This is a genomic window from Vreelandella sp. EE27 (assembly GCF_968206495.1).
The window spans coordinates 3,278,713-3,335,905 of the sequence record NZ_OZ309109.1; the positions used below are offsets into that span (position 1 = coordinate 3,278,713).

A 57,193-nucleotide genomic window follows, 5' to 3' on the forward strand; every position below is an offset into this window, starting at 1 on the left:
ACCAAGACTTGAAGTTTGTCTTTATAGAAAGTTATTAAAATAACAGTTATAATCAAAACGGATATTATATATTTTACTCCACTCACCTCTGCCACTGCTTCTTCCACTATTTCTTTACTACGATATGAATCAAATAGTGGCAACAACATAGATGTCATAATGAGCAAAGGCCCTTCTATTGGATGTTCAATAAAAATATAAAATATCGGGACAAGCATAGCGCATGCAACACTCACTAAGTAAGTAATAAATGAGCATCTTAGGCATATTTTTCTTTTTTCTATCATTCGCTTCCTCTTTCTTTTGCTAACAAGGAAGGAATACTCCTTTACGTCCAAATAAGGCTAATATATGAGAACAAAGGTATTCCATTCCAGTAATTGACCAAAGACACTAAAGCGTTACCTTTCATAATCAATCCGACATAATACAGCTCATGACCTCCATAATTAATGGGCTCTGTAATTATTTCCGTATCAATGACAATTGGAGAAGGAATTGTAATACTGTATAACAGTTCTTGATTTTGACGATAGGAATTATCTTCTGGTCACGGTGCTGGCTGCCGTTCAGGCGGCCGGCGGCATCATAAAAACAATATTATAAATTTATATAGCTAATCATTGATGGATATTATTCATGACCTGAAGTCCATCTCAAGTATCCTGGAGGGTAGCCGGTCAGCATTACTGAAGCTGACACATGAAGCATTAGACCTATCGCCAAAGAAAACAAAAGTACTCTTAAATCTATTCCTTCTTCAAAAAGCATTATAACAATACCTATAACAGAACAAAGGCAGACAACTACTACAAAGCCACATAGAAATCCATAAAAAAATCTCACCTTTTTAACTCTATTCCTTTTCAACATGCCGATCTCCGAATTTTAGATACTAATCAATCTAAAATTTCACTTAATCCTCGAAAGTATCGGTTTGCCAAGGTTCTTACGATAGAGCCTCCCCAGCACCCGCTTCATAAGCACTTGTTATAAGAGCAGAATTAAAAGCGGTAGTGCTTGCAACCAACCTCAAAGTACCTGGGTGATTACCGAGATGAGGAGCAGGCCCCTTAAACACATAATTACCAATTGTATAACCACCATATTTTTGGACAATCCTCCCCCCGATACAGTCAACCCTGTCCGATGTTTAATGAGGCACTACCTGTGCTGCGCTTATTGCTTAAATTCAGGTTTATTGTTTATCAAAAAAGTAAAAAATGCCCCCAGTTACTTGTAAGTTCTTTTTGATACTTTTTTCCTTCTCCATAGGTGTCATCAACAAGATTTGATAGGTTAACCAAAAATAAAGCGATTAGCTTACTTTGCTCAATGGTAAAAATTTCAGTTGCTTCTTTATCTCCTAGTATGCTAAAAAAAATCGAGTCAAAGTAATCACCAATATTTCCTTTTTTTAAATTTTCAACTTCATAAAAATAATCGAGAAATGCCGGAAGATAATAAACTTCACCTAAATTTCTTAATGATGAAAAAGGCCCCCAACCAAAGTCAAATTCTTTTGCATTATTAAAGTTAACTTCATACCATTTTTTTTCATGGAAAATGGCCCGTTGCTTGAAGAAATCTTCTTCATCAGATAAGTCCCCGTAAGAAGCCAAAATGGGAAGGAATAGCTCCCCGCTTGGGAAGTTAGTTGGAAACTCCCTGAGAAGCTTTTTTCTATATATTTCGTGGTTGGAGAGTCTTAGACTGGACATTTGCCACCATTATTCAATCGTTAAAATACGTCAATATATTTAAACATTAGGTTATCACTTTTTACTTCAGAATCTCTAGCACACGACACGGCATTTCTAAAATTTTGATTTATTTGGTTTTTATGACCTGCATCGCCTTTAGCAAAGTATCTTCCAACTATATTAATCCTAGCCTGAGCACAAACGTCGAAAATCTCAGCTCTACCATATTCAATCTCATTATGATCACACATCCCAAGCCCTTTTGTTCTGTTACACGCCTCATCTTGTTGCCTCTTTAACTCATCCTGTTCATCAGGAGTACAATTGCCCCATAGCCAGGTAATGAGCGGTCACCAGCTGCTGTCCTGTGTGCAGCAGTGAGTCACTCTACCTCTTGTGCTCTAGATGACGCTGATGTTGAACCCGGTAAGATTGCTACTACAGCCGTAGCAGCTGCCACTCCTACACCTGTAATCCATTGTGCTGCAGAAGCGCATGCGGGAGTAACAACTGGTATCGCACATGCTGCGGCCGGGTTTAAACTCAACGGATCCACCGCCCCATTGGATTCACCACATACCCATACAAGTTAGCACCACCCCGTAACCCAATCGGATCTTGGCTAATATACCGCCCCTAGTGCGGGTCGTAATACCGATGCAGGTTGTAGTAGAGCCCGCTCTCCTCGTCCTGCCATTGCCCCTGAAACCGAGTCGGCTGACGGGCACTGCCGCGCACATTCTTCACCGCCGCCCAGTCATCGGGCTGGCCCTGCCACTGCGTTTCGCCGTTGGCGGCAACGAGCTGCATGGGCGTACCAATCGCATCCGTGACGAAGGCGCTGAGCTGTGGGCCTTGCTGGTTGTCACTTTCTTCGCGCACGATGCGGTCGCCGTCCCAGCCGTAGTGGGTGGTGGCGGTGGTGCCGTTTTTCGTGGCGCACGGTCTTGCTGATGCGGCGGCCCAGACCGTCGTAGCGGTAGGAAGCCTCCGTGGTATGGCCGTAGCCGCTGGTGTGGGTGAGGCTTACCAAGCGGTTGGCGCCGTCGGAGAGCGTAAAGGTAGGCCTGACCGCCGGCCAGCCGCTGAACTTCGTCTTAGCGGAACGTCAACTCGCCGGAGCGTGCTCTGCGGCGGGCAAAAGACACGCCGCGAGGCACCCAGTTTAGGCGATTAGTTTTGGAGTGATAGCTACCTGCCTATCAATTTTAACATTAGATGGATGGTCTTTATTATTGCTATTGATTTAAATGAATGTTACCGATAAGTAAAAAGCACCCAAGCGGGAAGCAACAACCAAATAAGCGCCGTAAAACCAACTCGTGGCATTGACTTCTAAAAGCATGGACGGGTTATAAATAGCATCTTATATAAAGGCGAAAAAGAAAAAAAACACAACATAAAAAACAATACTTGCACCCATCCCTTAGTTCCTAGAAGAGCAATAATATTTAATAAGTATAACGGTAGCATTATTACTCGCTCCGTCCATTTGTTGACCCAGAAACTATAGTCGATTCTCTGCATTTTAATTTTCTCCTAGAATACACATCCCTGCTTCGAAGTGTCTATCTGAAAGACCGCCGCCATCAAGATCGTAGTACAAAGATTGTTTTTTACTTATTTCACTAGGCGTAATTACCCCTCCAATCAAGACACGAACAGGACTGGCTTTAACTATAGCTCCGGTGGCAGTTTCAATCTTAGAAAGCCCCCTGTAACTTTATCCCAGACTTCATTTAATCCCCAGTTCCCTATCTTTTCTAAATTTGACCTAGTCGCAGGTGGAAAACGGGAATAGGGATTGCCGGTACGCCCTCTTGGTCGACTAGATTGATCACTTGGGCGGCGTCCTCGGCGACGAGATTGATCAATATCTCCTGGCCGATCAAACAATCCTAGCGGATCCACCATACCCATCGGGTTGTCCACATAACCATACAAGTTCATATCGCCGTTGAGCCCAATCGGATCCTGGCTCACATACCGCCCCTGCTGCGGGTCGTAATACCAGTGCCGGTTGTAATAGAGCCCACTCTCCTCGTCCTGCCATTGCCCCTGGAACCGAATCGGCTGACGGGCACTTCCATGCACATTCTTCACCGCCGCCCAGTCATCGGGCTGGCCCTGCCACTGCGTTTCGCCGTTGGCGGCAACGAGCTGCATCGGGGTGCCAATCGCATCAGTGATGAAGGCGCTGAGTTGCGGGCCCTGTTCGGTATCGTCGATGCGCAGCATGGGCACGAAGCTGCCCGGCTCGTAAACGATGGTCGAGCCCTGATTTTCGGACGCTTCGCGCACCATCCGGTCGCCGTCCCAGCCGTAGTGAGTGGTCGCGGTGGTGCCGTTTTCGTGGCGCACGGTCTTGCTGATGCGGCGGCCCAGGCCGTCGTAGCGGTAGGTGGCATCGACCGTACGGCCTCGCTCGCTTGCGCGGGTGAGCTGGACCAGCCGGTTGGCACCATCAAAACCGAGTGTCAGGCGGTCGCCGTTGGCGGCCTGCTTTTCGATCATGTTGCCCGCGCCGTCGAAGCGGTGGCGGGCGCCGTCCAGGCGGTTACCGGCGACATCGAGGACGTAGCGGTGGGCCTGGTCGCCGTGCTGGCTGCCGGTCAGGCGGCCCGCGGCGTCATAGCTGTAGGCAATCACGCTGGAAGCCAGGTCACTCTGCACGCTTCTGAAACTCATGCGGCCCAGGGCGTCGTACTGGTACTGCTGGCAGCTCTCATGAATAAGCCGGGTTCAATAGTGTTGCAATTGGAACTTGATGCCGTCCACTCATCCGTCGGCTTTACTTAAGGATATAAGTACTGGCTTTGACGTTGGTTTTGTATAGGTAATATGAACTCTATAATCAGCAATGTTATCCCATCGTTCCGCAGCCACAGAACCATCGCTACGTTTTCGATTCCAAGATGGATTCCCCAACATGGTTTTAATATCTTCTTGATTAGCAGAAAAAGACAAGCCTATCGGCAGTTTTCCATTGAACTGAGTGTAACCATCCTTACCTTCACCATATAAAAAAACCCCGCTTAAATAGAGTGCACTTTTGCCTATCGGTTGGTTGGTTATCCCTAAAAACACAGCTTCATCTGTAAATACTAAAGAATAACCTTTAGCGGGTCGTTCAATATATGTTCTATATTCGCTGTCAGGCAAAATCAGATCGCTAGATAAATCGATGCCCTCTTTTTGTAGAATACTATTCAGTTGTCGGCTCGATACCGCATCTCCAAGACACCCGAGTAAGTTTTCAATTTCCATACTAATAAGTCCTTGCGAAGAAAGTTAATCCGCGTCTATTTGGTTTAACAATGATTGGTCATATTCTGCATTTGTTCTTCGCTTAATTACAGTAGCAGCTTCATCAAGAGCGGTAATCCCCCCGCAACCCAATCGGATCCTGACTCACATACCGCCCCTGCTGCGGATCATAATACCGATGCCGGTTGTAGTAGAGCCCACTCTCCTCATCCTGCCATTGCCCCTAGAAGCGAATCGGCTGACGGGCACTGCCGCGCGCGTTTTTCACCGCCGCCCAGTCATCGGGTTGACCCTGCCACTGCGTTTCGCCGTTGGCGGCCACGAGCTGCATCGGCGTGCCAATCGCATCCGTGACAAAGGCGCTGAGTTGCGGGCCTTCCTGGGTGTCGTCGATGCGCAGCATGGGCACGAAGTTACCCGGCTCGTAAACGATGGTCGAGCGTTGCTTTTCGGACTCTTCGCGCACGATGCGGTCGCCGTCCCAGCCGTAGTGGGTGGTGGTGGTGGTGCCGTTTTCGTGGCGCACGGTCTTGCTGATGCGGCGGCCCAGGCCATCGTAGCGGTAGGTGGCCTCGACCGTACGGCCCCGCTCGCTTGCGCGGGTGAGCTGGACCAGCCGATTGGCACCATCGTAACCGAGTGTCAGGCGGTCGCCGTTGGCGGCCTGCTTTTCGATCATGTTGCCCGCGCCGTCGAAGCGGTGGCGGGCACCGTCCAGATGGTCGAGGCGGTTGTCGGTCAGCGCCTGCTGGCCGTCCAGGCGGCGCCGGGTTTCCCGGTGCAGGGCGTCCGGCTCCAGGTCGATTTCCAGGTTCAGCCCCGGGGCGCTCAACCTGTGCAGGTGGCCGCTGCCGTAGGTGTGCCGGTTGAGCGCGGGCAGCTCGCCAAATTGGCTCTGCTGCGAGGTGACGTTGGCGGTAATCTTAATAAGGTGTTTAATTAATCAATTGCTCTTACTACATCATCTAATAAGACACCATACCACTCTGACTATTACTCCTTTGCTATCTTATTCGCTGACGCCTAAAACGTCGATCTACAATTAAAAAAACAACAAGCATAACGACCCATATGCTTATAGAAAGAAAAACTGTAATTAAATTTTTATCTAAATATTCTTTATCCACCAACCATCCAGGGATGGGGGCTAAACAGCCCATAAAAATCATTATAGCCAAAAGCTTATTATAACCAAAAACATCAAATATTTTTTTAGAAAAAAAATAAAAAATCATTTGAATAATAATTAAAGAAACCAGAACTGCCTCACTCATCACTTTCTCCGGACTTTATATAAGTATCTATACTATTGGTAACACCAATAGTACCTGAACCGGCCTCAAGCAAAAGACCTCCACGAGACATCGTTTCATAGTTCCTCACATAATCTGCATTAATATTCCTAAAGAGACGCCAAGTATCAGGTGAAACAACTTTTCTTGTTAACCCACCTACTGATGTTCCAAGGTTTGCAGTATCGACGGCAAGATTTCCTGCCTGCTCTCCTCCAACAGAAATAGCCGCACTACGTATATACCCAACTTCTCCTGTATAGGCTTCTTGTATACTATTAGCCCCAAGCCCGATCAATGGCCCTCCTAACATACAGCCTGCAACCGTCATACACATGGCACCGCCAGTCATGATTTGACCTGCACCACCTAAGTAGTTAGCAGCAGTATCCGCATATCCCCAAGCTTTTTCTATCACCGGGCCCGACGCTTCACTCAAAGCTGTATATCCATTACGGGCAGAATTAGATATAGAGGCTCCCATTTCGGCCAAAAAGCCTTCTAACCCCAATGGATCCACCGCCCCCATTGGATTAGCCACATACCCATACAAGTTAGTGCCACCGCGCAACCCAATCGGATCCTGGCTCACATACCGCCCCTGCTGCGGGTCGTAATACCGGTGGCGGTTGTAGTAAAGCCCACTCTCCTCGTCCTGCCACTGGCCCTGAAACCGAATCGGCTGCGCTGTATTGCCACGAATGTTCTTCACCGCCGCCCAATCATCGGGCTGGCCCTGCCACTGCGTTTCGCCGTGGGCGGCCACGAGCTGCATCGGGGTGCCAATCGCATCCGTGACAAAGGCGCTGAGTTGCGGGCCTTCCTGGGTGTCGTCGATGCGCAGCATGGGCACGAAGCTACCCGGCTCGTAAACGATGGTCGAGCGCTGATTCTCGCTTTCTTCGCGCACGAGGCGGTCGCCGTCCCAGCCGTAGTGGGTGGTGGCGGTGGTGCCGTTTTCGTGGCGCACGGTTTTGCTGATACGGCGGCCCAGGCCGTCGTAGCGGTAGGTGGCATCGACCGTACGGCCCCGCTCGCTTGCGCGGGTGAGCTGGACCAGCCGGTTGGCACCATCAAAACCGAGCGTCAGGCGGTTACCGGCGGCATCGAGGGCGTAGCGGTGGGCCTGGTCGCCGTGCTGGCTGCCGGTCAGGCGGCCCGCGGCGTCATAGCTGTAGGCAATAACGCTGGAAGCCTGGTCACTCTGCACGCTTCTGAAACTCATGCGACCCAGAGCGTCGTACTGGTACTGCTACCCGCCACCGTTCTGCGCACCGCGCAGGGTCAGGTGATCGAGCTGGCCGAGGTTCGTATAGCCGCGCTCCAGAATCAGGGGCGGCGCCTGGTCGCCCGCTGCCAGGGTCAGGCGCCGCTGGGTCTCCCGGTGCAGAGCGTCCGGCTCCAGGTCGATTTCCAGGTTCAGCCCCGGGGCGCTCAGCCCGTGCAGGTGGCCGCTGCCGTAGGTGTGCCAGTTGAGCGCGGGTAGCTCGCCAAATTGGCTCGCTTGAGGGGCGCCGTTGGCGGTGAGGATATGGTGCAGCTGCCAGCCTCTGCCACCATCGAATATAGCCCATGCTTAAAGCTGGTAACTTGACACAGACTTTTGAAATTTCTCTATCGGCTTATGGTTATGTCTATACAGTCTTCCTCGCATCTCATTGGCTTCTTCTAAGTGATTATTTCTTTTTTAGTCTTGACAAACCAGAAAGCAATGCACTTAATGCGACATAAGAATAAATCGCTATAAAAAATATAAAAACTATAGAGATAGGGATTGCCACATAAAAATTATACCATTTCAAATTGTAATATGAATCAAGTGGATTTTCTGGATTTACAAAAACTGATATAGATTCGTTATTTTGGAATTCACTTTTCACCCTATTTATCTCACGATTATTTAGACTGGTACTGTTGTGTCTTGATGGATCGATACTACTCCCGGCATACTGTGAACTTTCAAAATAGTATGAGTAGCGTATTTTAAATCGCTTGCCCCCTTTTAAATCTTCAACATCCTCTATCTTTCCATCAACTTCTACCCAATCATAGGTCTTAGCTCTGTCTACAATAGCATATTTCATACTGTTGAAACTAAAAGCAGCAGCTCCCACTAGTAAAAAAACACCTATCCAAGTTATTAAGTGATTAGGAGTTAAGATATCCTTAATAACATCAAACCCATTTACTTTCCTCATTTTATTTACTCACACTCCGGTTTACATCCTAAGCATGGAACTTGTGCTGGGTCAGTATTTCCAACAGCACTTCCGCCAACGCCCTGACCAATACTTTGGGGAGTCGTATTCTGGTTAATCTCACGTTTTACACCTTGACGATAAGCAGCTTCTGGTAATGCCGTCCCTCGTGTCCCATACCATATATTTCGACTATAACTACCACCTAAACCACCGCCCAAGGCCCCCATACCAGTATTTGTAATAGCTCCAGCAGCAGACATCTCCTGATTAGTGATTATACTGCCAGTAGTATATTGTCCTAGGCCAGTTGCCCCACCAATAGCACCAGCACCTACAATAGTTGTACCTAACGCAGGCATAGCTGCCCCGCCAACTCCGCCCCATAGCATGGCATTACCTACTTCTAGAAAATCCACCTCACATTCCTTTCTTATAAATTTCTGATTTATAGCACTCCCGCTTCCTGCCACTCCTGCACCAATTGCTGCCATCACCCCAGCGATACAAAATCCACCACAAGCAAAAAGACCTAGTGGATCGACCTCTGATGTTGGATTTGCAACGTATCCATATAAATTGGTTTCATCACCACTTAACCCAATCGGATCCTGACTCACATACCGCCCTTGCTGCGGGTCGTAATACCGGTGGCGGTTGTAGTAAAGCCCACTCTCCTCGTCCTGCCATTGCCCTTGGAAGCGAATTGGTTGGCGGGCACTGCCGCGCACGTTCTTCACCGCCGCCCAATCATCGGGCTGGCCCTGCCACTGCGTTTCGCCGTTGGCGGCCACGAGCTGCATCGGGGTGCCAATCGCATCCGTGACAAAGGCGCTGAGTTGCGGGCCTTCCTGGGTGTCGTCGATGCGCAGCATGGGCACGAAGCTACCCGGCTCGTAAACGATGGTCGAGTGCTGGTTGTCACTTTCTTCCCGCACGATGCGGTCGCCGTCCCAGCCGTGGTGGGTGGTGGCGGTGGTGCCGTTTTCGTGGCGCACGGTCTTGCTGATGCGGCGGCCCAGGCCGTCGTAGCGGTAGGTGGCATCGACCGTACGGCCCCGCTCGCTTGCGCGGGTGAGCCGGACCAGGCGGTTGGCGCCATCGTAACCGAGCGTCAGGCGGTCGCCGTTGGCGGTTTGCTTTTCGATCATGTTGCCCGCGCCGTCGAAGCGGTGGTGGGCGCCGTCCAGGTGGTCGAGGCGGTTGTCGGTCAGCGCCCGTTGGCCGTCCAGGCGGTTACCGGCGGCATCGAGGGCGTAGCGGTGGGCCTGGTCGCCGTGCTGGCTGCCGGTCAGGCGGCCGGCGGCGTCATAGCTGTAGGCAATCACGCTGGAAGCCTGGTCACTCTGCACGCTTCTGAAACTCATGCGGCCCAGAGCGTCGTACTGATACTGCTGCCCGCCGCCGTTCTGCGCGCCGCGCAGCGTAAGGTGATCGAGCTGGCCGAGGTTCGTATAGCCGCGCTCCAGAATCAGGGGCTGCACCTGGTCGTCCGCTGCCAGGGTCAGGCGGCGCCGGGTCTCCCGGTGCAGGGCGTCCGGCTCCAGGTCGATTTCCAGGTTCAGCCCCGGGGCGCTCAGCCCGTGCAGGTGGCCGCTGCCGTAGGTGTGCCAGTTGAGCGCGGGTAGCTCGCCGAACTGGCTCGCTTGCGGGGCGCCGTTGGCGGTGAGGGTGTGCTGCTGCTGCCACTGCCAGCCGCTGCCGCCTTCGATACCCGCGTGGCGCTGTTGCTCGCCGACCAGCCGCTGGGCGTCATCATATTGAAACACGACTTCGCCGTGCTCGTTGGTAACGCTCATAAGCTGGCCGTTGGCGCCCCAGCGGTACTGCTCCTGGCTTGCCGGGGCGTGCTCGGTGGCGGGTAAATGGCGCGCCGCCAGGCGTCCGGCGGCGTCGTACTCATAGCGTGTGGCAAGCGGCTGGCCGTCCGGGCCGGGGCGGCTGGCTTCGATGCGCTCGATCAGTTGACCCGCTTCATCGTAGCGGTACTGCTGTTCGCGGCCGTCCGGGCCGGTCTCGCTGGCCAGGCGGTCCATGTCGTCGTAGGCGAAGCGGTAGACCGCGCCGTTGCCCAGGGTCAGCTCACTCAGGCGGCCCACGTCGTCGAAGGCGGTGAACTGCTGACTGCCGTCGGCCTCGGTGCGCTGCGCCGGGCGGCCGTGTTCGTCGAAGAAGAACTGCTGGCGGAAACCCTGGGGGCCTTCCACTTCGACCAGCCGCCCTTGCGGATCAAAATGCTGGTGCCAGTAAAGGCCGTTGGGCAGTTGAGTGGCGGTGCGCCGGCCCAGCTCGTCGTGCTGGGTGCGCGTGGTCTCGCCCAGGGCGTTGGTGGCACTGGCCAGATACGCGCGGCGGTCGTACTCAAACTCGGTGCGCTGCTCGGAGCAGTCGATCTCGGCGTTGACCTGGCCCAGAGCGTTCCATTCGCGCTGATGGATGGCGCCACCCGGGTCGGTCACCGTCGTGGCACGGTCGGGCAGGCGCTCGTCGTCGTAAGCAAACGCCGTGGTGCCTGTCGGCCCCGTCACTTCCATCGGCTGACCACGTTCGTTACGAGTGATCTGCCAGTGCTGGCTCTCCGGCCCTTCGATGCTCACCGTGTCGCCCAACGCATCGCGCTCGATGCGCCAGCGCTGGCCGTCCGGTGTTACCTGGCCGATGACCTGGCCACTTTCATTACGCTCGATCCTTGTTTCCCGGCCCAGCGGGTCGGCCGTGGCAATTTTTTGCCCGGCGCGGTCATAGCTAAATTCGATACGCGAGCCGTCGGCGCGGGTGTGCGCCGTCCAGCGCTTGCCGGGGCCGCTGCCCACGAAGTGGTAACGCTCTTCGCGGCCCAGGTGGTCGGTGACCTGGGTGTGATCGACATGATACTCAAAACGCCGCGCCAGGCCGCCAGCTTCCTGCTGGCCTACTACGCGGCCGTCCGGCGCGTGGCGGTCCCAGGTGTAGTGGGCCTCCAACCCGCCGGGCACGCGGTGGGCGGTCAGCATGTGATCCTGCCACTCGAACTCACGCACCACCTCGCCGTGGCGCTGGCGCACGGCGAGCAGATCCCCGGCCGAGCTATAGGAGTAGCGCACCAGCCAGTCGCCGGGGGCGCTGCCGTCGTGCTCTTTGGCAAGTTTCACGCCGGTAAGGCGCTGGCCCGCATCGTTGGGCTGGCTGGGCAGCATCGCCTCGTAAACGAACTGGTAGTGGCGCCCGGCGCTGTCGATGACGCGCGTCAGCAGATCCGCCTCCCACTGGTACTCGGTGGTGTAGCCGTTGCGGTCATGCTCCTGGGTTAGTGGCCAGCGGGCGCTGGGGTCGGCGGGCTGTTCGAACACGTAGTAAACGAGACTCGCATCGCTTAGCACGATGCGCTGAGGATCCTGGCGCAGCGTTTCGTCCAGCACCTGCCAGCGCGGGTCCGCCTCTGCTTCCTGTGAATCCGGGCCGCCGCGACGAATCCAGAGCTGTTCGGTGGGGGAAAAGCGCGCCTGACCCGGTGCCAATTCGCCAAAGGTAATCTCGCGCCCCTGGGCGTCGTGAACGATACAGGCGTCTTCATGAAGCTCGAGTGTCAGGCTTGCGCCAGGTATCGACCAGCCCTGGCCGAGAATGCCCACGTTGGCATTGCTGGAAAGATAGCCGCGGCTGAACACGAAGGGCCGGGGTGCAGGCAGCGCGAAGTCGGTCTCGGCAGGCAACAGCTTGGCGCCCAGCAGCGGGTTGACCGGGCTGCCCACGGCAGGCTCACAGGCGCTGCAGTCGCTGGCCAGGCCGTCGCTGATGTCGATGTCGGCAAAATCCACGGGGGTGGCGGCGGCAATGTCGCTGGTTAGCGTTGGGGTCTGATGAGGCTCGAGGGTGGTGTCCTCGCTCTCTTCCGGCTCGGCCTCGCCGGGCAGGCGGGGCAACACGATCGCCTGGCCCTGGCCACGCCCCGGGCTTCCGCCGGAGTTGATCTTGACCTGGGAGCCGACAATGGTCACGCCGCTCGGGTCGAGTTTGATAAAGCTGCCGCCGGCCTTCAGGGTAATCTCGGCACCGGCCTCCAGTACGATCTGCGTGCCCGCCTTGTGGTGAACCTCCTGCCCCGCTTCCAGAAGCTGCGCCTCGCCGTACAGCTCGTGGCGAGTCTGGTCCACCTGCAGGTGGTCGTCACCCTTGATTTGGGTAAAACGGTCGTTGTGGACCGTCAGGTGATCGTCATTATGAATTTCGCTGAGGCGGTTGCGATGCACCTTGAGGTGACTGTCGTGGCGCACCTCCTCGGTACGGTCGTTGAGCGTTAAAAGCTCCAGGTCCTTCTGGGCGTGGACCCAGATCTGCTCTTCGCCCGCTTCGTCCTCGAAGCGCAGTTCGTTGAAGCCTTCGGCCTTGTGGCTTTGCGTGCGCAGCACCGTGCGGGTCTTGTTCGCCGGTAAATCGTAGGGGGGCTGGTTGACCGCGTGGTAGGTCCTTCCGGTCACCAGCGGCTGGTCCGGGTCGCCTTCCAGAAACGAGACGATCACCTCGTGGCCGATGCGTGGCAGTGCAATGCTGCCGTAACCGCCGCCGGCCCAGCCCTGGGAGACGCGCACCCAGCAGCTGGCGGTGTCATCAGGCTCGGCGTAGCGGTCCCAGGGGAACTGGACCTTCACCCGGCCGTGCGCGTCGCAGTGAATCTCTTCGCCTTCCGGGCCGACCACGAAGGCCACCTGGGGGCCGTCGACTCTTGGCTTGGGGTTCGGCGTGGCGCGCCAGGCGGCGTCACCGGGCATCAGCGTGACCTGGTTGACGTAGCGGGTCATGCCGCCGGTGTCGCTGGCGCTGATGCTGTCCTCTTCCAGCGCCTGGGGCTGCTCGCCGGCGTGGTGCACCGCGACCACCTGCCAGTCCCGGTTGAGGCTCTCGGTGTCGTGATCAACAAGCGTGAAGCGCGCGCCGGGGGCGAACTCGGGCAGATCGCTTTGGGCGCTGGCCGTGGTGGCGTTGCGGCGCAGGTGCTCCAGGCGGATGCGAGTGAAGGGCTTGCCGGAGGCGTCTTCCTTGTAACGGCCGGGGTAGTCAAAGTGTTCGTAGTCGGTCTGCTGGCCGTGCTCGGCGACGTCATCGCCCATGTGATCATGAAGCTGGGCGTAGGCCGGGTTCTTGAAGCTGTAGTCCTTGAGCTGGGCGCTGGCGGCGGCGACCCGGGCGGTGTGACTCAGCTTGCGCACGTGGCGGGTGGGGGGCGTGCCGCCGGCGCGGCTGTGGTAGGTGCGCTCGCCCAGGTTGGTGAGTACCTGGGGGTCGTCGGAGAACACCAGCCGGTGGGCGCCGCCCTCGCTGTCCTCGAACTCGTGAAAGTAAAAAAGTCCTTCCTCGGCGGCGAGGCGCTCGATGAAGGTGAGATCCGTCTCGCGGTACTGCACGCAGTATTCCCGCTCGAGGGGTTCGCGGCTGACGGCGAAGGCCACATCGGTAATACCGCGCTCGTCCAGCAGGGTGTTGATGATGGTGAGCGGGTCGACCTTCTGGAAAATGCGCGCGTTCTGGCGCAGCGAGGTGCGCCAGAGCGCCGGGCGCAGCGTTAGCGAGTAGAAGGTGCGCCGGTGGCCACGATCACCCCGGCCGAACTCGCTGATAATGCCGTGGACCCGGCGCAGCGGCTCGCCGTCCTGCCAGACGGTCAGCGTGGCTTCGCGGTCAAGAAGCTCGGAAGCGTCCAGGTCGCCTTCGCGGCTGGCGACGTTCAGCGTCAGCTCGAAGGGCTCGGAGAGCGCCTCGCGGTGGGTGAAGTCGATGACCGCGACGTCATCCACGCCGGGCAGCATTAAAGTGAACTGTAGGCCGGTGGCTGGCATGTTAACTTCCCTCTCCTGAACCTGAACCGATCACCACGCCGCCGCAATCAACGTCGTGGCTGGTGAGTGCAACGGGCTTGCCGTCGACGAAAATAGTGCCGGAACCCTGAGCGATACTGCGCGGGTGGGGCGAGTGGCTGGGCTTTTTGTGCGCCTCCAGGGGGTCGCCTTTACGGGCCACCGGCTTGCCGTCCATGATGACCGTGGGGCTACCCGAGATGACCGGCGAGGGCACATAGCCGTTGTGCTCGGTGCCGATATCCCCTACCAGTACGAATTTTTGGCCCATTGCTCGACTCCTTCTCCGCGTCAGCGTGTGCGTGCGCTTATTCATGTTGCTCGTGGGTGGCGCTTGCGTATCCTGGCTATTCAGCCCGCTCGTACGTCCCGCTCATTCATCCCACTTAGCGGGCGCCTCGAAACTGGCGATTTCCTGGGCATCCACGTGCTGGCGGCTAAAGCCTGCGGTTTCCAGGCTATTGACCGCCGAGTGGCAGTTGAGCGGCAGCCGCGTTTGTAGCGGCACGCCGCTCAAGCTTCGCCGTAGCGCGCGCAGTAGCCTCGTACCGTGGCCGCTGCCCTTCCACTCCTTGCTGATATAAAAGAACTTGAGCTGCCAGGCCGACTCGTCGTCGGGCCGGCAGGCCAACACCATGCCCAGCGGCGGCCCATCGCCGTGGCGTAGCGCCAAAAGCTGCCCCTGCCAGTGCGCCACCTGCCCGTCATCACGCTGTAGCCATACCTGGCGGTGCACGGTGAACTCCAGCGCGCGGCGCAGCGTATCGAGGGCGCTTTTGTCGCGCAGCAGCCAGGGCGAATAGCCCCGGCCATCGGCCTGGTAGACCGCTTCGATGAAGTTGTCGATGTCCTCTTCCCGGGCAGCCTCCAGGGGCCGGGCGCGCCGGCCCTTGGCGCGCTTATGGCGCGAGGCCGGCTTGTCCGCCCCGCTAAAGAGCTTTTTAAGTTGCGTCAGCATGGCCACCTCGCTCGGCGTAAAGGGCGGAGGGAAGCTGAAACCCTGCGGCCAGCGGCCGGGTAAACGGGTTGGGTGCGCCGCCGGCAAACAGCCGGTAGCGCATGGTGCCGCCATCCACGTTGAAACGAAGCTCTAGCTCGCGCTCGCTCACGCTGGTGACCTCGGCCTGCTCCAGCAGCCTGAACCAGGCCCAGGCGCCATCCTGACTGACGCTTCGCGGCGAACGGTTCACTTCGCTTGGCACCATGGTGAGGCGGCTTTCGGTGCCGCCGCGCAGGGCGTTGGGCCAGATCATCGATACCCGCTGGCTAACGCTGTGGGCGTATTCGATCAACTGACCATCGACACTGATGACGCTGCGGCGCTTGTTGGCGCTCAAGCTGACCGGCTCCAGAGCGAACTCGACATCGAGCGCGCCGTCGCGGCTGAAGTAGGCGCGGCGAATCTGCTCGGCCTGGTCCACCGCCGTGTAGAGGCTTTCGCGCAGCAGCGAGTTGCCCTGGGCGTCGGTCAGGTACTCCGGCGCGCCTTCGATGAAGGGCTGCAGGCTGTCCTGATAGAACGTATCGAGGATGCCGCCGGGGGCGAAGAAGTCCTCGAAGTCGTTGAGCGCGACCTCCTGGGTGGCGTTGGGCGCGATGGGATAGCGCCCGGCCAGGCGCTCCTGGTACGGCGCGACCACTTCGTCGAGCCACAGGCTTTCCAGGTGGCGCGTGGCGCTGACCATCAAAAGCTCCCAGCTTTGGTCCGCCAAGCGGTGGAGCATGCTGGCGACCGGCTCCGGGGTGTTGTCGGCGATACGCTTGAGGTTTTCGATCGGGTCGTTACCGCGCAGCGAGAGCCGGTCGCGGGCGCTCAAGAAGGCGGCGCGGCCGCTGTCGCTCGACTCTTCGATCTCCATCAGGTAATCGCGCAGCGACGTCACCGCGGTCTTGATCTCGTTCAGCGACGAGGGGTTGCCGTTGTCGGCCTGGCTTAGCCGGTTAAGATCGGTGAAGGGCTGCTCGATGGCCAGCGCCAACTGGTAGCGCTGAGACTGGCGCAGCGCCTCGCGGGCCTGGTCGTCGTCCTCGGGGAGCTCCGGGTAGAGGCTGGTATTGCGCTCCACCGCGTCCAGCAGCCGGTCCAGCGGGCGCTGGGCGCCGACCAGCGCATCCGCCACCACGATCGCCTGACGGATATCCGGCAGCGGTACCAGCTGCGTATTGGCCATCGCGTCGCGCCAGCTCACCTGGTAGTCGCTCACGTAGTACTCGCGCAGCGCGGTTTGAAGCTGCTCTTTATCCGCCTCGCTAAAGTTGATGTCGTCGCGCTGACCGAGCACCCAGATGTCGATCAGGGCCAGCTCCACGGCGCGGTCGAGCTCCTGCAGGAAGTAGCTTTCGAAGCCGTCACGGGTGACCAGGTAAGGCAGCGTCACGTGCTCCGGGTCGTCATTGCGCGCCATGAACACGGTGTTGAAGAGCGTGCCCACGCTGCGACGCAGATCCAGCGCCTGGCCCTGGCGGCTGCCGGCGGCCTTGAGCGCGGCGTAGACCCGCTCGTCGATCGGCTGACGGGAGAGATCCTGCTGAGCGGAGGCGATGCTGCCTTGAAGCGGCGCCATGGCCTGCTCGGCGTTCGGGCTGCCCGCCTCGACACGCCCCTGAAGGTCGCTGTGCTGCATGGCGTAATCCAGATGCATCATCAGGCGCTGCTGCACCTCGCCCTGCTGGGGGAAGTAGCTCTGCCAGCGATTCGCCATGTAGCGCTCCACGCGCTCGGTCTGGCGCCCGCTTTGATCCGACATCATGCGCAGTACGCGAAGCAAGGCGAGTTTTTCGTTGCTGCCCTCTTCGGCGCGGTTCATGTCGTCCATGATGCCGATCATTAGTGCGGGCAGGAATTGATGCTCCAGCATGGCCAGATACGCCCGCTCGACCTGGGCGCCGATTACGTGGCCCTGGTAAAGCCCCATGTCCGCCAGGTACGGCGTATGGGTGCGGTACTCACCGAAGGTTTCCATGGCGTAGCGCAGCCGGTCCAGCGGGTCCAGAAGCTCGCGACCGCTGGGGTCGTCGCTTTGGAAGGCCTCCGGCTGGGTGGCCAAAAAGGTTTCCGCGCGCTCTTCCACCGCGGAAAGCGAGACGCTGTTTTTCTGGTAGAAGTGGGTCCAGCCGCCGACCAGCCCCAGCCCCAGAATAGCGCAGGCGGCCAGGCTTGCGTTGCGCATGCGCTGGCGCCGCTGGGCGACGCGCGCGTTGTCAGAGGCAAGGCCCGCCTCGGGGTAGATCACCTTCTCGAACAGCTCTTCGGTGAAGTAGAGCGCGCTGCGTGCCGCGCGGTGGGCGGGTTGCACGCTGTCGTCCATGCCGTAGCGCCGGGCCGCGGCGTCGACGAAGGGGTCCTCGGGCACGCCCTGCTGGTAGACCGAGGTAAAGTAGGTGCCGCGCACCATCGCCGCGGTCGAGAAGCGGTCGCTGGAGAGCGCCTCGGTCAAAAAGCCCAGCAGCACGTCGCGAAGCCCAGCCAGTTGGCGCACGAAGCGAAACACCGATTCGCGCTCCTCGCGGTCGCGGCACTCCGAGAGCATGGCGGGCATCATGTGGTTGAGCCGCGTGAGCATGGCGTCGAAATCGGCCTCGAACTCCGCCTCCCACTGCCCGGGGGTATCGATGGAGTCCGGGGTGAAGGTGAAGCCCAGCGGCGCCTTGCGCGCGGCGCGGGAGTAATGACGGAAGAAGTCGTCGAAGCCGTGGAGCAGGTCCATCTTGCTAAAGGTGACATACACGGGAAGCCGGGCGCCGTGGCGCTCCATCAGCTCGCGCAGGCGGCTGCGCAAAAGCGTGGCGTAGGCTTTACGCACCGCCACCTGGGCGTGGCTCAGGCGCGCCAGGTCGAGCACCAGCACGATGCCATCCAGCGGGCGCCGGGCGCGGTTACGCTCCAGCCACTCCACGAAGTGATCCCAAAGCCTGCGCTGAAGCTCCTGGGGTTCGCCGCCTTCCATGGCGCCCTGGGTCAAGAGTTCGCCATCCGGGTCGATCAACACCGCCTTGTCGCCGATCCACCAGTCAAAGCCGAGCTGGCCTTGTTTGCTGCTCTGCCCGGTGGCCTTCATCACGTGGGTCAGGGCGAAGTTCTGGCCGGAGCGGTTGATCAAACTGGTCTTGCCCGCGTTCTCCACGCCCATGACCAGATACCAGGGCAGCCGGTAGCGGCCGTTGCCGCCGCCCAGGCTCTCGATGATCTCGTCGAGCACGCCGTTGAGCGACTCCTCTTGGCGCTCGACCTGGGACATGATCGGGTCGTGCTGGCGCGCCTGTTCCTGCTCGCGCTCGGAGTCCATGTCGCGCAGCCGCCGGGCCAGGCGAACGCCCCACACCACGGCCACGACCGTGACGATAATGAGCGTGGCCGCCAGGCGGTTGATGAAGGGGGCAAGCGGCGTCACCCCGCGCACTTCCCAGCTCGGCCCGAACCACCAGATCGCCACCAGCAGCAACGCCACCAGCACGGCCCACAAGAGCATGGAGAGCCGCGAGAGTCCTTTGACTTTGTTGACGTGGGCGTTGGCCCGGTTTTTCGCCGTTTGCGCCCGGGAGAAGCCCGGCACGTAGCGGCTCAGCTTTGATTTCAAGGTTGACCACATTAGCCTTTATCCCTCGTCCCTATTGATGATGACCATCGGTTTACCCTGGTGGTACGGTTGGCGTTCACCCCGAGGGGGTCTCCGGCAGCGCGGCTTTCAAACGTGCGATCAGCGAAGGCTCCCACTGCTCCAGCGCCAGCTCGCTGACCGTTTGGTGGAGCGTGACGTAGTGCTGCTGCGCCAGGCTCGAAAGCCCCGCCTCTTCCAAAAGCTCCGCGCTTGCCAGCCGCCAGTAGGCGCTCTCTCTGGGCGAGCGCGCCGCGCCCAGGCCTTGGTCCAACACTTTTAGCGCCGCGCCGGTGTCGTTTTGCGCCAGCGCCTCGCGCGCCTCTTCGAGCCCCTGGTGCCAGGCCTCGCCCCCGCTTTCCGGCGCCGCGCCCCCCTGTTGGGCGCTTTGCAGCCAGCGCGCGGTTTCCTCGTCGACGAACGCGGCGCCGTTATTGAAGGTGAGCGCCTCGATCCCCGGCAGGCGCTGTACGAAGCGCTGGGTTTCATCGCGAATCGCCTCGGCGCAGCGCGGGTGGCCCAGCTGTTTGGCAAGCCCGGCACTCAGCCGGTGGCCTTCCAACCAGTAAGGGCTCACCGCGAGGCTTTTTTCGATTCGCTGCCAAAGGCTTGAATCGCCGCCCTTCGCCAGCGCCTCGCGGTACTCGGCGGTACGGTCCGCCGAGACCGGCGCCAGTTCGGTCTTGCCGTTCTCCCGGGCGCCCGGCAGCGCCTGGATCGTGCTCCAGATCGCGTAGCGGCGAAGGCGATAGACCAGCGGCTCGCCCAGCGACTGCTCGGCCATGAACTCCGCCATGTTGAGCAGGGCCTGGCGGTTGCCGCGCTCGTTGCCGGATTCCAGACGAAGCTCCGGCGCCTTCGCCGCCGGGGCAGCAGTCTCGGGCTGCGCCTGGGCCTGGCCCTGAGATCGAGCGGCGGATGTCGAAGCCCCTTCGCCACCTGGCGAGGCGGGCGTATCGCTGGCCGCCGTGTTCGTTTCCTGGCTCGGGCGCAGGGCGGTCAGTTGGCGAGTCAGCTCGTCCAGCGCCTGGTGGGGCAGTGATTTCTGCGCCACCTGCTGGGCAAGTTCGGCAAGCGATGTTTCGCAGGCCTCGAACTCGTCCTGGGCGTTGTGGAAATCCAGCGTCGCCAGCAGCTTTATACTGCGCTGGATGAACTGCTGAAAAAGCCGGGGGCGCAGTTTGTCGCCGCGCTTGCCGGCGAAGGGATAGGCGCTTTCCCACCAGGGCGCGGCGATGCTGCGGGCCAGCAGGCGAAGCGAGAGCGCAAAGCGCACACCGCTGCCGCCGTGCTGCATGCAGTGCATCAAGTGCCCCAGTACTTTCAAGTCCTTGCCCTGTTCGCTCAGCATGCGAATCGCCAACGTCTCGGCGTTTTCCCAGTCGATGCTGGCGTGCTGGAGCGAGCCGATCTTCATCATCTCCTCGTCCAGGGTCAGGTAGTGGTTGCTGTCCTCGACCGGCACGCCCACCGGCGCACCCTCGGCGTTCTCGGGAAGCGGCGCCAGCAAGGGCTCGAGCTGCGATTCTGCGGTAATTTGCATGAACCTCCCCTTACCAGCCGCACGCGTCGCGCAGCGGGTCGATGACCTCGCGCAGACCCGAGACATCGAAGCGCAGCCCATCGAGTTCGGCCAGGTCGCTTTGCAGCGTGACGGCGCCGGTACCCAACAACTGGCGAAGCGTCTCGATGGCGGGCAGCCCGCGCCCGCCGCTGACCACGCGGCCGCCGTCGCGCACGCGCCACTGCTGAGGGATAGAGCCGTTGTCGCCGACCAGCCGTACATCCACCCGCGCCTGACTAAGCGGTGCGGGCAGGTGCAGCTGGAAACGCGTGATCCACTTTTCACAGGCCAGTACCATCACCGGCCGCGGCGGCGTGGTGCCCAGCGCCGGCACGCTGATCAGAATAGTGTCCGCGGTGGTGTTGGCGATCAGCCCCATGTCGTCGTCACCGCGGCCCGCTTCCTGGCGTTCGACCGCGTACCAGAGCGCGGGCAGCTCGCCCTGCTCCTGGGTGGTCGTCGCCTCCAAAAACAGCGCGTCGTAGCAGTTGAGCCGCTCGAGGCGCGACGCCTCCTCAGTGCACGCCTGGGCGCTATCCAGCAGCGCCTCGGGCGCCTGGGCCTTCACGCCGGCACTTGCCAATAAGCCCAGCAGCAGCAAGGCGCTGCCCGGCCATCGGCGTTTTAACAGCATCACGTTCATTTGGTATCCAGCTCCAGTAGCTGACATTTGTGCGCCAGGGTTCGCTTGGGTAGCCCCAGACTTTCCGCCGCCTGCGCCCGGTTGCCGCCGAAGCGTTGCAGCCGCTTGCGAATGATCGTCGACTCGATTTCACGCAGCGCCTGGCGCAGATCGTCGATTTCGCTTTCCAGCACGGCGTCGCCGGATGGGGCCTGGTTGGCCTCTTCGGTTGGCAGCGCGGGCGTATCGTCCGGCGCTTGCTCGCCGGGCAGCATGGCGGCGTCGATATCCGCCCCCTGGGGGGTCATGGCGCAGGCATAGTCGATCACGTTTTTAAGCTCGCGCACGTTGCCCGGGTAGGCGCGGCGGTGTAAAAGCCGCAGCGCCGCCGGGGTGATGCCCATCTCTTCGCGCGCCTCGCGGCTGCAGAAGTCGCGAATGAACGAGCGGGCCAGGGTTTCGATATCGTCGCGGCGGCTGGCCAGCGGCACCAGGGTGATCGGAAACTGCCCTAGCCGGTAGTAAAGGTCCGCTCGAAAGCGCTGCTCCTTGATCTGCTCGCGCAGCGGCTGATGCGTGGCCGCCACCAGGCGCAAATCGGCGCAGCGCTCGTCGGTCGAACCCAGCGGCCGGTAGCGCCCGCTCTCCAGTACGCGTAAAAGCTTGGCCTGTAGCGCCAGCGGCATGTCGCCGATCTCATCGAGAAACAGCGTGCCGCCGTGAGCCTTGGCGATCAGCCCTTCGCGGGGTTGGTCGGCGCCGGAGAACGCGCCCTTGATGTGGCCAAAGAGCTCGGACTCCAGCAGCGTTTCGGGGATCGCCGCGCAGTTGATCGCCATGAAGGATTCGCGGGCCCGGCCGGAAAGCTCATGAATGGCCTGGGCGACGCGGTCCTTACCGGTGCCGGTTTCACCTTGTAGCAGCACCGCCAGGTTGGTTTCCGCGGCGCGCACCACCTGGCTTCTCAGCGCCTGCATGGCGGCGGACTGGCCGAGAATCTGCTCGCCGAGGCGATTGGCAAGGCTTTGCCGGCGGGCGCCGTCGTTGAGCTTGGCCAGCGAATCCTGCAGTACTCGGGAGCGTTGGCGCTCGCCGTGCTCCCGCGCCAGGCGTGCCCACAAACGACATAAAAGCGCCTCGAACGCGGCCATACCGGCTTCATCAAAAAGCGCGTCCAGCGCCTCGGGCTCGCCGGCCAGGAGCAGCACGCCCAGCCATTCGCGCCGGCCATCCAACGCCCGGAGCGGGCGAAGGCGTAGCTGGCGGCGGGTGGCAAGTGACGCGATCTGGCCCTGAAAGCCCGGGTGGTCCAGGCGCAGGCGGGCATCGCTGACGCTCAGGCTGAGCGCGCTGTCGTTACGCACGACGTGGGCGTAGGGGTGGCTGAAGTCGCCGCAGTCGAACTGCGTGTCGAGGCCGTCCCGGCCCAGCCAGCGTCCGCTGCCGTCGATATACAGACACTCCGCCGCGTCCACGCCCGGGCAGTCGCGCAAAAGCCTGGCCGCTTGCTTGCGCAGCGCGGAAAGCGACGCGCTCTCCACCAGCGTCAACGCCAGCGGCATGGCCGCAAGCGCTGCACTGGGCAGGCCGGTTAACGAGCGTGCGGGAAGCGTCATGGCGTCAGGCGACCTCGGCGGTGAAGCGGTCGTGCTCACTATCGACCCCCAGCACCACGCTCGACACCGCTTCGCGGCGCGCCATGCGCTCCAAAAGCGCCCGGGAGAGCGGCGGCAACAGTTCGCCGTCGATCACCGACTCGAGCATACGCGCGCCGTTTTCGCTGCGCGTGGCGCGAATGCAGATCGCCTCCAGTAGCGCGTCGTCCAGCACCACCTCGGCCTGGCGGTGGCGGGCCCGAATGCGCCCGGCCAGGGTGTCGAGCTTGGCGCGCACGATCTCGCGCAGCGTCTCGCCCTCCAATGGCAGGTAGGGCACCACCTCCATGCGTGCAAGCAGTGCCGGCTTGAAAAACGCCGCCAGCACCGGATAAAGCGCTTGGTCGAGGGCGGCCGGGTCGCGGCGGTGCTCGTTGATCGCTTCATAGCCCAGGTTGGACGTGAGGAAGAACAGCACGTTCTTGCAGTCGATCAACCGCCCTTCGCCGTCGGCCAGCTCGCCCTTATCGAACGCCTGGTAGAACAGATTCAGCACGTCCGGATGAGCTTTTTCGACTTCGTCGAGCAGTACCACCGAGTAAGGCCGTTTGCGGATCGCCTCGGTCAACAGACCGCCTTCGCCGAAGCCGACGTAGCCCGGCGGCGAGCCGATCAGCCGCGAGACCGTGTGCTTTTCCTGGTACTCGGACATGTTGATGGTGGTGAGGAATTCGCGACCGCCGTAGAGCTGCTCGGCGATCTGCACCACGGTTTCGGTTTTGCCCACGCCGCTGGGCCCGGCGAGCAAAAACGCGCCCAGCGGCCGCCCCGGGCGGCGAAGGTCCGCCCGGGCGGTCAGCAGATGACGATGGATACGCTCGATCGCGCTGTCCTGGCCCTTGATCAGCTCGCCCAGATGCTCGGGGAGCTCGGTCAGGCGGGTGAGCTCGTCGCTAGTCATGCGCTCGACGGGCACGCCGGTCCAGTCGCCGATGACCTGGGCGATCTGCGCCTCTTCGACACTGGGATTGACCAGCGCAAAGCTTTGCTGGAGCTCTCTGAGCGTTGCCTCGCGCTCGGCAAGCTCGGCGTGTAGCGCCGAGGCTTCGCCGTTTTCGTCAGCATCGAGCAGCTGGCGGTGGAGCGACACGATAGCGTCCACGCATTCGCGCTGGGCCTGCCATGCCGCTTCCAGGGTGGCAAGCTCCTCTTCGAGCCCGGCCAACTGCTCGGCCAACGCCTCGCTCTGGGCGCTGTCCGGGGTGCGGCCCAAAAGCGTCTCCCGGGCCAGCTGGTCGCGCTCGCGAAGCGCCGCGGTATGCGCGCTTTTCAGGTGGCTTAGCTGGCGCGGCGGTGTTTCCAGCGCCTGGGCCAGCCGCGTGCAGGCGGTATCCAGCACGTCGATCGCTTTGTCCGGCAGTTGGCGCCCGGCCAGGTAGCGCGCCGAGAGCGCGGCGGCGGCGCGCAGGCCGCTGTCGCCGATCAACACGTTATGGGCGCGCTCGTAGACATCGCGCAGGCCACGCAGTATCACCAGCGCCTGCTCGACGCTGGGCTCGCTCAGCGCCACGGGCTGGAAACGCCGCGACAGCGCCGGGTCCTTCTCGAAATACTTTTTGTACTCGCGCCAGGTGGTGGCGGCGATAGTGCGCAGCTCCCCACGGGCCAGCGCCGGTTTGAGCAGGTTGGCCGCATCGCCGCCGCCCTCCTGATTGCCGGCACCGATCAGCGTGTGGGCTTCGTCGATGAACAAAAGCGTGGGGCGCGCGGCATTTTTGACTTCGTCGATCACCGCTTTGAGGCGTTTTTCGAACTCGCCCTTGACCGCCGCGCCGGCCTGCAGCGCCCCCAGGTCGAGGTTCAAGAGTTCGACCCCGCTGAGCGCGGAAGGCACCTGCCCGGCCACGATACGTGCGGCCAGGCCTTCGACCACCGCGCTTTTGCCCACCCCGGCGTCGCCGATCACGATGGGGTTGTTCTTACGCCGCCGCCCCAGGATATCGAGCATTTGGTCGATTTCCGGGTCGCGGCCGAGCACCGGGTCGAGCTCGCCGTTGCGCGCCTGCTCGGTGAGCGAGGTGGCAAAGCGGGCCAGCGCGCTATCGTCGCCGGCGGGCGCCGCTTTCGAAGGCTCTTGAGAGGCGTCCTTGGGGGCTTCGGCGGAATCCGCGGTGAGCGTATCAAGCCCCCTGCGCAGGCTCTCCCGGTTGATCTCTGCCAGCAGCCGCCTCGAGCCCTGGCCCAGATAGCGCTCCGGGGTATGTAAAAGCGCGGTGAAGATCGCGCCGCTTCGCAGCGTGCGGTGCTGGTACTCGGTGGCGGCCAGAAGCCAGGCGTCCTGCAAAAGCTCGATCAAAAGCGGCGAGAAGCTGGGCGTGGCGACCTCGGTGCTGCGCGGCGGCCGTGTCTCTTCGGCAAGCAGCGCGCGCAGCGCGTCGCTGTCTACCTCGAGGCGCTCACAGAGCACGCGCACATCACAAAGTGGCTGGTCGAGCAGCGCCTGGAGAAGATGGCCGACGCTCACTTCCGGAGCCTGCTGCTGGGCGCACAGCACCGCGGCCTGCTCGAGTCCCTGGCGGGCGATGGTATTGAGGCGGTCGATGAGCGCGGGTAGCTCTACCCTGAGCATGGTGTTCTCCTAGCGGTACAGTTGGTTGAGAAGCGTGGTGATCTGCTCGGCCTGCTGGTCGAGCGACCAGGCAAAGCCCAGATACACCGCCACCATGGCCGCGCCGAACAGCGCGAAAATACCCCAGATGGGAAAGTTGGCGCCGCGGTGGCGCTGATGGCCCTGCACCACGTTGTCCAGCGGCTGGGTCAGGGTGTCCTCGACGGCAGGCTCTAACGCCGACAGCTGGTCGCCCAGCGCACGCACGATCTGTTCGTACTCGTCGCGCCCGTGGGACATGACCCGGTAGCGCCCCTCGAACCCCAAACAGAGGCAGAGATAGATAAAGGCGAGCATGTCCCGGTAGCGCTTGGGCTCCTGTTGAAGCCGCGCCAAAATGGAGAAGACCTTCTCGCCGCCCCAGGTTTCGTTGTGAAAGCGGGTCAAAAGCGAGTGCTCCGCCCACTTGCTTTGGCGCCCCCAGGGCATACCCATCACCGCCTCGTCGATGAACGAGCAGAGCACGTAGCGGTAGGCTAAAAGCGTGGCGCGGTCGTAGCCCTGCTCGGTGAGCTCGATCTCGATGGCGGCGATCTCGTCGACGACCTGGCGATAGAGGCGCTCGACATCGGACACGTTGTCGAGCTGGCGCACCCGGACCACCATGCCCAAAAGGCTGCCCGCGGCGTCGACCAGCGGGTTGAGGTTATGGCCGCGCAGCTTGAACCAGTAGTCTTCGTCGGCGTCGAGCTGACCGGCGTGGCTATGGATGAGATGCTCCAGGCCACGCTCGTTGATCAGGTCCTCGTGGCGGCCTTTGGACGCCTCCCGTCGACCCCCGGGGTGCTGTTCTTCAGTGACAAGCTGTTGCATGGCTTAACTCCTGATCGCCCAGAACTGCATTTCCAGACCGGGGAAATCGCCGGCCACGTGGAACGCAAAACCGCTGGCACCTTCGAGCATGCCCCAGGCCTCGCTTTGGCGGTCCAGCTGGAAGTAGGTGTAGCCGGCGTGGTAAGGAAGCTCCCGCGGGGCCACCGGCAGCGGCTCCAGCGGAATGCCGGGCAGCTGCAGGCTGATGAGATCGCGAATGCGCTCGACGCTGGCCACCTTGGTCTGCTGCAAGAAGAGCTTGCGCAGCCGCTCGCCGGGCATGTCCGCGCGCACCGCGAGAATGAACTCGGCGGTTTCGATCAGACTGGTATCGGAAAGCGGCGCCACCAGCAGGCCAAAACGACGCGCCTGGAGTTGGATGGCCACCGCGCGCGGCTCCAGCACCGTCGAGAGCGCCTGGCGCAGCATCTTCATCAGCGGGCGGAAGGCGCGATCCGGGTGGTCGTGGTCGTAGGCCGGGCACTCCGGGGGCAGGCGCGACTCGTCGGTAAACGTCACCAGCTCACAGGACACTTCGTGCATGGTGTCGTAGAGGCGCTCCGGGTGGAGCTGGCCAAGCCTGGCCAGGTGTTGAAAGCGCGGCTGGGCGCGGTTCAAAAGCTGTAGCAGCATGAAGTCCGACACGTCCGCCACCCCGGCCTGATGCGGCGTAGAGAGGCGCTGGGCGATATTGCGCGCCCGCTCGCGCATCAAGCCCGCCATCTCACCGACGAAGCGCTGCAGGCTGGGCGCGGCCTGAACGTTCATCAAGGTGGGCAGGAAATGCTCGTCCAGCACCAGGCTTCCGTCCGGGCGGCGCTCGACGATGCGCGCCACCGCCAAACAGGCGTAGCCGCTGCGGTCGTCGCGCTCCAGCAGCAGCCGCGGCGACACCCGGGCTACGTCCAGATCTGCCGTGGCGCCCTCCTGGGAGTGCAGGTCGCGCACGCTGCGCGTGGTCATGCGATAGCGCGCCGGCAGGTCGTCTTCGGGCCAGCGCACCTCGCCCACGCCGTCGGTGGCCAGCGGAATCCCCAAATAGACGACCTGGTTGGTGATGCTCGAGTCACTGATCTCCAGGGGCGCAGGTTCGGTATCGTCGCTTGGCAAATGAAACGCCACGCCGTCGGGCATGACGCCGACGGCCCGGCTGATGGCGACCCTGCCAAAGCTCAAGAACTCGTTGTTCAGCTCCAGGCTGAGAAAGCCATACAGATAGTGGCTAACGCCTTGCAGGCGCGTATCCAAAAGCCCTTCCAGGCTTCGCTGCTGCTGCTGGAAATGCTGGGGCTTGATAAACAGCCCTTCGCTCCATACCACACGATTTCGGCTGGCCATTAGTCCTCCTTCCTTAGTTCTACTTCGCTCTCCCGAAGGTGAACCAGCAGGTGGTAGTGTTCGGCGCGGCTTCTCACCTTCACGACCTTTTTCCACTCGGCCTCGTTGGGCGTGGCGTAAAAGGCGATGAGGCCGATGTAGCGCGTCTCTTCGTCGATCTCGAACGGCTCATAGAATTTCCACTGCCCGGGGAGCAAGGTGAAGTCATCGTGGGTGAGATAATTGGTACCCAGCGCTTCTTCCATATCCTCGCTTAGCTGGATAATGTCGGCGGCCATGAGCATCGAGTCGTCTTTCAACTGGAGCACCTGAAAGCGCAGCGGCGTGCCTTCGCCCTCCACGTTGGGGTTCACGTTGGACTCGGCGATCATGCTCAGATCGACAAGCGTCGGGCGGTCTTCCGGGTAACCCACGGGCGTCGACGGGTCGCGCATGATCTCCCAGGTCTTGCCGGCGGCCTCCCGCGTAGAGGCGCAGCCGGCAAACAGCAGGCAAAGCACCAGCACGCCGATCAGCCGCGCGAGGTTCACGGTGGCCGCCGGGGCGGGAAATTGGGGGGCTGCGCTCATGGCTGCTCCCGCTGCTGCTGACGGACGGACTGGTCGTAGGCCTGCTCGAATACTTCCCAGAAGAGCTTTTGAAAGCCCTGCTGGCGCCCGGAATTGAGCTCGCGGTAGTAGTGCTGGTACATCTGCCAGGCCCAGCCGTCTTCGTCTTCGATCCGGTTACCCGCGCCGCGGTAGGCGTGAAAGCGCTTCAACAGCGCCTCGGGCGAGAACGCATCGAGAATGGCGCCAAGGGCCTGGCCGATCGCCTCTTCCACGGCGTGCTGGTGCTGGCCCTGATGGCGCAGGCTTTCGGCGACCGCTTCGGGGGCGGAGAGATGCACGTAGCTGCGCTGGGCCGAGAACATGGTTTCGGCGGTCTCCTCAAAAGAGAGCCCTAGGCGCAGCGGGTTGTCTTCGATCGGCTGCAGGCGGCGGTCGCGCAGCGGGTACTTGCTGTCGTTTTGTGACTGCTGCAGGGTGCGCAGGCCATCGATGGTGGCGCGCAGGGTTTGGCCGGCCTCTTCCAAAAACGCCTGCTGTTCGCCGCTATCGCGAAAAGGCAGGTCGAAGCCCAGCCCTCGAAGCAGCGGGTCGGCGCCTACGTGGCTCAGCGACTGGGGCGTCGGTTTTTGCCAGCGATCCTCCAACTGCTCGCCTACAGAGCGCTCCAGGTCGTCCAGTTGCCGCTCATCCATGTCACTGCTCCTCTGCTTGTTCGTGCCGGTCAAGGGTTTGATATCGGGAAGGCGTACCGCTTCTTCGCGGGGCTCGCGCTGCCCGTTGCTGTTGTGCTGGCTATAGTGCTGGCGCTGGGCGAAGGGCATCGCCTCCAGCGGTTCGATGTCCCGGGCGCTGGGCTCGCCTTCGTCCAGCGCCGCCATGGGGTCGTGCTTGAGCGAGCCGGGAATCACGCCGCCCAGCGCCTCGATCGGGTCTTCGCGCTGATCAAAGCGCTCGGGCTGGGCGGGCTGTTCGCTTCGCCGGGGCCCCGTGCCGCCGTCCCGGGTGACGTCTTCCTGCTCTTCGTCGACCAGGGTGGTCAGCGAGTGCACGCCGGGCTGCCAGGCGTGGCGATTCCCCATGTGGATCTTAAGCCGGTAAACACCCACGGTTAGCTCGTCGCCGTCGCGCAGGGCCACCTTACGATTACGCCCTACCGGCAGCGTGGCGCGGTTGATGAAGGTCTGGCCGCTGGCATCCACCAGGCAGAACTTGCCGTCGATTTTGGTGATCTCGGCGTGACGCGACTGGATCTCGCGCGCCTGGTCCTGCAGCAGCCAGTCGTCCTGGCCGCCGCTGCCAAGTGTCCCCCCATCGCTATGAAAGACATGGCTGCTGGAGGAGCGGCCTTCGAGCTGTTCACTGTTCAAAACCACCAGCGTTATGGCGTCAAACGGGTCGGCTTGCATGATTTAACTCGTCATTTGAATGCGTACGCGGCGGCGCGTGCTTTCTTCGCCGCCCTCGGGGTCGACGAACGTGGTCCAGCCCAGCTGGCACGAGCCAGCATCACCAAGGCGCATGGGCTTTACCGCGCTCTCCAACAGTTCGAGCTCCAGGTCGTAGGCCAGCGGCTCGCGCAGCACGAAGCTCACCAGGGTTTTCAGCGGGTCGTGCTCCTGGCCGTCGGGCAAAAAGTCGCGAAACCGCTCGAGACTCAAGCCGCGCAGGCAGAGCGCAAACTTACCCTGCACGTCGGCCACGCGCTCGCCAGCCACGACATCCTCACCCAGTGTCATGCCGCTCATTCCGGTACGGCTTCGCTGATCCAGCGGGATCTCGACCCAGCGCTTGACCCACTGTTCGATCTCGACCTGCTCCAGATCGAAGCAGTGGCTGACGATGCCGCACACCACCTCCGGCGAGCGCGAGCGCCCGGCCAAAAGCCCGGCGTAGGCGAGCATCTTGCTCCAGTTGATCGGCGTTTCGCCGCGCAGGTTGGCGTCGGCCAACCCCACCAGCGCAAACACCGAGGCCGAGAAGCCATCTTCGGCGTTATCCTGGTAGCGCACGTAGTGGCGGTACTTGCGCCAGTTACGGTGCATCAACGTCAATAGACGGTGATTGAAGAAATCCAAAAACGCCCCGGCGTTGCCCTCCTGGTGGGCCGACTCGTGGGCCAGCGCCTCCAGGTAGTAGCTCGGCAGCGGCGACTGCGAACCCTGCAGGCCCAGAAAGCTCACTTCCATGGCGTACTGGCCGTGCTCATCGAGGCCCAGCGCGAGTACGTCGCTGCCGGGAAAGCCCAGCGAAGCCGAGCTCTTGTAGCGCACCCGCGAAAACACGGGCACGCTACCGCCAGGCCGCTGCTCCAGGTCGTCGCCGTGACGGTGATGCAGAAGCTCTACCAATTGAAAAAAATCAAAGCGCCGCGCCCGGTTCAAAAGCGGCGCCAGCGCTACATCAGGGGCTGCTGCCCCGCTTGTGAGCTCCATACGTAACGCTCTTGGTTATGCCGGTTGATGACCTGCAACTCGTGAAAGGAGTTGATGCTGGCGTAAAGCGATAAAAAGCGCGCGAGGACACTACCGAACAGGTACAGGCTGCCTTCATCGCCAAACGCGTCCTGGTCCAGGGTCATCACCGAGCGCAAACCGCGCACGGGCATGCCCCGGCGCAGCCGGTCCACCGGCTGCGTATCGATCTCGATAATGCCGTCCAGGCGTTTTTGCGCGACGCGCTCGGCCTGGCGGTCCACCAAAGCGCGAAAATCGTAGGCCTTGAGGACCGAGCAGAGCGCGTCGCGGCTGAGTAGCGACAGGTAGTTGAGCGACAGGTTGGAAATCAATGTCCACAGCAGCCCGTCGTCGATCGCCGGGCGCAACACCGGGGTCGGCCGGGTCACGTTGCGAAAGCTTGCGAAGGTGGGGCTATTCTGGGTCTCCACGCAGATATCGCCCACGGTCAACTGCTCGGGGAGCTCGCGGTTGCTGCAGGTCAGGCCCAGCGATATCGTCTCGCGCCGCCCAAGGCAGAGCGCTTCGTCGCCGCGTACCAGCGAGATATCGTGATCGAACCCGTCGCCGCGCATGCTGGTGCGCACCCGCGTCCGGAAATAGAGCGAGTCGCGCCCACGGTCGCGCTCGATCTGGTGCTGGAAGCTCTCGAAGGGAACATAGCGGCGCTGGCCGTTTTGGGCACCGCTTCCCGCCCCTTCCAGCCGCCCAACCACGTCGTCCACGCTAAACACCTCGAAGTGCGACGGCGCCTTGCTGCTTGGGCGAATACGGTACTCGCTGCGCTCGCCGGTCAAATCGACCGGTTCGGCATCGTGCTCGAACAGGTTGATGGCCGGGGCACAATAGAGCGCCAGGTGTTCATCCTGAAGGCGCGCATCGGTGGGCAGCGGGCGCGAGAATACGAAGCGCAGCGTCACCTTCTCGGCGGTTTTCGCAGGTAGCGCGCCGCCCAGGCCATGCACATCGAAAAAATGAAATGCCTCGGGAAAGCACAGGTACTCCTGCAAAATGCGATAGCCCTGGTGCACGTTGCGCGGGTAGGGCAAAAGCGCCTGGTCGGGCTCGAAGCCCACCGGGCGCAGGGCACTTGCCGGAAGCGTCTGGCGCTGGCCGTCGATCTCGAGCTCCAACCGGCCCAGGTAGTGGCTCATCCACAGATAGAGCGTGCGCGCGGTGTAGCCGTCGCCGCCCAGATAAAGACGCAGCGCCTCTACGCCGAGCTCGTTCATGGGCTGGTCGCTGTGCACGTCCATGGCCAGCTCGACGATCGAGGATTCGCGAGTATGGCGAGCGGTGACGCCCGCGTGGGCCAGCGGGTAGAGCGCCACATCGTGGCAGGTACGAAACAGGCAGGCGGTGCCTTCGACCGGTGTGCTCGAAAGCTCGGTACCGCGGGCCACGCTTTGCTGCTGACTGAGCACGTGCCAGACCGGGGTGAACTGTACCACCGCCATGCTCGGCACCGGACGCAGGTAGTTCGGCCATAGCATGCTGATCAGCGAGTGCGTCAGCTCCGGGAATTCGTCTTCCACCTTTTCGCGCATTCGCCCGGTCAGAAAGGCAAACCCTTCCAGCAGCCGCTCGACGTCCGGGTCGGTGCTTCGCTCGGACAGAAACCGGCTAAGGCCCGGGTTCGCCTCGGCAAACTCACGGCCCTGACGCTTGAGGAAGTTAAGTTCGTCGCGGTAGTAGCGGTTGAGCATGAATGCCTTCCCGCGCGATCAGTTCATACACTGATAGCGCTTGTTGTTGAGCAGCAGATCGATCGTGGCCTGGGCGCTATCGTGGCCAAGCGCGACGGTGGCGTGCACTTGAAAACGCAGCTGCAAGGGGTCGCCGCCGTTAGGCAGCGACTCCACTTCCACCCGCTTTACCCGGGGCTCGAAGCGTTCGATGCATTGGCGGATCGCCTGCTTGATATTGAGCTCCAAATCCAACACGCCGATGGTGGCGTCGTTGAAATCCAAAAGCCCCAATTCCGGTGCACAGGCGCTGTTGCCGGGGTGGCTGTTGAGAAGCTCTACCAAGTGGCGTTTGATCGACTCCACCACCTCACCGAGCCGGGTCTCTTCCGAGCGCTGATCCGGCTGGTGAGGGGCCGCCAAGCGCTCGAACAATCGGCTGCCTAAACGCCCATTGCTTTGCGTGGCCATAGCGCGTTACTTCCCTTATTCCTTGTCGAGACGCCCGACCAGGGAGAGTTCGAAGTTCGCGCCCATGTACTTGAAGTGCGGACGTACCGACATCGATACCTGGTACCAGCCCGGCTCGCCTTCGACATCCGAGACCTGAATCGAGGCGGCGCGCAGCGGACGACGGCTACGTACATCGGAAGGCGGATTTTCCTGGTCGGCCACGTACTGGCGAATCCAGGCGTTGAGCTCGCGCTCCAGGTCCTGGCGCTCTTTCCAGGAACCGATCTGCTCGCGCTGAAGCACCTTCACGTAGTGCGCCAGGCGGTTGATGATGAACATGTAAGGCAGCTGGGTGCCCAGTTTGAAGTTGGTCTCCGCGGCCTTGCCTTCGGTAGTGTTCGGGAACACCTTGGGCTTTTGCACCGAGTTGGCCGAGAAGAACGCGGCGTTGTCGCTGCCCTTGCGCATGGTCAGCGAGATGAAGCCCTCTTCGGCCATCTCGAACTCGCGCCGGTCGGTGATCAACACCTCGGTCGGAATTTTTGCCTGAAGCTGGCCGAAGGCCTCGTAGGTATGCACCGGCAGGTTTTCCACCGCGCCGCCGCTTTGCGGGCCGATGATGTTCGGGCACCAACGGTACTTGGCGAAGCTGTCGGTCAAACGCTCGGCGAGCAGGTAAGCGGTGTTACCCCAAAGGTAGTGCTCGTGGTTCTCGCTGACCGTTTCGCGGTAGTTGAAGGTCTTGACCGGGTTTTCGATCGGATCATAGGGCGTACGCAGCAAAAAGCGCGGCGCGGTCAGGCCCAGATAGCGCGCATCTTCGGACTCGCGCAGGCTGCGCCAGCGGGCGTATTTCGGCCCTTCGAAGATGGCTTTGAGATCTTTGATGTTGGGCAGCTCTTCGAAGCTGTCGACGCCGAAGAACGAAGGCGCCACCGACGACATGAAGGGCGCGTGCGCCATCGCGCCGACCGCCGAGGTGTACTGCAAAAGCTTCATGTCCGGCGTGGAAGGCGAGAAGTCGTAGTGTCCGATGATACCGGCAACGGGCTCACCGCCGAACTGGCCATACCCGGCGTTATAGACGTGATGATAAAGACCGCTCTGGCTAACTTCCGGGGCGAATTCGAAGTCTTCCAGAAGCTCCTGCTTGGTGGCGTGCAGCACATCGAGCTTGATGTTTTCGCGAAAGTCGGTGCGGTCGACCAGAAGCTTCAAACCTCGCCACGCGGACTCGAGCTGCTGAAACTCCTGGTTATGCAGCACTTCGTCCACTTGATGGCTGATCTTGCGATCGAGCTCGACGATCATGTTGTCCACGATCGACTTGTTCACCTTGGGCGCTGCGTTGTCATCCGCCAACAGCTGGGAAATAAAGGCGGCAACCCCTTGCTTGGCCACATCGTAGCCTTCATCGGCCGGGGCCATGCGGGTTTGCGCCATGACCTGGTCCAGCAGCGACGCCTCTTCGGTTTCTGTCTGAACCGCCTGGGACTGATCTTTAACCGTCTTGCTCATCGTTTCGTCTCGCACTATTGGGGTTAGGAAATTGATACACGGGCCGGGATTACTCGTTAGGGCGCTCGGTATCCATTAACTCCAATTCATTGAGAAGCTGCTGGCGCGCTTCGTCGTTTTCCAGCAGTTTTTGCAAACGATCCCGGAAAGCGGGTACGTTGCCCAGCGGGCCTTTCAGCGCTACCAGCGCTTCGCGCAGCTCGACCAGCTTGCGAAGCTCCGGCACCTGTTTGGCGAGCGAGTCCGGCGAGAAGTCTTCGAGGGACTTGAAGGAAAGATTAACGGCCATATCGCCGGCGTCCTCACCCTCTTCGAGGCGATTGGCCACCGAGGTTTGCAGGGACAAATCGGCTTCGCGCATGACCGACTGAAAGTTGTTCTTGTCCACCGATACGGATTGGCGCTCTTCGATGGGCGTCTCTTCTTCGCCGCCCTTGAAGTCGCCCACTACCAGCAGTTTGAGCGGAAGCTCGGTATCCGCCTGCTGGTCGCCGGTGGCCGGAACGTATTTGATATTGATGCGCTCTTTCGGCGCGACGGTGCCTTGTTTAGCCATTGGATGCGTCCTGAAAGCGAGAAAATCGAACGTTTACGTTAATAATTCTCAATTAACCCAAGTTAACGAATCTGTCAGGTCATGCCAATGCGCCATTTTTAAACACTTAAAAAGAGGCGTCGGGAAGGGAACTTTTTCACTTTGAATTTGCGCGACAATTGGCGCAATTTTGTAGAATTTAGCCGACTATCTAATGAAAATTAATTTACCGAAAAGCCAATGTAAGACATCTCTTACACAACAAAACGATAATGTCTTACAAATAAAATCCTGATTTTCTCAACATGAAATCACCAACGGGTGGCCTTAGTGCCAAGCGATGGTTAAGCTAGCCACTTTTTCACCCCAAAAGTCTCACTTCAATGAGCTTTTTCGCCCCTGTGAAGCGCTTCTTTCTCTGGCTTTGGCTAATAAAACGTTATAAGCACCTCGACCCTAGGAATTTCAAGCAACTTGTTGCCCCGCAGGCAAGTGCTTGCCTGTTTTCGAGCAAGTCTCGGCCCAGGCATACTTTCATAAAATTTTAATATTTTAATAAGATATTGATTAAAATATAGATTTTTTAGATGGCATACGGCTTGCCTTAGTAAATAGTGTTCACCGGGTATTCGTACCCTTATCGCAACGCTTGATCGAGGAGCTATTTATGCCAACTCCATGTTATATCAGCATCGAAGGCCAGACTCAGGGCAACATCACGGCCGGCGCTTTCACACCGGACTCCGTCGGCAACATCTATGTCGAAGGTCACGAAGACGAAATGCTGGTCCAGGAATTCAAGCACGTCGTCACGGTGCCCACCGACCCGCAGTCCGGTCAGCCCTCCGGCCAGCGCGCCCACAAGCCGTTCGTATTCACCGTCGCGCTGAACAAGGCCGTGCCGCTGATGTACAACGCCCTGGCCTCCGGCGAAATGCTGCCCACCGTAGAGCTTAAGTGGTACCGCACCTCGGTCGAAGGTAAGCAAGAGCACTTCTTCACCACCTCGCTGACCGATGCCACCATCGTCGACATCAACCTGCGCATGCCCCATGCCCAGGACATCCAGAAGTCCGAGTTCACCCAGCTGATGGACGTCTCGCTTGCGTACCGTAAAATCGATTGGGAACACACCGTTGCCGGCACCTCGGGTTCCGACGACTGGCGCGCGCCGATCGAAGGCTAAGCATTGCCTCAATGCTTGCCGCATAAAAAAACCCCTTCCTTGTGAAGGGGTTTTTTTATGGCCGCGCGATTTGTCTCCCCCTACTACTCCCAACGCCTCTGCCCCGCGCCTTCGTCACCTTCCACGCGCACAAAAATCGGCTCGCTGTGCGCGATCAGTGACGCGCGCGGGTCGTCGTTTGCGTAAACCACGCCCAGCGCCATCACCCAGTGCTCGTCGTGGCGGATAACGGGAAGATAAACACAGCTGCGTGCGCGGCAGCGGTGAACGGCGCCAGGCTCTTGGGAGAAAACGGGGAAGCGTAGGCGCTGGTCGGGGGTAAGGGTTGGGGCGTTCTCCCAGTCAAGCAGATCGAACGCGGAGAGTGCTTCGACGGCGGCGGTTTCCGCGCGCATTTGCGCCTTTAACGCGGCGCGGTAGTTGGCCGCCTGGCGCTGGTCGATGAGCGCCGACTGCACCCCGACGATACCGAGCATCAAAGCGCTTGCCAGCACCACCATGACCACGGCCAGCGCCGCTCCTTGCTGGCGAGCTGGCCGTTCGAGGGAGACCTCAGGGCGCCAGATCATCGCGGGCTAACACGCCTTGGCGCGGGGTAATGTGAAAGGCGATGTCTTGGCCCCTGGGCCCCAGCGGCAACGCAATGCGAAGCGCGCCGTCGCCCACCGGTTCGCCCAGGGGCTCATCCCGCGGGCAGGCGCTTTCGCCGAGCTTTTCGAACGACACCAGCGGCTGGGCCTCGGTGGTGTCCTGTACCGTGCAGCGGCAGTCGCTGGACGTTGCGCGGCAGGTCAGGTGAAATAGCGCCTCTGCCTGGTCGTTAACACCACCCTCGCGCCGTAGCCGGCTGGCGAGCGTCGTTGCGGCATATACCAGCGTCTCCTGTTGGCGGCCCAGCCGGTCGACCTGCTCGAAGGTATGAAAGCTTGAAAGCAGCAGTTGCCCGGCGCCGATCACCAGAAGACTGCCCAGGGTCAGGGCGACCAAAAGCTCGCTGAGTGTGAAGCCCCACTGCCTACCCATCGTGCCCTCCTATAGCTCGCCCGGCAGCAAAAACCGGTACTCCGCGTTAGCCAAAGACGCGTGCGTAACGGTAATGACGAACCCACAGCCTTGGCGCTGAATATCGCCGGACGCCTGCTCGAGCACCGCTTCGCTATCCGTAAACCAGTGGCGCTGCCAGGCGCGCTCGACGCCTTCGAGTTTGCGACCGGCGCAGCGCGGGCTTGCCTGATACGCCGCCCAAAGCCGCTCCTGGGCGTCCAATACGGCAACGCTTGCCAGCGTGCGCTGGTAGCCCTCGCTTGCGCTTTGTAGCGCCTTTAGCTGCAGCGCCCCCATGCCGATCAACCCAATCGATAGAATCAGCAGCGCGACCAGCGCCTCCACCAGGGAGAAGCCGCGCTGGCCCACCATTACCAGCACTCCTCGGGGCGACGTTCGCCGAGTGCATTCAGGGTAAGCGGGTTATCACAGCCGTCATCGCGTGAGGTGTTCGCCGAGATCAAAAAGCCGCCCTGCTCCTCGTTGGGTTCGAACGTCAGCGCATAGTGACCATCCGGCGAGGTCTCGGTAATGGAGCAGCCGTTTTCATAGCTATAGTTACGTGCGTAGCAGCGCTCGAGCTCGGCGGCGGCGTTGAGTAAACCGGCCTTACCGTCGGTGCGTACCGCGTTTTCGACGTAGCGCTGGTAGCCCGGGTAGGCGATGCCCGCCAGCAGGCCAATGATGGCCGCGACGATGAGCATTTCGATGAGAGTGAAGCCGCGCTGGTGCGTCGATGCACCCGCGCGGTGATCCAGGAAGTTAGCCACTCGGTACGCCTCGTTTTAGTTAGCCCATACCCTGAGTATGGCGAAACGGCGTACCGATTGCATTAGCCGCTTGCGATGACCTGGTCGCGAAGCTCTTTAGGCATGGAAAAAGTAATGTTCTCTTCGCGCCCGGCAAGTTCGCTTGGGTCGGTCGCGCCCAGGGATTTGAGCCGGTCGATCACGCCTTTCACCAGCACTTCCGGGGCGCTGGCGCCGGCGGTCACGCCGATGCGCGAAACGTTATCGAGCCAGTGGCTTTCGATCTGCTCGGCGTTATCGATGAGATACGCCGGCGTGCCGATGCGCTCGGAGAGCTCGCGCAGGCGGTTGGAGTTGGAGCTATTGGGGCTGCCGACCACGAGGATCAGATCGTTTTCGGTGGCCAGGTCCCGCACCGCATCCTGGCGGTTTTGGGTGGCGTAGCAGATGTCGTTTTTGCGCGGGCCCTGAATCTCGGGAAATTTATCCCGCAGGGCGTCGATCACCTTGGCCGTATCGTCCATCGAGAGCGTGGTTTGTGTCACGAAGGAGAGCGTGGCCGGGTCGCTCACTTCGAGATTGGCCACGTCTTCTTCATCCTCGACCAGATAGATACGCCCGCCAAAGGAGGTGTCGTAGCGGCCCATGGTACCCTCGACTTCCGGGTGGCCTTCGTGGCCGATCAGGATGCACTCCTGGCCACGCTTGGCGTAGCGCAATACTTCCATGTGCACCTTGGTGACCAGCGGGCAGGTCGCGTCGAACACCTTGAGCCCGCGCTGGTCGGCGTCTTCCTGCACGGCCTGGGAAACGCCGTGGGCGGAAAAGATCACGATCACGTCGTCCGGCACCTCGTCGAGCTCTTCGACGAACACCGCGCCGCGCTCACGCAGCGAATCCACGACGAACTTGTTATGGACCACTTCATGACGGACATAAACCGGCGGGCCGAAAACGTCCAGAGCGCGGTTGACGATATCGATGGCGCGGTCCACCCCGGCACAAAAGCCGCGGGGGTTGGCCAGTTGAATCGTGATCGGCTGCGCCGTTTCTGAAGGCTCGGTTTGGGGTGCGTTCATAATAGCGCCTTGATGCGTGAGCGCATCGCTAGTGAATAAAAGCCCGGTCGCTCGAAAGGTGACGCCAAGGGCATGCCCTTACGGACAGCGCCGCGCCCGGCTTGTTCTATTGACGGGCGTTTCCCGCTTTTCGATTAAAGCGGGAAACCGTGTCAGTTGTGTAACAAGCCCGGCGCAGGCGCACTTTAGTGCGTGGTCATCGGCTTGACGTCGAGCACCTCGACCTCGAAGGTCAGTGTACGCCCGGCGAGTGGGTGATTGAAGTCCACCTCGATCCGGTCGCCGTCGATGGTCTTGACCACGCCGGGAAGCTCGGTGCCCGCCTTGTCGGCAAAGGACATCACCATGCCGATTTCCGGCTCTTCGTCGCCGAAATCCGCGCGCTTGAGCGTTTGAATGTTTTGCTCGTTGTGCTGGCCGAAGGCGTGCTCCGGGGTGATATCGAACGTGCCCTGCTGGCCCGGCGCCAATCCCTTGATGGGGTACTCGAAACCCGGCGGCAGGTTGCCGTCGCCAAAGGTGAAACTCGCCGGCGCTTTCTCTTTGGTCGAGTCCACCACCGTACCGTCTTCGAGTTTCAGGGTGAAATGCAGGGTAATGTCCATACCCTCGTCGATGACATAGTCCATACGCTTCTCGCTATTGGCTGCTTTCGTGTAACGCGGCTTTCTTGCGTCGCCGATCGCCCATGATTGATTCCCAGATTAGCAGGGCGGCGCCGATCACGATGCCCATATCCGCCACGTTAAACGCCGGGTAGTACCAGCCCGCCACGTGAAAGGACAAAAAGTCCACCACGTAGCCGTGAATCAGGCGATCATACAAATTGCCCAGCGCCCCGCCGATGATCAACGGAAGCGCCACGGCCAAAAGCCTCTCGTCCCGGCGGATGCGCGAAAGCCAGACCGTCAGGCCCACGCTCGCGCCCACGGCGATAAGGGCAAAGAACCAGCGCTGCCAGCCTGGGTGGTTGGCCAGAAAACTGAAGGCCGCCCCAAAGTTATGCATCAAACGCAAATCGAAAAAGGGCAGCACGCGTAACGGCTGATTATAGTCGAGCAGATGACTCATCGCGTACTTGCTCGCCAGGTCCAGCGCAATGACCGCCACGGCCAGCCATAGCCAGCGTAGCGGGCGATGCATGGGCGGCGGGCTTGCAAGCGGCGCCTTCGGCGCGGTCTCAGGCATAGCGGCGGACCTCGCCCGGGCCATCCGGCAGGTTCAGAATCGAGCGCTCGCAAAGGGTCGGGTGCTCCGGGTGGCTACCCACGTCCGGGCGGCGCTCCCAGCTGCGCTCGCACTTCTCATGAGGGCTTGGCACTACGGCTACCTTCAGCCCCTCGAGCTCGCTGTGGGCGCTGGCATCCGCCTCATCCAGCGGCTTGAGCGTGGCCTCGGAGGTGATCAGCACGAAGCGCAGCTCGTCGCCCAGGCTTTCCAGCAGCGTACGCAGTTCGTCGCTGACATAAAGCGTCGCTTCGCTATCCAGCGACCCCTTGATGGTGCCTTCACCCCGCGCCTCTTCCAAACGCTTGTTGACCGCGTGCTTGACCTCCATGACCTGCTCCCAGAACGCCCGGCCCATCGGCGCGTCGTCGTCAAGCACCGCCAGCCCTTCGTAATAGGTTTCGAGCAGCACGCTGTCGCCGCGCTCGCCGGGGATGTGCTCGAAAATTTCTTCGGCGGTGAAGGAGAGAATCGGCGCGACCCAGCGGGCGAGCGCCTCGATGACGTGATAAAGCGCGCTCTGGCAGCTACGCCGGGCCAGCGAATCCGCCTGGGTGGTGTACTGGCGGTCCTTGATGATATCCAGGTAGAAGCCGCCCAGGTCCCGGGCACAGAAGTCGTGCACCTGCTGGTAAACGTCGCGGAAACGGTACTCATCAAACGCCGTCTGGATACGCCCCTGAAGCTGCGCGGTGCGGTCCACGATCCAACGATCCAGCGCAATCATGTCGTCAAAGGCGACCATGTCGCGGTTTGGCTCGAAGCCGGTCAGGTTGCCGAGCAAGAAGCGCGCGGTATTACGGATACGCCGGTAGACATCGGCGGTGCGCTTCAAGATCTCGTCGGACACCGCCATTTCGCCGGAGTAGTCCGTCGAGGCGGTCCACAGGCGCAGAATGTCGGCGCCGAGCTTGTCCATCACCGTTTGCGGGGCGACCACGTTGCCGATCGACTTGGACATCTTGCGCCCCTGGGCGTCCACGGTGAAGCCGTGGGTCAGAAGCTGGCGGTACGGCGGGTGGCCGTCGATCGCCGAGCCGGTCAAGAGCGACGAGTGGAACCAGCCGCGGTGCTGATCCGAGCCTTCCAGATACAGATCCGCCCGCGGGCCGTACTCGTGGCCGTGGGGGTGCGAGCCTCGAAGCACGTGACGGTGAGTGGTGCCGGAGTCGAACCACACATCCAGGGTGTCGGAGATCTTGTCATAGTCGTCGGCCTCACTACCCAGAAGCTCGGCGGCCTCGAGGCTGAACCAGGCGTCGATGCCGCCCTCTTCCACGCGCCTGGCGGCTTCTTCCATCAGCTCGAGGGTGCGCGGGTGCAGCTCGCCGGTCTGCTTGTGCAGGAAAAACGGAATCGGCACGCCCCAGTTACGCTGGCGCGAGATGCACCAGTCCGGGCGGTTGGCGATCATGCTGTGCAGTCGCGCCTGGCCCCAAGCCGGAGTAAACTGCGTGGCCCCGATCCCCTCGAGCGCCTTCTGGCGAAGGGTCTTGCCGTCACGGCCTTCGATATCCATGCCCACGAACCACTGGGCCGTGGCGCGGTAGATCACCGGCGTCTTGTGGCGCCAGCAGTGCATGTAGCTGTGGGTGATGGGCTTGTGCGCCATCAAAGCGCCCGCCTCATCGAGGGCGGCGACGATGTTCGGGTTCGCTTTCCAGATCATCTGCCCGCCGAAGCGCTCCAGATCGTCGATATAGACGCCGTTGCTCTGCACCGGGTTGAGCATATCGTCAAAACTCATGCCGTAGGCGCGGCAGGTATTGAAGTCATCCACGCCGTAAGACGGCGCGGAGTGGACGATACCGGTGCTGCCGACGTCACTCTCGACGTAGTCCGCCAGATACACCGGCGACAGGCGATCATAAAGCGGATGGCGGAAGTTGATCAGCTCAAGCGACGCGCCTTTCGCCGTGGCGATGACTTCGCCTTGCAGGTCGAAACGCTCCAGACAGCTCTCGACCAGCTCTTCGGCGAGCAGCAACAACCGCTCGCCGGTGTCGACCAGCGCGTAGGTGAACTCGGGGTGCACGTTCAGCGCCTGGTTGGCCGGGATGGTCCAGGGCGTGGTGGTCCAGATGACCACGGCGGCGGGCTTTGAAAGCGAATCCAAACCGAAGGCCGCGGCCAGCTTGTCGGCGTCTTCGACCGGGAAGGCAACGTCGATGGCGTCGGACTTCTTGTCCTGGTACTCAACTTCGGCCTCGGCCAGGGCGGAGGCGCAGTCGAAGCACCAGTTGACCGGCTTCAGCCCCTTGAAGACGTACCCGGCGTCGACCATGTCGGCCAGCGCCCGGATCTCACCGGCTTCATTGACGAAATCCATCGAGCGGTAAGGATGGTGCCAGTCGCCGATCACGCCCAGGCGCACGAAATCGGTGAGCTGGGTTTCGATCTGGGCACCGGCGTACTCGCGGCAAAGCGCCCGGGCATGCGCCGGCGAGAGGTGCTTGCCGTGGGTGGTTTCCACCTTGTGCTCGATCGGCAGGCCATGGCAGTCCCAACCCGGCACGTAAGGGGCGTCGAACCCGGCCAGGTTCTTGGACTTGACGATGATGTCCTTGAGGATCTTGTTGACGGCGTGACCGATATGGATGCTGCCATTGGCGTAGGGAGGGCCATCGTGCAGCACGAAAAGCGGGGCACCGGCGCGGGCATCGCGCAGGCGCTGGTAAAGGTCCATATCCTGCCATTTGGAAACCCGACCCGGCTCCTGCTTGGGCAGCATGCCGCGCATGGGGAAATCGGTTTCAGGCAGATTGAGCGTTTGCTTGTAGTCCATAGGTCCGGTCAGCCGTCGTTAGCATCGGCGTCGTCCGCCGAAGAGAAATCAGAAGAAGCGGCTTCTCGCCCAAGCGGGGCCGAAGCCAGCCAAACATCCAGCGCGTCGCTTTCAAAGGCCGCTCTGGATGCGTGTGATGTAAAATCCGGTAAGACGGAATCCGTTGAAGCAAACTCCGTCGGGGTGTCCGTCGTCGAGGCAGCCTTGGCAAGGCCTGCCTGGGACGGGGCAAAATAGTACCGGCCCCGCGCCTGGTCGCGCTGAATCTGCGCCTTGAGTGCCGCGAAGTCGTCGAACTTCACCTCCCCGCGTAGCCGCACGCAGGGGTACACCGAAAGCCGCTGGCCATAAAGGTCGCCGCTAAAATCATAAAGGTGCACCTCTAAGGTTGGGCGCTTTGAACCCACCGTCGGGCGAAAGCCGACGTTGGCCACCCCCGGGTAGCAGGTGCCGTCCTCGAGCTCGGCCACCACCGCGAACACGCCGCGAAGCGTCAGCGGCTGGGGCAGAAGCGGCAGATTCGCCGTCGGCGCGCCGATGGTGCGCCCCAGCTGCTGGTCGCGCACTACCCGCCCGGACACCGAGTAGGGCCGGCCCAGCAAACGCCGCGCGGCGGCGAAATTACCGCTGGCAAGCATGGTGCGCACCCGCGAACTCGACACGCGCTCGTCTTCCAGCGTGAAGGTGCGCGTGTGCTCCACCGCGAAGCCTTCTTCGTCACCCACGGCTTTTAAAAGCTCGAAGTCACCGCGCCGGTCGCAGCCAAAGCGAAAGTCGTCGCCCACCACCAGGTGTTTGACGCCCAGCCCCTCGATCAACACCTGGTCGATGAACTCGCGCCCGGTCAAACTTCTAAGGGCGTCGTTGAACGCCAGGCAAAGCACGCGCTCGGCGCCGTGCTGTCCAAGTAAGCGCACCTTTTCACGCAGCCTGGTCAGGCGCGGCGGGGCCTGCTCGCCGGCAAAATACTCCCGGGGCTGAGGCTCGAAGACCACGACCGTCAACGGCACTTGCAGCCGCGCCGCGTGCTCGCGGCACTGCTGCATGATCGCCTGATGGCCGCGGTGCACGCCGTCGAAGTTACCGATGGTGGCAACGCAGCCGCGCTCATCCGCGGTTAAATTGTGCAGACCTCGTATAACGTGCATGGCCCCTCTAGCGTTAAGCGTGGGTAAAGGCTGGATCAATACAAGAAAGCCTGTGATTATAACGAACGCGCCGGGAAGCTGCAGTCAAGATTACGCGCGCGGGCCCAGGGCGAAATCAGCTCGTCAGTTTGAAGTGGCGAAGCCTGAGCCCCCAGGCGCCCAGCCAGGCAAAGTAGAGCCCACCGCCCAGGGCGATCAGCCCGAACACCCAGCCGATCCGCTGCCAAAGCCCAACGTCCAGCCATTCTTGCCAGGGCGGTGTCACCAGATAAAGTGCCGCGCCCATCAGAGCGCTTCCGCCAATGAGTTGCACCGCGTAACGCCCCCAGCCGGGCTGGAACACCAGCACTTTCTCACGATAGAGCAAATAGCCCAAAAGCCCGGCGTTCAAAAACGCGGAGAGCGCCGTGGCCAGCGCCAGCCCCGCGTGCGCCAGCGGCCAGATCAGTATTAGGTTGAAGACCATATTGGCGACCATGGCGAAAATGCCTACCTTGACCGGCGTTTTGGTGTCCTGACGAGCAAAAAAGCCCGGCGCCAGCACCTTGATCAGCATGAAGGCCACCAGCCCTACGGCGTAGGCGCGCAGGCTCATCGAGGCCATCTGGATGTCGCTTGCGGTCATCGCGCCGTAGTGAAACAGGGTAATCAAAAAGGGCTCGGCGAGCACCACCAGCGCAAGGGCTGCCGGCACCCCCAAAAGCAACACGACGCGAATCGCCCAGTCGAGCATTTTGGCGAAGTGCTCGCTGGACTGCTCGGCGTGGCGCTTGGAGAGCGCGGGCAAAATCACCGTGCCGATCGCCACGCCGAATACCCCCAGCGGCAATTCCACCAAACGGTCCGAATAGTAGAGCCAGGAGACGCTGCCCGCGGCCAAAAGCGAGGCCAGCACCGTATCCAGCAGCAGGTTGATTTGCGACACCGACACGCCAAAAAGCGCCGGGCCCATCAGTTTCAGAATACGTTTGACGCCGTCGTGGGCGAAGTTTGGCCAAGGCGTGGGCAAAAGCCCGAGCCGGTAGAGAAACGGCACCTGAAACGCGAGCTGGGCAGCGCCTGCGATCAATACCCCCCAGGCCAGCGCCATGGCGGGCTCTTCCATCAACGGCATCAGAAAAAGCGCCGCGCCGATCAGCGATAAATTCAACAGCACCGGCGTAAAGGCGGGCACGGCGAACCGGTTCCAGGTATTGAGCACGCTTCCCGAAAACGCGGTCAGCGAAATCAACAGCAGGTACGGAAAGGTCAGGCGCAGCATGTCCGCGGTGAGCGCGAGCTTTTCCGGGTCATCGCGGCCAAAGCCCGGTGCGAAGAGCCAGACGAGCCAGGGCGCGCTCAGCATGGCGAGTGCTGTAATCAGCGCCAAAATGGCGGTCAAACTGCCCGCCACGGCATTCAAGAGCTCGCGGATCTCCTCGCGGGTGCGTTGGGTGGAGTACTCCGAGAGCACCGGCACGAAGGCCTGGTTAAAGGCGCCTTCGGCAAACAGCCGGCGTAGAAAATTGGGGATCTTGAAGGCGACGAAAAACGCATCCGCGCCGGTGCCCGCGCCAAGGAAGGTCGCGACCACGACGTCCCGCGCAAGCCCCATGACGCGTGAAAGCATGGTCATGGCGCTAACCACCAGCCCCGAGCGCATTAGCCCGCGTTTGGCCACCGCTGTGTGTTGGGGGGAGGTCTGTGTCATCGCGTCATCCGTCGGGCTCGAGCATTTATCCAGGCACAAAAAAACCGGCCGCAGCCGGTTTTTTCAAGACGCTGCCGGCTTACGCTGCCAGCGCTTTAATCCGCTTGTTCAAGCGGCTTTTCAGGCGCGCGGCCTTTTTCTTGGACAGCGCGTCCTTGTCGGCGATGCGGTCAACGACCGGCTGCATCACCTTGAACTCTTCCATTGCCTTGCCATGGTCGCCGGTGTTGATCGCTTTGATCACACGCTTGACGTAGGTGCGGACCATGCTGCGCTGGCTGGATTTCAGGACGCGACGTGACTCGGCCTGGCGGGCGCGCTTGCGAGCTTGCTTGCTGTTCGCCACTGGTATCTCCTTGGAGAATAAAGGTTGCCTTTAGGGCAACGAATTAACTATGTAATTTCGCGGGGCAAAAGCCCAATCGCGACATTTCCTTAACAACCAATTGATTTGGCGAAACTTTACGCTTTGCCAAAACGTGTAACGCGCAGCTCAAAAACTGCCCGTTCAACGGTCTTGTCTGAGAGGATGGCGTAGTCTATCACGCGTGGGCGGGGCTTGCTAGCGCTTGTCAAGCGGGGCGCCCCAGACAAAAAAGCTCGGATTCAATACCTGCTCGGGGGTGTGGTAACCAAGCGGCTCCCCCGTCTGGTCGACCACGCAACCACCGGCCTCTTCGACCAGCACTTGAGCGGCGGCGGTGTCCCAAAGGCTGGTCGGCCCGAAGCGCGGGTAAACGTCCGCACGCCCCTCGGCAATCAGGCAGGCTTTTAGCGAGCTTCCAAGCGCCGTTATGCGGTGCGCGCCCAGGCTCTCGAGCCAGGCACTCAACCGCGGGTCCTGATGCGAGCGGCTGCCGAGTACCCGATAGCCCTGCGCTGGCACGCCAGCGCAGGTGTGAATGGGCTGCCATGTGCCCGTTTGCTGCGCCTTGAAGGCGCCAAGCCCGCGCGCCGCCAGGTAACTTACGTTCAGCGCCGGGGCCACGACCACGCCGAGCACCGGCGCGCCCCGGTGGATCAGCGCGATATTCACCGTGAACTCGTCGTTACGCTTGATGAACTCTTTAGTGCCGTCCAGCGGGTCGACCAGCCAGTAGGTGCACTCCGGCGCCGGGCCTTCGAAATGCGCCACGCTCTCCTCGGAAAGCACCGGCACCTCTGGGGTAAGGTGCTCGAGTGCTTCGACGATGGCGGCGTTGGCGCGGGTATCGGCCTCGGTGACCGGGCTCTGGTCGGCTTTTAACGCCACCGTGATCTCCTGGCGGTACACCGTCAGGATGATATCCGAAGCGCTTAACGCGATCTGCCACACCGCTTCCAACAGCGGCTTGTCCACGTTGGGCACGCGGCCTCCCTTTTAGTTGGCCTTGCGCCAGCCGCCCAGCACGCGGCTATCCGGGCCGAAGAAGACGACCCGGTCGTGGTCGATCAGGTAGCGGTAGGCGGTTTCGAGCATGTCGGTCACGCGCAGGGCGTCCTCGAGCTCGTCGCAGCCCATCCGCGTCGTGGAAAGATCGCCCACTTCGATGCGTTGGCCTTCGCCCAGGCTTACACCGCCTTTGAAGTTATTGCAGCCGTCGTTGCCCGAGATACGCCCATCCGGGTGAATCTGGAAAAACGCCGTTTGCGGCAGGGAGAGGCGCTCGTCGGTGCCCATCAGCAGCAGATTCCAGCGTGGGCCCACGATCGCCCCGGAGAGCTCGGCGCCGCCTTGCGAGACGGGCTTTTGGGTCTGCGGTGGCGGGCTGCTGGCGCAGCCGCCCAGTAGCAGCGCCGTACCCAGGGCCAGCGCGCCAATAAGGTATTTTTTCACCAATCGCTCCCTGCGTTACCAGCTGCCGCTGTTTTCCATCGAAGCCCAGGGCTCTTCCGGCTCGAAGGCGTCGCCTTTTTGGAGCAGCTCGACGGAAATGCCATCCGGTGATTTCACGAACGCCATGTTGCCATCCCGCGGGGGGCGGTTAATGGTCACGCCGGCGTTCTGGAGCTTTTCGCACAGCGCGTAGATGTCGTCGACCCGGTAGGCCAGGTGGCCGAAGTTGCGCCCGCCCTCATACTCTTCCGGATCCCAATTGTAGGTCAGCTCGAGTTCCGGAGCGTTCAAGCGCTCGGCGCGGGGCGTATCGTCCGGCGCGGCCAAAAAAATCAGCGTAAAGCGGCCCTTTTCGCTCTCCTTGCGGCGCACTTCTTCCATGCCCAGAAGATCGCAGTAGAAGTGCAGCGAAGCGTCGATATCGCTGATACGCACCATGGTATGTAAAAACCGCATAAAATCCCCTTTTTGAAAGCACTCGGCGTCACAGAACGTTAACGCAAATAGAATAGACCCGATTGAGTCATTGATGAAGGGTCAGGGACGGCAATCCCCACGCTTTTTGTACAACCCCAATACAGCCAGTCAACGCGAAAACAAAAACGTATAATGCTACGCTTACGAAGATTTTAACACCCGTTAAGGAAACGTTGTGGATTCGATTACGCAAGCGGCCCTGGGCGCCGCTGTCGGCGGGGCGGTGCTGGGCCGCCGCCTTGGCCGCAAGGCCGTTTTGGTGGGCGCGCTTTTGGGCACCCTGCCCGACCTGGACGTTGCCCTGGACTACGGCGACGCCATTCTCAACGTGACCGAACACCGCGGCTTTAGCCATTCGCTGTTCGTGCTGACCGGGCTTGGCAGCCTGCTGGCGCTACTAAGCTGGCGCTTTCTGCCAAGGCGAGCATCGCTTGGCCGCTGGTGGCTATTTTTCACGCTCGCGCTCATTACCCACCCGCTGCTCGATGCGCTGACCACCTACGGCACCCAACTGCTCTGGCCGCTGGAGGCAGCCCCCGCCGCCTGGCCCATCGTGTTCATTATCGACCCTCTCTATAGTCTGGCGCTGCTGGGCGGGCTTTTTGCGGCGTGCCTCACCCGCCGGGTCGTCTACTACTGCGCCCTGGGGCTGCTGCTTTCGAGTCTCTACTTGCTGATGGCGGCGGGCATGAAGTGGTCCGTCGAGGCGCGCCTGGCACCGGAACTCGAGGCGCGGGGCCTGGAAAACGCCGCGCTGATGATTCAGCCCACGCCGTTCAACATTTTGCTGTGGCGGGCCACGGCGGTCGAGGGGGATCGCTACTACGAGGGGCTAGTCAGCGTTTTCGATGACGATCAGCCGCCGATGATCGAGACCTTTCAACGCCAGCGGCAGCCGCTCGAAAACGCGGCGCTTTCAAGCGCACTGGGCCAGCGTCTGGCCTGGTTCAGCGGGCCCTTTCTACGCTACGAGGTCGAGTCGGTCGAAGGTGACGAGACCCTGATCGCCACCGACCTGCGCCTGGGCTTTCCAGGCTTTCACCCGTTCAACTTCACCCTGGCGACCCGCCAGGATGGCGCGTGGGTGCCGGTGGCGGTCAGCGAGCAGCGCCCCACCGAGCGGGGCCTGAGCGCTTCGGCGCTCACCCGCCTGGCCCGCCGCGTGGCCGGCGACAAGAATGCGCTTTGTGCAAGTGACTTCATCGCCTCCGAATGGCGTGTCGAAGGCGAAACCCAGACGTGTCGTCGCTAGCTAACGAAAGGCTCCGCGTTAGTTGGGCGCGATGCCCTGGCCGCACCCGCTATACTGCTCGCCCTGGTAGGTGAGCGTTACCCGAGCCGGAAAGGGTTCGTCACTGACGCGATCGAAACAGGCGCCCGCGTCGATGCGTACTCTGAAGAAAGGTTCGACATCGGCGCTTTCGAGCACCACCCGGCCGGCCTCGTTATCCAGCACGCTGATCATATAAGGGAAGCGCTCGACGGGCTGGTCGGGCCGAGTCGCCAGGCTAATGACCGGTTCGTCGTGGGCAAGCGAGACGCGCCAGTCAGGCTTTTGGCCCTGGCCGAGAAACATCACCCCCGGGTGCTCGGCGCGGGTAAACGCCTGGCGCTGCCCGGCTTTCTGGCACTGAAGCTGGCCGCGCGGGGTTTCGACCAGCGCCTTTTCGCCGCGGTCCCAAACGCTTATTTCGCCATCCTGATAACGTGCGCCGCTGGCAACGACGGCCCGGGGCAGCTGCCAGGCGCCGTGGAGCGACCATAGTCGCAGTGCCTGGTCGTTATCGGCGGCCACCAGGTGCTGGTTGGCCGGCTGGCAGTGCCAAGCGGTGAAGCGCTCGGCGCTACCGGGAAAAAGCGACGACGGCAGCAGCGGCGCGGCGTTTTGCGTCGTCGCCCCTGGCCCTGGCGGCTGACCGCCGGACGGCGCCGCACAGCCGGCAAGCCATAGGCCCAGACAAGCGGCGCCGAGCGCCTTGAGCGGTTTAGAATCGAGCATGAATGTTCCCTGTAACGCTTTTTTTAGTGGAGTTGAGTGAGCACTAGCCGCGCGTAAAAGCGCCCAGATCGTGAGGGTCGAAAACCGTCACGCGATCCGGCAGGCCAAGCGCCTGTCGGCGCTCGACCACGTGCTCTTTTTGCTGCAAACGCGCGGGATCCGGCTGTTTATCGTTGAGCGCGGCTACCTGATCCACCCCTTCGTGGTAGAAGCTCAAAATATCGAGCGCAGCGCGGTTGTCCTCGTCGACGGCGCGGGTAAGCGAGTCCTGGTAGCCCTGGATGCGCGAAAGATGGTTTTTGAGCTGCCAAACGTAGCTGATCTCGCCCATCCAGGGGCGCTCCTTGAGCCCGGCAAAGAGCGCGCTGGTCGCCAAAAGTCCGAGCACGATCCCTAAACCGTGGGTCCAGACACTGCTACCCAGCGCCGAGCTCAGCAGCAGTGAAAACAGCATGCCAAAGATGATCAGCTGGCCCACCATCACGACGCTGATCATGCGCGCCTTGCGCCGGTAGCGCTTGGGTTCTTGCTCTTGCAGGGTAAAGGCCATCGCCACCTCCGATTAAATAGCCTCTATCATACGGGGGTGGTCAGGCCTGGCAAGCGCTGGCTGTAAACGCCCCGGGATGCGCAACGCCCTGGATTATTGGCCGGCCAAACGCTGTGCCGCGGTTTTGAGCAGGTGCTCGGTAGTGTCCCAGCCGACACAAGCATCGGTCACTGATACGCCGTAGCGCATGGCGCCGGGCTTCAACGCCTGCTTGCCTTCGAACAGATGGCTTTCGAGCATCAACGCGACCAAATGGGCATCCCCGGCCTGGCGCTGGTCGAGCACGTCGAGCATCACCTCGCTCTGGCGCCGATGGTCCTTGCGCGCGTTGGCGTGGCTGCAGTCGACCATGAGCCGCGGGTTCTGCCCTGCTTCCATCAGCCGGGCGCTCGCCTGGCGGACGTGGTGGGCCTGGTAGTTGGGCTCGCCGTGGCCACCGCGCAGCACGACATGGGTATGGGGGTTGCCCGCGCTTTGCTGCATGACCGGGCGGCCTTTACCGTCCTGGGCGAAGCGCTGATGGGAGTGGGCGGCGGCCTGCATGGCGTCGATGGCCACCTGCAAGTCACCGCTGGTGGCGTTCTTGAAGCCCACCGCGGCGCGCAGGTCACTGGCAAGCTCGCGGTGAAGCTGGGATTCGGTCGTGCGCGCGCCGATCGCCACCCAGCTCAAAAGGTCTTCCAGGTAGGGGGCGAGCATCGGCTGCAAAAGCTCGGTGGCAACGGGGAGCCCGCGACTGGCCACCGCGTGCATCAGCTCGCGGGAGCGGGTCACCCCCCGGGCCATGTCGCCGGTACCGTCCAAATCCGGGTCGTAGGCCAGGCCTTTCCAGCCCACGGTGGTGCGGGGTTTTTCGACGTAGACACGCATCACCGGCAGAATCTGCTCGCTGACCTCCTCGCTTAGTGCCGCAAGGCGGTCGGCGTACTCCAGCGCCGCGTCCGGGTCGTGGATCGAGCAGGGCCCGACCACGACCAGAAGGCGCGAGTCCTCGCCGGTCAGAATGCGCTGGACAGCCTGGCGCTGCCCATCGAGCTGACGGCTCAGGGCGGCATCGACGTGCACCCGGCTCAAAAGCTCATCGGGCAGGGGGAGCGGCTGTGGGTTCTGGGGCTCGGCGCTGCTTAGGGACTGGGCGGAGCGGGTCGCACTCATCAAAGCACTCATGGCGTTAACTCTCATTCATCAAAGGACATCGGATACTCGTCGTGCCACCCACGGGGGCCCGGCCGGAGGTGGCTACCTGTACCGACCGCGCGCCGCTAAATCGCCAGCTATAGCCGTAACCCATCAACGAGGCAGCAAAAGCGTTGGCATAAGCGGTCATGGTCGAACTCCTTGATGAACGTGTCGTGAATTCCACATCGGGTGGTGGGTAAAACGCGCTTCAAAACGCAAAAACCCCGGCGGGGTGACCAGCCGGGGTTTCAAACGTCGGCAGGCAACCCAGAAGGTATGCCTGCGGGGTTGGCCTAAGCGCCAGCCCGAGGCATACCGGGGCTAAACCAATAAACGCCATAACCAAACGCGCAGGCGAAAGCCGCCGCCAGGGGCGTGGCCGGTGTCGCTTTGCTGTTGCGTAAATGGATCATGGGTTTATCCGGTTGAAAGGCCGATATGCGTTATGGGCTTATCCTGCCTGCATTGCGTAAAAATAACAACTCTACCGCTCGCCCCTCAAAGGCGGGCTATAGAAGTTGGCTATTTGGCCGGGCGCGGCGCGTAGGCGAAGACGTCCGAGTAGAGCCTGTCCGGCGCTGCGCCGTGGGCTTCTAATACGTCCACGCAGGCGTAGACCATGCCCGGTGAGCCGGACAGGTACACATCGCACTCGCCCACTGCCACGGGCGTGCCTTCGATGGCAAGCGTGGGCAAGGCGCGCTCCAACACGTCGGTGATGCGCCCCTGGTAGTGGGCGATGCGCGGGCTGTCCGCCAGCGGCTGATCCAATTCGAGCTCGGTAACCGCGTGAAAGTGCACGTTGTCAAAGCGCGCCGCCCACTCGCTTGCCAGATACTCGGCGTAGAGGTCGCGATGTTCCCGCGCCGCCCACCAGATGAACACGGGCCGGGCCGGCTGCTTTTCGAGCACCGCTTCGACGATCGCCTTCATCTGCGCAAAGCCGGTACCGGCGGCGATCAACAAAAGCGGACGGTGGCTTTGACTATCCAGCACGCTCTCGCCGCCGGGCATGCGAATGGTGAGCTCGCCGGAAAGGGTGAGAAGCTCGCGCAGCCTGACGGAATTATCGCGCTCCGGGCGGTGCTGAATGTGCAGCTCGATGACGCCGTCGCCGCGCCCATGGCTTGCGATAGAAAACGGCACCCAGGTCGTGTCGTCGAGCTTGAGCTCGAGATACTGGCCGGGCAGGTGATTGATCGCCTGGGGGTCGCCCTTGAGTGTCACCCCGAGCACGTCAGAACTCAACTCTTTGATATCGGTAATCCGACAGGTAATCGTCTGACGCCCTGACGTTTGATGTAGCGCCCTTGTGCTCATGAAAGCCTCTTTAAAAAAACTGCGTACTTGGCTAGCCGTGGCGCGAAGCCGGACGTTCGATACCGATGCCCAGCGATTCCCAGCGCTCGTCGACCCGGGCTTTCACCGCCTCGTCCATGACGATGGGCGTGCCCCACTCACGATCGGTTTCGCCAGGCCACTTGTTGGTGGCATCGAGCCCCATTTTGGAACCAAGCCCTGAAACCGGCGAAGCGAAATCCAGGTAGTCGATCGGCGTATTTTCCACCATCACGGTGTCCCTGGCCGGGTCCATGCGCGTGGTGATCGCCCACATCACGTCTTCCCAGTTGCGCGCGTCCACGTCGTCGTCGAGCACGATCACGAACTTGGTGTACATGAACTGGCGCAAAAAGCTCCATACCCCCATCATCACGCGCTTGGCGTGGCCGGGGTACTGCTTTTTCATGGTCACCACGGCCATCCGGTAAGAGCACCCTTCCGGCGGCAGGTAGAAATCGACGATCTCGGGAAACTGCTTGTTGAGAATGGGCACGAAGACTTCGTTGAGCGCCACACCGAGAATCGCCGGTTCGTCCGGCGGACGCCCCGTATAGGTCGAGTGATAGATCGCGTCGCGGCGACGTGTCATACGCGTCACGGTAAACACCGGGAAGTGATCCACCTCGTTGTAGTAGCCGGTGTGATCCCCATAAGGGCCTTCCGGAGCCATGTCATCCGGGTAGATGAAGCCTTCCAGAATGATCTCCGCGGACGCCGGCACTTCTAAATCCGCGTGATGACAAGCCACGAGCTCGGTACGCGAGCCTCTCAAGAGCCCGGCGAAGGCGTACTCGGAGAGTGAGTCCGGAATAGGGGTCACCGCGCCCAGAATGGTCGCCGGGTCGGCGCCCAACGCCACGGCCACGGGAAAAGGCTCGCCGGGGTGTTCTTTCTGGAACTCCTGAAAGTCCAGCGCCCCGCCGCGGTGAGAGAGCCAGCGCATGATCAGCCGGTTCTTGCCGATTTTTTGCTGGCGATAAATCCCCAGGTTCTGGCGCTTTTTGTGCGGGCCTTTCGTGATGACCAGCGGCCAGGTCACGAGCGGAGCGGCGTCGCCGGGCCAGCAGTGCTGAATCGGAAGCGCGTCGAGGTTGACGTCCTCGCCTTCGAACACCACTTCCTGCACCGGGGCGCGTTTGACGGTTTTCGGCCCCATGCTCAGCACCTGCTTGAAGATCGGCAGCTTCTCCCAGGCGTCTCTCAAGCCCTTGGGCGGGTCCGGCTCTTTCAAAAATGCGAGAAGCTTACCGACTTCGCGAAGTGCCGCGACGGACTCCTGGCCCATGCCCAGCGCCACCCGCTCGGGCGTGCCGAACAGGTTGCCCAGAAGCGGCATGTCGTGGCCCTTCACGTTCTCAAAAAGCAGTGCCGGGCCGCCGGCGCGCAGGGTCCGATCGCAAATCTCGGTGATCTCGAGGTAAGGGTCTACCTCCACCTGGATCCGCTTCAGCTCACCGCGCTCCTCGAGGGCTTTGATAAAATCGCGCAAGTCGTTATATTTCAAAACCTTTCCCCGTGGTCGTGATCGCCCGCCGTGTTAACGGCGCTTCATCGCCTCGAAAAACTCAAGATTGGTCTTGGTATCTTTCAAGCGATCGATCAAAAATTCCGTGGCGGCGGTATCTTCCATCGGGTTCAAGAGCTTGCGCAAAATCCACATACGCTGCATTTCGTCTTCCGAGGCCAAAAGGTCCTCGCGGCGGGTGCCGCTGCGGCGGATGTTGATCGCCGGGAAAACGCGTTTTTCCGCCAGCTTGCGGTCCAGGTGCGCTTCCATGTTGCCGGTACCCTTGAACTCCTCGAAGATCACCTCGTCCATTTTGGAGCCGGTGTCGACCAGGGCCGTGGCGATGATCGTAAGGCTTCCGCCCTCTTCGATGTTACGCGCCGCACCGAAGAAGCGCTTGGGCTTTTCAAGGGCATGGGCATCGACACCACCGGTGAGTACCTTGCCGGAGCTGGGTACCACGGTGTTGTAGGCGCGCGCCAGGCGGGTGATGGAGTCGAGCAGAATCACCACGTCCTTTTTGTGCTCGACCAGGCGCTTGGCCTTTTCGATGACCATCTCGGCGACCTGCACGTGGCGGGCCGGCGGCTCATCGAAGGTCGAGGCGACCACTTCGCCGCGCACGGTGCGCGACATTTCGGTCACCTCCTCCGGGCGCTCGTCGATCAGCAGCACGATCAGATGACACTCGGGGCTATTGCGCGTAATGGACGTCGCGATGTTTTGCAGCATCAACGTCTTACCCGCCTTGGGCGGCGACACCAAAAGCCCCCGCTGGCCCTTGCCGATCGGCGCGGTCAAATCGAGGATACGCGCGGTCAGATCTTCCGTGGAGCCGTTACCGATCTCCAGGGGGAGCCGGTCATTGGGAAACAGCGGCGTCAGGTTCTCGAAGAGAATCTTGTGCTTGGCGTTTTCCGGACGGTCGAAGTTGATCTGGCTGACCTTCAACAGCGCGAAGTAGCGCTCACCCTCTTTCGGCGGACGAATTTTGCCGGAGATCGAGTCGCCCTTGCGCAGATTGAAACGACGAATCTGTGACGGCGACACGTAGATGTCGTCCGGCCCGGCGAGATACGAGCTGTCGGCGCTGCGCAGAAAGCCAAAGCCATCCTGGAGAATTTCCAGCACACCGTCGCCGTAGATATCCTCACCGCTTTTAGCGTGCTTTTTGAGGATAGCGAAGATGATGTCCTGCTTGCGCGAACGAGCCAGGTTGTCGATCCCCATTTCGCGGGCGATTTCGAGCAGCTCGGGAACGGATTTTTGCTTGAGTTCAGTGAGATTCATCGGAGTGTTAGAAAATTGCTCATGAAAGCCAGGCGCCGAGCGCCGGGAATAAGACAGGAGGCGTTTTGAGTCCGCCCAGTGGTGCGTTCAGGTCCCGCTAGACGAGTTGAGCGACGCCGCCCCGCCATACTGAAAGCGCAGGTGCTGCTCGACTCGAAGGTGCTTGGAATCTGCTTATTTTGATCTACTCAAGGAGTGAGCAGAATCAACGGGTTCTGACGACTTGGAATCAGGCCAGTTAGACGTTCCAGGCTGACGTTTCGAAACGACGGTTTCTGCGTCAATGTTCGTTAGGTCAATGTTCGTTAGAAAGTGCCAACGAACCACCCTGGATCAGGCCAGTAGCTCGATGGTAGTCAAGCAACGGGCTAAACGCAAGCCCCTGGCAATTGACAACGGCCTATTGGCGACGCAACCTTGGCATAGCCCACTGGAAGGAACGCTCATGCTCAAGGATCTCTCGCTCTCGGACGTCGACCCGGCCCCGGCCTCGGACAGCACCGAACCGGCGCGCCTGGCCGCCATCGACCTGGGGTCGAATAGTTTCCACCTTCTAGTGGCCAACTACGCCAACGAGCGCCTTCAGGTGGTCGCGCGCCTGGGTGAAAAGGTGCAGCTAGCCGCCGGGCTCGATGAGAGCGGCTATCTGAGCGAACCCGCCATGCAGCGCGCCCTCGAGTGCCTGGCGCGCTTTGCGCCGTTTTTGAACGATATCGACCCGGCCAATATGCGCGTGGTGGGCACCAACGCCCTGCGCGATGCCCACAACAGCCAGGATTTCATCGAACAGGCCGAAGCCCAGCTGGGCTACCCGATCGAGATCATCGCCGGGCGCGAAGAGGCGCGGCTGATCTATCTGGGCGCGGCCCACGCGCTGGCCGAGAGCGGCCGGCGGCTGATCGTCGATATCGGCGGCGGCTCGACGGAGCTGATTATCGGCGAGGCCTTCGAGCCCAAAGCACTCGAGAGCCTGCGCATGGGCTGTGTGACCTACTCGAGCCGCTACTTTCCCGATGGCGAGCTCAGTGAGAAGCGCATGCGCCGCGCCGAGCTTGCCGCGCTTTCCGAGCTTGCCAACATCCAGCGCCCTTACCAGCGCCTGGGCTGGGCCGACCCGGTAGGCTCCAGCGGCACCATCAAGGCCGCCGCCAGCGTGCTCTTTGCCTACGGCGATACGCCCCAGGAAGGCCTGATCACCCGGGCGGGGCTCAAGAAACTGCGCGAGCGGCTGATCAAATGCAAAAGCCTCGACAAGGTCGCCCTGGACGGCCTCAAGGAGGATCGCGCCCGGGTGTTCCCGGCGGGCGTGGCGATTTTGGGTGCGATCTTCGAGGCGTTCGACCTCAAGGAGATGCGCTTTGCCGACGGGGCGCTTCGCGAAGGCGTGCTGTTCGACATGGCCGGGCGCAACGACGCCGAGGACACCCGCGCCAAAACCCTGACCA

General features: G+C 61.2%; 51 protein-coding genes and 2 pseudogenes (2 of these 53 running past the window's edge). 4 read left to right on the forward strand and 49 right to left on the reverse strand.

Annotated features, from left to right (window positions below; all coding sequences use genetic code 11):
• The 10 genes and pseudogenes from ACWHVV_RS15370 to ACWHVV_RS15415 form a co-directional block, all read right to left on the reverse strand.
• Positions 1-287: the 5' portion of a hypothetical protein gene (locus ACWHVV_RS15370; RefSeq protein ID WP_447927006.1), read on the reverse strand. It extends 94 nt beyond the left edge of the window; 287 of the gene's 381 nt are visible here — the first part of the coding sequence; its start codon is at positions 285-287; its stop codon lies beyond the left edge, outside the window.
• Between the two features lie 921 nt (positions 288-1,208).
• A complete protein-coding gene (locus ACWHVV_RS15375) occupies positions 1,209-1,721 on the reverse strand; it encodes a hypothetical protein (protein ID WP_447927007.1) in 513 nt (170 codons plus the stop codon).
• A gap of 20 nt (positions 1,722-1,741) precedes the next feature.
• Positions 1,742-2,047 carry a hypothetical protein gene (locus ACWHVV_RS15380; RefSeq protein WP_447929169.1) on the reverse strand — a complete coding sequence of 102 codons (306 nt, stop codon included), beginning with the start codon at positions 2,045-2,047 and terminating at the stop codon, positions 1,742-1,744.
• 292 nt (positions 2,048-2,339) lie between these two features.
• Positions 2,340-2,585 carry an RHS repeat-associated core domain-containing protein gene (locus ACWHVV_RS15385; RefSeq protein ID WP_447927008.1) on the reverse strand — a complete coding sequence of 82 codons (246 nt, stop codon included), beginning with the start codon at positions 2,583-2,585 and terminating at the stop codon, positions 2,340-2,342.
• Positions 2,586-3,380: 795 nt separating this feature from the next.
• Complete coding sequence (locus ACWHVV_RS15390) at positions 3,381-4,391, reverse strand: RHS repeat-associated core domain-containing protein (protein WP_447927009.1); 1,011 nt, start codon at positions 4,389-4,391, stop codon at positions 3,381-3,383.
• A 90-nt stretch (positions 4,392-4,481) separates the two neighbouring features.
• Positions 4,482-4,970 (reverse strand): hypothetical protein, encoded by a 489-nt coding sequence (locus ACWHVV_RS15395; protein WP_447927010.1) that lies wholly within the window; start codon positions 4,968-4,970, stop codon positions 4,482-4,484.
• A gap of 103 nt (positions 4,971-5,073) precedes the next feature.
• Positions 5,074-5,181, reverse strand: a pseudogene (locus tag ACWHVV_RS15400) (RHS repeat-associated core domain-containing protein); the annotation flags it as partial.
• A 12-nt stretch (positions 5,182-5,193) separates the two neighbouring features.
• Positions 5,194-5,802 carry an RHS domain-containing protein gene (locus ACWHVV_RS15405; protein ID WP_447927011.1) on the reverse strand — a complete coding sequence of 203 codons (609 nt, stop codon included), beginning with the start codon at positions 5,800-5,802 and terminating at the stop codon, positions 5,194-5,196.
• Positions 5,803-5,974: 172 nt separating this feature from the next.
• Entirely contained in the window at positions 5,975-6,244 is a 270-nt protein-coding gene (locus tag ACWHVV_RS15410) for a hypothetical protein (protein ID WP_447894335.1), read from the reverse strand.
• Positions 6,237-7,232 (reverse strand): RHS repeat-associated core domain-containing protein, encoded by a 996-nt coding sequence (locus tag ACWHVV_RS15415; RefSeq protein ID WP_447927012.1) that lies wholly within the window; start codon positions 7,230-7,232, stop codon positions 6,237-6,239. The genes ACWHVV_RS15410 and ACWHVV_RS15415 overlap by 8 nt, the downstream gene beginning before the upstream one ends.
• Between ACWHVV_RS15415 and ACWHVV_RS15420 the strand changes: the two genes are divergently transcribed.
• On the forward strand, positions 7,224-7,748 hold the full coding sequence (locus ACWHVV_RS15420; protein WP_447927013.1) for a hypothetical protein: 525 nt from the start codon (positions 7,224-7,226) through the stop codon (positions 7,746-7,748). The two genes, ACWHVV_RS15415 and ACWHVV_RS15420, sit on opposite strands and share 9 nt — an antisense overlap.
• Before the next feature lie 190 nt (positions 7,749-7,938).
• On the opposite strand, the gene ACWHVV_RS15425 is transcribed toward ACWHVV_RS15420, so the two are convergent.
• From ACWHVV_RS15425 to tssB, 19 genes and pseudogenes are all read right to left on the reverse strand, one after another.
• The gene (locus tag ACWHVV_RS15425) at positions 7,939-8,460 is read right to left on the reverse strand and encodes a hypothetical protein (protein WP_447927014.1); all 522 of its coding nucleotides are present in this window, start codon (positions 8,458-8,460) and stop codon (positions 7,939-7,941) included.
• A gap of 5 nt (positions 8,461-8,465) precedes the next feature.
• Positions 8,466-12,257: an RHS repeat-associated core domain-containing protein gene (locus ACWHVV_RS15430; RefSeq protein WP_447929170.1), complete on the reverse strand. Its 3,792-nt coding sequence runs from the start codon at positions 12,255-12,257 to the stop codon at positions 8,466-8,468.
• Positions 12,258-12,302: 45 nt separating this feature from the next.
• Positions 12,303-14,273, reverse strand: a pseudogene (locus tag ACWHVV_RS15435) (type VI secretion system Vgr family protein); the annotation flags it as partial.
• 1 nt (position 14,274) lies between these two features.
• Entirely contained in the window at positions 14,275-14,562 is a 288-nt protein-coding gene (locus tag ACWHVV_RS15440; RefSeq protein WP_447927015.1) for a type VI secretion system PAAR protein, read from the reverse strand.
• Between the two features lie 102 nt (positions 14,563-14,664).
• Positions 14,665-15,249 carry a GNAT family N-acetyltransferase gene (locus ACWHVV_RS15445; protein WP_447529909.1) on the reverse strand — a complete coding sequence of 195 codons (585 nt, stop codon included), beginning with the start codon at positions 15,247-15,249 and terminating at the stop codon, positions 14,665-14,667.
• Complete coding sequence (tssM, locus tag ACWHVV_RS15450; RefSeq protein ID WP_447927016.1) at positions 15,233-18,868, reverse strand: type VI secretion system membrane subunit TssM; 3,636 nt, start codon at positions 18,866-18,868, stop codon at positions 15,233-15,235. Before tssM ends, ACWHVV_RS15445 begins: the two co-directional genes overlap by 17 nt.
• Positions 18,869-18,944: 76 nt before the next feature.
• On the reverse strand, positions 18,945-20,429 hold the full coding sequence (gene tssA, locus ACWHVV_RS15455) for a type VI secretion system protein TssA (RefSeq protein WP_447927017.1): 1,485 nt from the start codon (positions 20,427-20,429) through the stop codon (positions 18,945-18,947).
• A gap of 10 nt (positions 20,430-20,439) precedes the next feature.
• A complete protein-coding gene (vasI, locus tag ACWHVV_RS15460) occupies positions 20,440-21,093 on the reverse strand; it encodes a type VI secretion system-associated protein VasI (RefSeq protein WP_447927018.1) in 654 nt (217 codons plus the stop codon).
• Positions 21,090-22,688, reverse strand: coding sequence for a sigma-54 interaction domain-containing protein (locus ACWHVV_RS15465; protein WP_447927019.1), 1,599 nt, complete (start codon positions 22,686-22,688; stop codon positions 21,090-21,092). The genes vasI and ACWHVV_RS15465 overlap by 4 nt, the downstream gene beginning before the upstream one ends.
• Before the next feature lie 4 nt (positions 22,689-22,692).
• Positions 22,693-25,296: a type VI secretion system ATPase TssH gene (tssH, locus tag ACWHVV_RS15470; RefSeq protein WP_447927020.1), complete on the reverse strand. Its 2,604-nt coding sequence runs from the start codon at positions 25,294-25,296 to the stop codon at positions 22,693-22,695.
• Between the two features lie 9 nt (positions 25,297-25,305).
• Complete coding sequence (gene icmH / locus ACWHVV_RS15475; protein ID WP_447529915.1) at positions 25,306-26,148, reverse strand: type IVB secretion system protein IcmH/DotU; 843 nt, start codon at positions 26,146-26,148, stop codon at positions 25,306-25,308.
• Between the two features lie 3 nt (positions 26,149-26,151).
• Positions 26,152-27,486, reverse strand: coding sequence for a type VI secretion system baseplate subunit TssK (gene tssK, locus ACWHVV_RS15480; protein WP_447927021.1), 1,335 nt, complete (start codon positions 27,484-27,486; stop codon positions 26,152-26,154).
• Complete coding sequence (tssJ, locus tag ACWHVV_RS15485) at positions 27,486-28,055, reverse strand: type VI secretion system lipoprotein TssJ (protein ID WP_447927022.1); 570 nt, start codon at positions 28,053-28,055, stop codon at positions 27,486-27,488. The genes tssK and tssJ overlap by 1 nt, the downstream gene beginning before the upstream one ends.
• Positions 28,052-29,443 (reverse strand): type VI secretion system-associated FHA domain protein TagH, encoded by a 1,392-nt coding sequence (gene tagH / locus ACWHVV_RS15490; protein ID WP_447927023.1) that lies wholly within the window; start codon positions 29,441-29,443, stop codon positions 28,052-28,054. The genes tssJ and tagH overlap by 4 nt, the downstream gene beginning before the upstream one ends.
• 3 nt (positions 29,444-29,446) lie before the next feature.
• Entirely contained in the window at positions 29,447-30,469 is a 1,023-nt protein-coding gene (gene tssG, locus ACWHVV_RS15495; RefSeq protein ID WP_447529919.1) for a type VI secretion system baseplate subunit TssG, read from the reverse strand.
• Entirely contained in the window at positions 30,433-32,196 is a 1,764-nt protein-coding gene (gene tssF, locus ACWHVV_RS15500) for a type VI secretion system baseplate subunit TssF (RefSeq protein WP_447529920.1), read from the reverse strand. Before tssF ends, tssG begins: the two co-directional genes overlap by 37 nt.
• Before the next feature lie 18 nt (positions 32,197-32,214).
• Positions 32,215-32,646 carry a type VI secretion system baseplate subunit TssE gene (gene tssE / locus ACWHVV_RS15505; protein WP_447529921.1) on the reverse strand — a complete coding sequence of 144 codons (432 nt, stop codon included), beginning with the start codon at positions 32,644-32,646 and terminating at the stop codon, positions 32,215-32,217.
• Between the two features lie 15 nt (positions 32,647-32,661).
• Positions 32,662-34,146 carry a type VI secretion system contractile sheath large subunit gene (gene tssC / locus ACWHVV_RS15510; protein WP_447927024.1) on the reverse strand — a complete coding sequence of 495 codons (1,485 nt, stop codon included), beginning with the start codon at positions 34,144-34,146 and terminating at the stop codon, positions 32,662-32,664.
• A gap of 49 nt (positions 34,147-34,195) precedes the next feature.
• On the reverse strand, positions 34,196-34,702 hold the full coding sequence (gene tssB / locus ACWHVV_RS15515; RefSeq protein ID WP_447529923.1) for a type VI secretion system contractile sheath small subunit: 507 nt from the start codon (positions 34,700-34,702) through the stop codon (positions 34,196-34,198).
• Between the two features lie 646 nt (positions 34,703-35,348).
• Between tssB and ACWHVV_RS15520 the strand changes: the two genes are divergently transcribed.
• Positions 35,349-35,867 carry an Hcp family type VI secretion system effector gene (locus ACWHVV_RS15520; RefSeq protein ID WP_447529924.1) on the forward strand — a complete coding sequence of 173 codons (519 nt, stop codon included), beginning with the start codon at positions 35,349-35,351 and terminating at the stop codon, positions 35,865-35,867.
• 83 nt (positions 35,868-35,950) lie between these two features.
• Here the strand turns inward: ACWHVV_RS15520 and ACWHVV_RS15525 are convergent, their stop codons facing one another.
• The 14 genes from ACWHVV_RS15525 to gloA all read right to left on the reverse strand — a co-directional run bounded on the left by ACWHVV_RS15525 (position 35,951) and on the right by gloA (position 47,861).
• The gene (locus tag ACWHVV_RS15525; protein ID WP_447927025.1) at positions 35,951-36,436 is read right to left on the reverse strand and encodes a pilus assembly PilX family protein; all 486 of its coding nucleotides are present in this window, start codon (positions 36,434-36,436) and stop codon (positions 35,951-35,953) included.
• On the reverse strand, positions 36,420-36,890 hold the full coding sequence (locus ACWHVV_RS15530; RefSeq protein WP_447927026.1) for a PilW family protein: 471 nt from the start codon (positions 36,888-36,890) through the stop codon (positions 36,420-36,422). The genes ACWHVV_RS15525 and ACWHVV_RS15530 overlap by 17 nt, the downstream gene beginning before the upstream one ends.
• Before the next feature lie 9 nt (positions 36,891-36,899).
• Positions 36,900-37,283, reverse strand: coding sequence for a type IV pilus modification protein PilV (gene pilV / locus ACWHVV_RS15535; protein ID WP_447927027.1), 384 nt, complete (start codon positions 37,281-37,283; stop codon positions 36,900-36,902).
• The gene (locus tag ACWHVV_RS15540; protein ID WP_447927028.1) at positions 37,283-37,681 is read right to left on the reverse strand and encodes a type IV pilin protein; all 399 of its coding nucleotides are present in this window, start codon (positions 37,679-37,681) and stop codon (positions 37,283-37,285) included. The genes pilV and ACWHVV_RS15540 overlap by 1 nt, the downstream gene beginning before the upstream one ends.
• 62 nt (positions 37,682-37,743) lie before the next feature.
• On the reverse strand, positions 37,744-38,739 hold the full coding sequence (gene ispH / locus ACWHVV_RS15545) for a 4-hydroxy-3-methylbut-2-enyl diphosphate reductase (RefSeq protein ID WP_447927029.1): 996 nt from the start codon (positions 38,737-38,739) through the stop codon (positions 37,744-37,746).
• Positions 38,740-38,924: 185 nt separating this feature from the next.
• Entirely contained in the window at positions 38,925-39,368 is a 444-nt protein-coding gene (gene fkpB, locus ACWHVV_RS15550; RefSeq protein ID WP_447529930.1) for an FKBP-type peptidyl-prolyl cis-trans isomerase, read from the reverse strand.
• 10 nt (positions 39,369-39,378) lie between these two features.
• Positions 39,379-39,927 (reverse strand): signal peptidase II, encoded by a 549-nt coding sequence (lspA, locus tag ACWHVV_RS15555; RefSeq protein WP_447927030.1) that lies wholly within the window; start codon positions 39,925-39,927, stop codon positions 39,379-39,381.
• Positions 39,920-42,751, reverse strand: coding sequence for an isoleucine--tRNA ligase (gene ileS, locus ACWHVV_RS15560; protein ID WP_447927031.1), 2,832 nt, complete (start codon positions 42,749-42,751; stop codon positions 39,920-39,922). The genes lspA and ileS overlap by 8 nt, the downstream gene beginning before the upstream one ends.
• A gap of 8 nt (positions 42,752-42,759) precedes the next feature.
• On the reverse strand, positions 42,760-43,899 hold the full coding sequence (ribF, locus tag ACWHVV_RS15565) for a bifunctional riboflavin kinase/FAD synthetase (protein WP_447927032.1): 1,140 nt from the start codon (positions 43,897-43,899) through the stop codon (positions 42,760-42,762).
• 115 nt (positions 43,900-44,014) lie between these two features.
• On the reverse strand, positions 44,015-45,589 hold the full coding sequence (murJ, locus tag ACWHVV_RS15570; RefSeq protein ID WP_447927033.1) for a murein biosynthesis integral membrane protein MurJ: 1,575 nt from the start codon (positions 45,587-45,589) through the stop codon (positions 44,015-44,017).
• Between the two features lie 79 nt (positions 45,590-45,668).
• Positions 45,669-45,935 carry a 30S ribosomal protein S20 gene (gene rpsT / locus ACWHVV_RS15575; RefSeq protein WP_447529935.1) on the reverse strand — a complete coding sequence of 89 codons (267 nt, stop codon included), beginning with the start codon at positions 45,933-45,935 and terminating at the stop codon, positions 45,669-45,671.
• 216 nt (positions 45,936-46,151) lie between these two features.
• On the reverse strand, positions 46,152-46,937 hold the full coding sequence (gene cysQ / locus ACWHVV_RS15580) for a 3'(2'),5'-bisphosphate nucleotidase CysQ (protein ID WP_447927034.1): 786 nt from the start codon (positions 46,935-46,937) through the stop codon (positions 46,152-46,154).
• A gap of 12 nt (positions 46,938-46,949) precedes the next feature.
• A complete protein-coding gene (locus ACWHVV_RS15585) occupies positions 46,950-47,405 on the reverse strand; it encodes an META domain-containing protein (RefSeq protein WP_447927035.1) in 456 nt (151 codons plus the stop codon).
• Between the two features lie 15 nt (positions 47,406-47,420).
• On the reverse strand, positions 47,421-47,861 hold the full coding sequence (gene gloA / locus ACWHVV_RS15590) for a lactoylglutathione lyase (protein ID WP_447529938.1): 441 nt from the start codon (positions 47,859-47,861) through the stop codon (positions 47,421-47,423).
• 196 nt (positions 47,862-48,057) lie between these two features.
• On the opposite strand from gloA, the gene ACWHVV_RS15595 reads away from it, so the two are divergent.
• Positions 48,058-49,134 carry a metal-dependent hydrolase gene (locus ACWHVV_RS15595; protein WP_447927036.1) on the forward strand — a complete coding sequence of 359 codons (1,077 nt, stop codon included), beginning with the start codon at positions 48,058-48,060 and terminating at the stop codon, positions 49,132-49,134.
• 18 nt (positions 49,135-49,152) lie between these two features.
• On the opposite strand, the gene ACWHVV_RS15600 is transcribed toward ACWHVV_RS15595, so the two are convergent.
• From ACWHVV_RS15600 to rho, 6 genes are all read right to left on the reverse strand, one after another.
• Positions 49,153-49,881 carry an MliC family protein gene (locus tag ACWHVV_RS15600; RefSeq protein ID WP_447927037.1) on the reverse strand — a complete coding sequence of 243 codons (729 nt, stop codon included), beginning with the start codon at positions 49,879-49,881 and terminating at the stop codon, positions 49,153-49,155.
• A 43-nt stretch (positions 49,882-49,924) separates the two neighbouring features.
• Positions 49,925-50,431 carry a DUF3087 family protein gene (locus ACWHVV_RS15605; protein ID WP_447927038.1) on the reverse strand — a complete coding sequence of 169 codons (507 nt, stop codon included), beginning with the start codon at positions 50,429-50,431 and terminating at the stop codon, positions 49,925-49,927.
• A 93-nt stretch (positions 50,432-50,524) separates the two neighbouring features.
• Positions 50,525-51,586 carry a 3-deoxy-7-phosphoheptulonate synthase gene (locus ACWHVV_RS15610; protein ID WP_447927039.1) on the reverse strand — a complete coding sequence of 354 codons (1,062 nt, stop codon included), beginning with the start codon at positions 51,584-51,586 and terminating at the stop codon, positions 50,525-50,527.
• A 546-nt stretch (positions 51,587-52,132) separates the two neighbouring features.
• Positions 52,133-52,930, reverse strand: a complete 798-nt coding sequence (locus ACWHVV_RS15615) for an FAD-binding oxidoreductase (protein ID WP_447927040.1) — start codon at positions 52,928-52,930, stop codon at positions 52,133-52,135.
• Between the two features lie 31 nt (positions 52,931-52,961).
• Positions 52,962-54,455 (reverse strand): 4-hydroxy-3-polyprenylbenzoate decarboxylase, encoded by a 1,494-nt coding sequence (ubiD, locus tag ACWHVV_RS15620; protein WP_447927041.1) that lies wholly within the window; start codon positions 54,453-54,455, stop codon positions 52,962-52,964.
• A gap of 33 nt (positions 54,456-54,488) precedes the next feature.
• Positions 54,489-55,748 carry a transcription termination factor Rho gene (rho, locus tag ACWHVV_RS15625; protein WP_447529945.1) on the reverse strand — a complete coding sequence of 420 codons (1,260 nt, stop codon included), beginning with the start codon at positions 55,746-55,748 and terminating at the stop codon, positions 54,489-54,491.
• Positions 55,749-56,193: 445 nt separating this feature from the next.
• Here rho and ppx point away from each other — a divergent pair, with 445 nt between their 5' ends.
• Positions 56,194-57,193 carry the 5' portion of an exopolyphosphatase gene (gene ppx / locus ACWHVV_RS15630; protein WP_447927042.1) on the forward strand. It continues 536 nt past the right edge of the window, so the window shows 1,000 of its 1,536 coding nt (coding positions 1-1,000); the start codon lies at positions 56,194-56,196; the stop codon falls past the right edge of the window.

What these genes read in the sequence shown, in the direction of transcription:
- ACWHVV_RS15445 (WP_447529909.1), bottom strand. Translation starts at nt 15,249, where the DNA reads ATGCTGACGCAACTTAAAAAGCTCTTTAGCGGGGCGGACAAGCCGGCC.
- tssG (WP_447529919.1), bottom strand. Translation starts at nt 30,469, where the DNA reads ATGGAGCTCACAAGCGGGGCAGCAGCCCCTGATGTAGCGCTGGCGCCG.
- rho (WP_447529945.1), bottom strand. Translation starts at nt 55,748, where the DNA reads ATGAATCTCACTGAACTCAAGCAAAAATCCGTTCCCGAGCTGCTCGAA.
- ispH (WP_447927029.1), bottom strand. Translation starts at nt 38,739, where the DNA reads ATGAACGCACCCCAAACCGAGCCTTCAGAAACGGCGCAGCCGATCACG.
- tagH (WP_447927023.1), bottom strand. Translation starts at nt 29,443, where the DNA reads ATGCAAGCCGACCCGTTTGACGCCATAACGCTGGTGGTTTTGAACAGT.
- tssH (WP_447927020.1), bottom strand. Translation starts at nt 25,296, where the DNA reads ATGCTCAGGGTAGAGCTACCCGCGCTCATCGACCGCCTCAATACCATC.
- tssJ (WP_447927022.1), bottom strand. Translation starts at nt 28,055, where the DNA reads ATGAGCGCAGCCCCCCAATTTCCCGCCCCGGCGGCCACCGTGAACCTC.
- tssB (WP_447529923.1), bottom strand. Translation starts at nt 34,702, where the DNA reads ATGGCTAAACAAGGCACCGTCGCGCCGAAAGAGCGCATCAATATCAAA.
- fkpB (WP_447529930.1), bottom strand. Translation starts at nt 39,368, where the DNA reads ATGGACTATGTCATCGACGAGGGTATGGACATTACCCTGCATTTCACC.
- tssA (WP_447927017.1), bottom strand. Translation starts at nt 20,429, where the DNA reads ATGCAAATTACCGCAGAATCGCAGCTCGAGCCCTTGCTGGCGCCGCTT.
- tssK (WP_447927021.1), bottom strand. Translation starts at nt 27,486, where the DNA reads ATGGCCAGCCGAAATCGTGTGGTATGGAGCGAAGGGCTGTTTATCAAG.
- ACWHVV_RS15605 (WP_447927038.1), bottom strand. Translation starts at nt 50,431, where the DNA reads ATGGCCTTTACCCTGCAAGAGCAAGAACCCAAGCGCTACCGGCGCAAG.
- ACWHVV_RS15530 (WP_447927026.1), bottom strand. Translation starts at nt 36,890, where the DNA reads ATGGGTAGGCAGTGGGGCTTCACACTCAGCGAGCTTTTGGTCGCCCTG.
- ACWHVV_RS15390 (WP_447927009.1), bottom strand. Translation starts at nt 4,391, where the DNA reads ATGAGTTTCAGAAGCGTGCAGAGTGACCTGGCTTCCAGCGTGATTGCC.
- pilV (WP_447927027.1), bottom strand. Translation starts at nt 37,283, where the DNA reads ATGGTGGGCCAGCGCGGCTTCTCCCTGGTGGAGGCGCTGGTCGCGCTG.
- murJ (WP_447927033.1), bottom strand. Translation starts at nt 45,589, where the DNA reads ATGACACAGACCTCCCCCCAACACACAGCGGTGGCCAAACGCGGGCTA.
- ACWHVV_RS15465 (WP_447927019.1), bottom strand. Translation starts at nt 22,688, where the DNA reads ATGACGCTTCCCGCACGCTCGTTAACCGGCCTGCCCAGTGCAGCGCTT.
- vasI (WP_447927018.1), bottom strand. Translation starts at nt 21,093, where the DNA reads ATGAACGTGATGCTGTTAAAACGCCGATGGCCGGGCAGCGCCTTGCTG.
- lspA (WP_447927030.1), bottom strand. Translation starts at nt 39,927, where the DNA reads ATGCCTGAGACCGCGCCGAAGGCGCCGCTTGCAAGCCCGCCGCCCATG.
- ACWHVV_RS15410 (WP_447894335.1), bottom strand. Translation starts at nt 6,244, where the DNA reads ATGAGTGAGGCAGTTCTGGTTTCTTTAATTATTATTCAAATGATTTTT.
- tssC (WP_447927024.1), bottom strand. Translation starts at nt 34,146, where the DNA reads ATGAGCAAGACGGTTAAAGATCAGTCCCAGGCGGTTCAGACAGAAACC.
- gloA (WP_447529938.1), bottom strand. Translation starts at nt 47,861, where the DNA reads ATGCGGTTTTTACATACCATGGTGCGTATCAGCGATATCGACGCTTCG.
- ribF (WP_447927032.1), bottom strand. Translation starts at nt 43,899, where the DNA reads ATGCACGTTATACGAGGTCTGCACAATTTAACCGCGGATGAGCGCGGC.
- ACWHVV_RS15520 (WP_447529924.1), top strand. Translation starts at nt 35,349, where the DNA reads ATGCCAACTCCATGTTATATCAGCATCGAAGGCCAGACTCAGGGCAAC.
- icmH (WP_447529915.1), bottom strand. Translation starts at nt 26,148, where the DNA reads ATGCAACAGCTTGTCACTGAAGAACAGCACCCCGGGGGTCGACGGGAG.
- ACWHVV_RS15525 (WP_447927025.1), bottom strand. Translation starts at nt 36,436, where the DNA reads ATGATCTGGCGCCCTGAGGTCTCCCTCGAACGGCCAGCTCGCCAGCAA.
- ACWHVV_RS15600 (WP_447927037.1), bottom strand. Translation starts at nt 49,881, where the DNA reads ATGCTCGATTCTAAACCGCTCAAGGCGCTCGGCGCCGCTTGTCTGGGC.
- ACWHVV_RS15440 (WP_447927015.1), bottom strand. Translation starts at nt 14,562, where the DNA reads ATGGGCCAAAAATTCGTACTGGTAGGGGATATCGGCACCGAGCACAAC.
- ACWHVV_RS15615 (WP_447927040.1), bottom strand. Translation starts at nt 52,930, where the DNA reads ATGAGCACAAGGGCGCTACATCAAACGTCAGGGCGTCAGACGATTACC.
- ACWHVV_RS15610 (WP_447927039.1), bottom strand. Translation starts at nt 51,586, where the DNA reads ATGAGTGCGACCCGCTCCGCCCAGTCCCTAAGCAGCGCCGAGCCCCAG.
- ileS (WP_447927031.1), bottom strand. Translation starts at nt 42,751, where the DNA reads ATGGACTACAAGCAAACGCTCAATCTGCCTGAAACCGATTTCCCCATG.
- tssF (WP_447529920.1), bottom strand. Translation starts at nt 32,196, where the DNA reads ATGCTCAACCGCTACTACCGCGACGAACTTAACTTCCTCAAGCGTCAG.
- ACWHVV_RS15375 (WP_447927007.1), bottom strand. Translation starts at nt 1,721, where the DNA reads ATGTCCAGTCTAAGACTCTCCAACCACGAAATATATAGAAAAAAGCTT.
- tssE (WP_447529921.1), bottom strand. Translation starts at nt 32,646, where the DNA reads ATGGCCACGCAAAGCAATGGGCGTTTAGGCAGCCGATTGTTCGAGCGC.
- ACWHVV_RS15395 (WP_447927010.1), bottom strand. Translation starts at nt 4,970, where the DNA reads ATGGAAATTGAAAACTTACTCGGGTGTCTTGGAGATGCGGTATCGAGC.
- ACWHVV_RS15425 (WP_447927014.1), bottom strand. Translation starts at nt 8,460, where the DNA reads ATGAGGAAAGTAAATGGGTTTGATGTTATTAAGGATATCTTAACTCCT.